The organism is Amycolatopsis eburnea (genome assembly GCF_003937945.1).
In the GTDB taxonomy this organism is placed as follows: Bacteria; Actinomycetota; Actinomycetes; order Mycobacteriales; family Pseudonocardiaceae; genus Amycolatopsis; species Amycolatopsis eburnea.
In genome coordinates this window covers 1-56278 of sequence record NZ_RSEC01000039.1, presented here as the reverse complement: position 1 = coordinate 56278, position 56278 = coordinate 1, and the positions used below count along the sequence as shown (strand labels likewise).

Below are 56278 nucleotides of genomic sequence, written 5' to 3'. Positions count from 1 at the left end.
CGCCGCGACGGCTTCAGCGAGCGCGCGATTTCGACGACGTCGTTCTCGTAGAAGTACAGCCCGGTGATCGCCTTGTTCGAACGCGGCTTCGCGGGCTTTTCTTCGATCGTGCGCAGCTTGCCGTCGGGGCCGACCTCGCCGACGCCGTAGCGCTCGGGGTCCTTCACCGGGTAGCCGAACAGGACGCAGCCGTCGAGCTCGCGCACGGCCTGCTGCAGGCGGCTGGAGAAGCCCTGGCCGTAGAAGATGTTGTCGCCGAGCACGAGCGCCACGTCGTCGTCGCCGATGAAGTCCGCGCCGATCACGAACGCCTCGGCCAGGCCGTTGGGGCTGGGCTGCTCGGCGTAGGAGAACGAGACGCCGAACTGGTCGCCGCTGCCCAGCAGCCGGCGGAACATCGGCAGGTCGGTGGGGGTGGAGATGATGAGGATCTCGCGGATCCCGGCCAGCATCAGCACCGAGATCGGGTAGTAGACCATCGGCTTGTCGTAGACCGGCAGCAGCTGCTTCGACACCGCCTGGGTGATCGGGTGCAGGCGGGTCCCGCTGCCTCCGGCCAGCACGATGCCCTTCATGAACTGCCTCCCTCTCGTCGGCCACGACTGCGTCCCCACCCTACGGGCTGGGCCGGCGCGGCCGATCGAGAAGCGCTAGAAGGCCGGTCCTTTGCCGAAGTAGGCCTTGCAGCCCAGGTTGTACTCGGTGGCGATCTCCAGCACGTTCTTGCCGTCGTCGACCGGCAGCAGCGTCGAGGAGTAGTTGGGGCAGAAGTTGTTGTAGATGCCGGTGATGTGCACGGGAGCGGGCAGTTCGTACCAGTGCCCGGCCCCGAAGTTGTCGTTCGCCAGCAGGACCTGGCCGTTGTTCGGCTGCGGCTTGCCCTTGGCGTTGGTGTAGATCTGCCCGACCATGACGATCCGCACGCCGTTCGGGCCGCCGGGGAACAGCGTGATCGTCTGCGCGTGCTGGAAGTAGTTGCCGTTGGCGGTGTTCACGCGGGTGCCGGGGTCGGCGGGGTCGCCCCAGTTGGCGCCGTCGGCCGAGATCTTGAAGTACGGGTCGCAGTAGCGGTCGCGGTAGTTGCAGATCTCGTAGGCGAAGTAGTACCGGCCGTCGGGCAGCCGCCGGATGATCGGCATGCCGGGCCGGACGCGGTCGGGCGGGATCGCCATGGTGAGCTGCTTGGTGCCCCAGGTCACGCCGTCGGTCGAGGCGACCCGGTTGAGCACCTGCGCGTACTTCGGCGCCTGCGTCTCGTCGGCGTAGTGGAGCCAGAGCGTGCCGCCGGCGTCGACGGTGAACTCGGGCTCCCAGATGCCGTCGATGTTGTGCGACCGCGCGGCCTCGGACAGGAAGCTCCACGCGCGGCCGCCGTCCTTGCTGGCCCAGATCCGGATCCCGACGCGGCGCTGCGGCCCGGCGTCCTGCCGGTAGGACGCGGCCCACAGCAGCGTGCCGGCGCGGAGCTTGCCGACCCGCTGCGGCAGCTCGTAGACGGTGCCGCAGCACATGCCGTACCGGCCGTCGGGGTCGTGGATCTCGCCGATCTTGTGGAACGACTCGCCTTCGTCGGTGCTCTCCAGCACCGGCGTGAACTTGCCGCCGGCGTCTTCGCTGGTCAGCGTGGCGATGATGCGCCCGCGGCCGATGATCGAGTGGTCGAGCCGGATGAGCCGCGCGTACGAACCGTAGCCGGGCACGAGCTGCTTGCGCTCGGCCGCGCTCGCGGGCGTGACCAACGTCGCGATGAGCGTCAGCGGCAGCACGAAGACAAGAAAACGGCGCATCCTGACCCTCTCCACGGCGTGACCGCGCGATTACAACACGCTGATCGGGTCCGCCGTGGACAGTCACACGGCCCATTCGCGCGTTCGGGGGGTTTGCCGTGCGCCATCGGGTGACCGGTCGCGGCGCGTGACGGTAACGCGGAGGTGTGGTCGGTCGAAAGATCACCGGAGGGGGAATGATGAAACTACGGCTGTTCGGCGTCGTCGTGCTGGCACTGGCGGCGGGGTGCGCCCCCGGCGGCGGCTACGGGACGATCGAGACCGTGTCCGGCGCGTCCGTCCGGATGCCGACCGCGACCTCGACCGCGCCCCCGGCGCCACGCGAAGTCCCGACGGAGACGCACACGGGCAAGGGCAGCGGCGAGTTCGAGACCAGCTGGCCCGCCGACCAGCTGGGGTTCTTCACGTTCGACTGCCCGAAGTGCACGTCCAACGTGATCATCGACTCCGACGGCGGCGAGCACGGCCTGGTCAACGCGATCGGCGCGTACAAGGGCACGACGTGGCTGAACACGTACGAGGACCGCCCGACGAAGCGGGTGACGGTCCACGCGAACGCGGCGTGGACGGCGACGATTTCGGACTTCCGGAGCCTGCCCGCGGTGGTGCTGGGCCAGGAGTCGAAGGGCAAGGGCGAGGCGGTGCTGCGGCTGCCGGAGGGCGTGTCGCGGGTGCGGTTCACGGCGAAGACGCGGGGGAACATCGCGCTGTGGATCCATGCCGGGGACTTCCGGGACCTGCTGCTGAACCAGATCGGGGACGTGCAGGTGGAGCGGGATGTGCGGGGGCCGGGGTACCTGAAGGTGGATGGGTACGAGGCGAGCTGGACGTTGACGCCGTCTTGAGCGGGCACCCGGTGGCCGGGTGCCCGCGGCGACGTCAGCGGTAGTTCGTGAACTGCAGCGCGATCTCGAAGTCCTTGCCCTTCAGCAACGCGATCACGTCCTGCCTGCGGCGATGTCGTGGTGCGGGGCTCTGAGCTGCGGGTTTGTGTCCGTTGGTGGTCGTCGTCGGTCGTCGCTGGTTGGTGCCATCTGTACCGGATTTGTACCGGAGGGGCTGAATGTTGCTGCCGGAGTACTTGCATGATGGATAATGGGGCATGGCCGAGTGGGATGACTACCAGGAAGAAGTCGCCTCATTTTTTCGAGGATTAGGTCTTGATGCTGCGACGAACGTTCCTATTAGCGGAGCTCGAACGTCGCACGACATTGACGTGGTAGTCAGGTCTGAGCACGTTGGCTTTGATATGTTGTGGATTGTCGAATGTAAGCGTTGGAGTAAGCCGGTTTCCAAGCTTCACGTGCTTGCACTTCGAGAGATTGTTTCGGATGTCGGTGCTGATCGCGGCTTGTTGATGGCGGAAAGCGGTTTTCAGAGTGGCGCGCATGAGGCTGCCGAGCTAACTAACGTAAAACTTACTTCACTGGTTGAGCTAAAGGACTCGGCGTCCTATTCCTTGGGAATGGCTAGTCTGCGCGCGTTGCAGGATCGCGTGGACGAGTGTCGCTCTAGGTACTGGGAGTTGGAGAAAGAATCCCGGATTGACTGCGGTCTCAGGCCTCCGGTTGGCCTGCCCGGCTACTCGGGGAACCTTGTTATCGAAGCCAGTGAGGCGGCCCTGAATGATGCCTTTAAGGGGAAGTTTCCGCCTTTATTGGATGGACTTGCGCCGTTGCTGTACCGACATTTCCGGTTTTCGGCAGGGTCGCCAAGTGGGCTGTATGAGGAAATTGAGCCACTCGTCGCCGAGTTAGAAGAACTGCTTGATCGGGCTTACGCATCGCCGGGCAGAAAGCTAAAACGGGATCGAACCAATTAACGAGATGCCGTCTGGCCAACCATGGACGCAAAGCCCAAGACCAGCCGCCGCGCGAACGACCTGCCGACGCTGGTCGCGAACTCCCTGCGCGGCCACCTGGAGACCTTCCGGACGCTGCCGGAGGAGATCGCCGACGAGGCCGACCCCCGCGGGCCGATCCGGCGGCCCGCCGACCTGGTGTTCACCCGAGGCGACGGCCCGCCCGATCCACCGGGCCGACTGGTCGTATATCTGGCGTCCGGCCGCGAAGGCCGCTGGCCTGCCGGAGGGCTTCGGCCTGCGGCACTACTTCGCCACGGTGCTGATCTTCGGTGGAGCGAACGTCAAGACCGTCCAGCTCGCCATGGGCCACACCACGCCCACGGTGACGCTCAACACCTACGTCGGCTACTGGCCGGACGCGGTGGACCAGACGCGGACGCTCGTGGACTCCGCGCTCGGTTGTACCGGGGTTGTACCCACGGGCACCTGAAACCAGATACCCGCAGGTCAGAGCCCATCGATCACCGGTAGTTCGTGAACTGCAGCGCGATCTCGAAGTCCTTGCCCTTCAGCAACGCGATCACGTCCTGCAGCTGGTCCTTCTTCTTGCCCGACACCCGCAGCTGGTCGCCCTGGATCTGGGCCTGGACGCCCTTCGGGCCTTCGTCGCGGATGAACTTCGCGATCTGCTTCGCCTTGTCCGAGGCGATGCCCTGGAGGATCTTGCCGCCGATCTTGTAGATCTTGCCCGAGAGGGCCGGCTCGCCCGCTTCGAACGCCTTCAGGGAGATGTTGCGCTTGATCAGCTTCTCCTTGAAGACCTCGACCGCGGCCAGGGCGCGCTCCTCGGTCTCGGACTCGATCGCGATCGCCTCCTCGCCGGACCAGTTGATCGTCGTGCCCGTGCCGCGGAAGTCGAAGCGCGTTCCGAGCTCCTTGCTCGCCTGGTTGAGCGCGTTGTCCACCTCCTGGCGGTCGACCTTGCTCACGACGTCGAAAGAGGGATCCGCCACGTGTCCTCACACCTCGTACTCGCTTGTCAGGGGCCACCCAGCCTAGCCCCCACCGGGGGACGGGTATCCCGGTTGACCCCCGCCCGAACCCGTTCGGTAAGCTTCTCCCCGGCCGGTTCGCCCGGCCTTGGCGGGTTACCCGAGTGGCCAAAGGGGACTGGCTGTAAACCAGTTGGCTTACGCCTACGGGGGTTCGAATCCCTCACCCGCCACCCAGCGAAAGCCCCGCACCACGGTGCGGGGCTTTTTCGTGGGCTAGCTCCGCGTCCGCTGTTCGGCGACCTCGGCGGTGATCGGCAGCAGGTGGCCGCGCTTGTGCTGGTCCCGCACGTCCTGGTAGGTCCACGTCGTGCGCCAGCCATCGGGGGTGTGGGACTCCTCCTTCTCCAGGCCGCGGGGGTCCTGCCACGTACGGATGATCTCCCGTGCGGCGTCCACGGAGTGCTCGCCCTCGGAGAGCCAAGCCCAGTACCGGTATTCGCGATCCATCGGAACCCCTAGCCGTCGAGCGGAACTCCATCATGCCAGGCCGCCGATGTTCGTCGGCTGCGCCGCGATCGCGCGAATTGCCGAGGAATGACCCTCGTCGTCGATTTGCCCGCGAGGAAAAATACTTCCGTGAACCGGTAACGACCGCCGTGATCCCGCCGACCGGCCGTCCGGAAAGGACGGTCGGCCGCGGTGCGCTGGGACCGCACGCGAACGGCCGGTTTCCCCAGGGGGAAGGGGGAAACCGGCCGTTCGTCGGGTGGCGGCGCTCGGGGTTACGCCGCCTGGTGCACCGGCGTGGACGCCGGGGTCAGGGCGAGGTCGAGGACCTCGCGGACGTTCGCCACCGCGTGGACGTCCAGCTGGGCCAGCACCTCGGCCGGGACGTCGTCGAGGTCCGGCTCGTTGCGCTGCGGGATGATCACCGTCTTCATCCCCGCCCGGTGCGCGGCCAGCAGCTTCTGCTTGACGCCGCCGATCGGGAGCACCCGGCCGGTCAGCGACACCTCGCCGGTCATCGCGACGTCCGCGCGGACCACGCGGCCCGAGAGCAGCGACGCCAGCGCCGTCGTCATCGTGACGCCCGCCGACGGGCCGTCCTTCGGGACCGCGCCCGCCGGGACGTGGACGTGGATGCCGCGCTTGCGCAGGTCGCCCACCGGCAGCTCCAGCTCCGCGCCGTGCGAGCGCAGGTAGGACAGCGCGATCTGCGCCGACTCCTTCATCACGTCGCCGAGCTGGCCGGTCAGCTGCAGCCCGGACGCGCCGGACTCCTCGTCGGCGAGCGACGCCTCGATGTAGAGGACGTCACCGCCGGCGCCGGTCACCGCCAGGCCGGTCGCCACGCCCGGGGTCGCCGTGCGCTGCGTCGACGCCGGGAGCGACGACTCCGGGATGTGCCGCGGGCGGCCCAGGTAGGCGTCCAGATCGGCCGCGTCGATGGAAAGCGGCAGCGCAACCTCGTCCAGCGCCACCTTCGTCGCGACCTTCCGCAGCACCTTCGCGATCGTGCGGTTCGCGTCGCGCACGCCCGCCTCGCGGGTGTACTCGGCGGCGATCCGGCTGAACGCGGCGTCCGTCAAGACGACGTCCGTGGCGCCCAGGCCGGCGCGCTCCAGCTCGCGGGGGAGCAGGTGGTCGCGGGCGATGGTGACCTTCTCGTGCTCGGTGTAGCCGTCCAGCGTGACGAGCTCCATGCGGTCCAGCAGCGGGCCGGGGATGGTCTCGAGCGCGTTGGCCGTCGCCAGGAACACGACGTCGGACAGGTCCAGCTCGACCTCGAGGTAGTGGTCGCGGAACGTGTGGTTCTGCTCCGGGTCCAGCACTTCGAGCAGCGCCGCGGTCGGGTCGCCGCGGTAGTCGGCGCCGACCTTGTCGATCTCGTCGAGCAGCACGACCGGGTTCATCGAGCCGGCTTCCTTGATGGCGCGGACGATCCGGCCGGGCAGCGCGCCGACGTACGTGCGGCGGTGGCCGCGGATCTCCGCCTCGTCGCGGATGCCGCCCAGCGCCACCCGGACGAACTTGCGTCCCATGGCCTTCGCGACGGACTCACCCAGCGACGTCTTGCCGACCCCGGGAGGACCGGCGAGGGCGAGCACGGCACCCGAACGACGTCCGCCGACCGGGCCGAGGCCCGATTCCGCACGGCGCTTCCGGACGGCCAGGTACTCGATGATGCGTTCCTTGACGTCGTCGAGACCGGCGTGGTCGGCGTCCAGGACGGCCCGCGCGGCCGCGATGTCGTAGACGTCCTCGGTGCGCTCGTTCCAGGGCAGCTCCAGGACGGTGTCCAGCCAGGTGCGGATCCAGCCGCCTTCGGGGGACTGCTCGGACGTGCGGTCCAGCTTGTCCACTTCGGCCAGCGCGGCCTTCTTGACGGCGTCGGGCAGCTCGGCGCCCTCGACGCGGGCGCGGTAGTCGTCGTCCTGAGCGGTGCCGTCGAGCTCGCCGAGCTCCTTGCGGATCGCTTCGAGCTGGCGGCGCAGCAGGAACTCCTTCTGCTGCTTCTCCATGCCCTCGGCGACGTCCTTGCGGATGGTGTCGGTGACCTCGAGCTCGGCCAGGTGCTCCTTGCTCCACTCGAGCGCCTTCTCCAGGCGTGCGGTGACGTCCAGGGCGCCGAGCAGCTCGAGCTTCTGGTCGGTGGACAGGTACGGCGCGTTGCCGGACAGGTCGGCGATCGCGGACGCGTCTTCGACCTGCTGGACGGCGTCGATCAGCTGCCAGCCGCCGCGCTGCTGGAGGATCGAGATGACGACGGCCTTGTACTCGGCCGCGAGCTTCGCGGTCTGGTCGTCCGTGGTCTCGGGGGCGTCCTCGGCGTGCACCCAGCGGGCGGCGCCGGGGCCGTCGGCGATCCGGCCGACGAGCGCGCGGGACGTGCCGCGCAGCAGCACGGCGGCCTTGCCGCCGGGCACGCGGCCGATGCGCTCGACCGTGGCGACGGTGCCGAACTCGGCGTACTCGCCGTGGACGCGCGGGACGATGAGGACCTCGGCCTTGGCGGTCCCGGTCGACCGGATGCCGGGGAAGGACGCCTGGGAGGGGGTGTTGGCCTGGGCGGACTCCACCGCGGCCCGCGTCTCGGTGTCGCTCAGGTCGAGCGGGACGACCATGCCCGGCAGCACGACGTCGTCATCGAGCGGGAGCACGGGCAGGAGGCGGGTGTCGGACATGTGCACTCCTCGGTTAGTTGAGTCTCCCTAGCTCAACTCTCCGATGGGTGTGTTTGTTTCCGATGGTGCGTTCGCCCACAGCGATCGGGGAAACCGCAGGTCAGCCGCCTGGCCGGGCCGCGATGCCGCACCACGCGTACGGCCGGGCCTCCGCCTCCAGCGCGTTCAGCTTCCGGTCGGGCCGCCAGTCCGGCAGGTGCACGATGCCCGGTTCGAGCAGCGGCCAGTCGCCGAACAGCGGCTCGATCTCTTCGCGGTCGCGCAGCCAGACCGGGTTGCTGGTCTTGCGGTACTGCTCGACGAACCAGCGCAGGCCTTCGAGCGTCTCGCCGCTGCCGTCGCCCTCGCTCATCTGCGAGATGGCCAGCCAGCTGCCGGGCGCGAGCTTTTCGCGGTACGCCGCGAGGATGCCCTCGGGGTCGTCGTCCGGGCCGACGAAGTGCAGCACCGCCATCATCATCAGGCAGACCGGCTGCGAAAAGTCGATGAGCCGCTTCGTCTCCTCCGCGCGCAGGACGGCCTTCGGGTCCCGCATGTCCGCCTGGACGATGCCGGCCCAGTCGGTCGCCGCGCCCTCTTCGAGGATCAGCGTCGCGTGCGCCACGGCGACCGGCTCGTAGTCGACGTAGACGACCTTGGCGTCGTGGTCCTCGGGCAGCTCGGCCTCGACGACCTCGTGCACGTTCCCGGCCGTCGGGACGCCGGAGCCGAGGTCGATGAACTGCCGGATCCCGGCGCGCAGGGCGGCCCGCACCGCGCGGTTCATGAACTCGCGGTTCTGCTTCGAGCCGGGCCGCACCAGCGGCCACTGCTGCTCCATGCGCCTGCCGAACTCGCGGTCCACGGCCCAGTTCTGGGTACCGCCCAGGTACCAGTCGTAGATCCGGGCCGCGGACGGCTTCTCGGTGTCGACGCCCTCGGGCGCTCTCGGCGCGGAATCCCGCTGGTCGCTCACTCCCGGCTCCCCTCACTCTCCGGACGCCAGCCTATAAGGACCGCGCGGCGCGGGTAATCCTCCGTTCGTTCAGCGCACGGCCGGGCGGCGCTGCCAGTACGTCCACAACGGCCGGTACCCCTGCGCGTACCAGAACGGCGTCGACAGCGGGTTCGCCGCGGCGTGGTGCAGCAGGACGACGTCGGCGCCCTCCTCGTCCAGGACGTGGTGGGCGTGGGTGGCCAGCGCGGTGCCGACTCCGGACGAGCGCGCCGCCTCCGCGACGGCCAGCCACGACAGGTAGCCGACGCGGGCCGCGGCCACGCGGTCGCTGATCCAGCCGGTCTCGCCCGGGTGCTGGACGCTCACCATGCCGAGCGGGCGGCCGTACAGCTCGGCGATCCACAGTGGCGGTTCCGGCCGGTTCAGCTGCTCGGCCAGGTCCTTGGCCAGGATGTCCTCGACGCCGGTGCGCCAGTTCACCGTGCCGTACTGGGCGTCGTAGGAGTGCAGCTCCATGCCGAGCGCCACGGCGGTCTCGAGGTCGCCGGGCTCGGCGCGGCGGATCTTGACGCCGGGGGTGCCGAGCGGCGTCGCCGGGATCATCCGCTGGGCCGGCCGGACCGCGACCACCCGCAGCGGCGCGAAGCCGTGGTGCAGCATTTCGCGCGCGCCGGCGGCGTCCCGGCTCGCGCGGGGGACGATCGCGGCGGTCTCGGTGTCGCCGTGCTCGGCGACCGCGCGCAGATGTTCATCCCATCGAGTGAGGAGGGCGTCGAGCGCACCGGCCGGCCGGGGTCCCGCGAGCTGGAGGTCGAGGCGGTGCTCGGTCAGCGCGCGCCAGGGCGCGTTGGGGGCGTCGCGGTCGACCTGGACGCGGGAAGCCAGCCCGGACGCGGCGGAGTCGCCCGTCGCCACCTCCAGGACCACGGCGTTTTCGGCCGCTTCGAACGGGGTCGAGCCGGGGAGCAGGGAGTCCACCGCCGCGAGCCTGGCCGCGTGTTCGGTGGCGATCGCATCGCTGTGCATGGGGCACATTCAAGCGCTATCGCGGCTCGCGTGGGCGGAGGACCGCTCGAAGGGCGGCACCCCGTGTTTCACTCCTTGGTCCACGCAGGTCAGCGCGTTCGAGGCATTGTTAACCCTGGGGTGATCTCCTACTGTCTCGAAAGGGACACGGGTACGCCCTACGGGGTACGGTATGGCCCTTGTCCACACCCGAAGTCACGGATCAGCACCGGTGGACAAGCCGGGAGGGAAGGTCGGATGCCGGACACCAACGCCCACGGCGACGCCGTCGCGCAGGCGCAGCCCGGGCCGGGAGCCGCTTCCGGGACACCACCGCAACCCGCCGCCTCCGCCGAAGCCCGCACGGACGAACGCCGGTTCCGCGCCTACACCTTCGCCGTGCTGAGCCTGGGGCTCGTCGCCGCGTTCGCCGTCGGCTCGTGGCAACCGTTCCACTGGGACAGCAAGCTGCTGTGGATCGGGCCGGTGCTCGCGGTCGCGTTCCTGCTCGCCGAGCAGCTCGGCATCAACGTCGACGTCCGCAGCGGCATCTCGTGGACCATCTCGTTCACCGAGATCCCGCTCGTCATCGGCTTCTTCATCGCGCCGTTCGAGGTCGTGCTGGCCGCGCACCTGGTCGCCGGCATCGGCACGCTGCTCGCGCGGAAGGTCGCCGGCCGCGTCCTCTACAACGCGGGCGCGTTCCTGCTGGAGATCACCGGCGCGTTCGCCGTCGCCGGGCTCGTCAAGTACGCCGTCGGCGCCGGTGGCGGCGACAAGTTCCCGTGGGTCGCCGCGCTGGCGGGCACCCTGACCGCGCCGCTGGTGAGCACGTTGCTCGCGCTGGCCGCGGTCCGCGTGCTGCGGCGCCGGATGCGCGTCAGCACCGCGGTCCGGCTCACCGCGCGGATCCTGGTCGTCGGGTTCGTCAACGCCTCCGTCGGCCTCTCGGGCTACCTCGTCATTTCGAACACGCCCAAGGCGTGGCCGCTCGTGCTCGCCGTCTTCCTCGGCCTGACCGCGCTCTACTGGGCCTATTCGGACCTGCTGCGCGAGCAGCGGGACATGGAAGCGCTCTCCGACGTGAGCCTGATGGTCGCCCGCTCCGGCCAGCTCGCCGCGGCCCGCCCGGCCGGTCGCGCGGACGAGCTCGTCGGCGGCGTCGACGTCCGCGAGTGGGCGACGATCGCCGAGCGCATCAAGGACCAGCTCGCCGCCGGCCGCGTGGTGCTCCGGCTGCGGCTCGAGGCGAAGGACCCGCTGCGCGTCGTCGTCGCGGGCGACGAGCTGCCGCCCGCCGACCCCACCGCCGACGACCCGCTGCTGCGGCTGCCCGGCGCGCACGTCCGGCACTTCCGGATCACCGAGGCCAACCCCGACGTCCGCGCGGCGCTGCTCGACCGCGGCGCCCAGGAGGCGCTCGTCGTGCCGCTGCGCAGCGCGAACCAGCTGCTCGGCGTCGTCGAGGCGCACGACCGGCTGTCCCGCTGGCGCGGCTTCGGCAAGTACGACGTCCAGCTGCTCGGCACCATGGCCAGCCACCTCGCGACGTCGCTGGACAACCGGCGGCTGCTGGCGACGCTGCGCCACGACGCCTACCACGACCCGCTCACCGGGCACCTCAACCGGCTGGGCTTCCGGCAGGTGGCGAAGGAACCGCTGCGGGAGTTCGCCACCGACGCCGTGGTGCTCCGCATCGACCTCGACGTCTTCTCCACGGTCAGCGACGCGCTGGGCTACGCCTGGGCCGACCGGATGGTCATCGCCGCCGCCCGCCGCATCCGCGACGCGCTCGGCCCCGACGTCCCGCTCGCCCGGCTGGAAGGCGCGTCCTTCGCGGCCCTGCTCGTCGGCTGCCCGCCGGAGGACGCCCACGACGCGGCGGAACGGCTGCGCGAAGGGCTTTCCGCGCCGTACCCGGTCGACCGGCTCTCGGTCGAGGCGAACGCGATGATCGGCTACGCGACGACGACTCCGGAGGAGTCGGGCGACGTCGTCGACGTCGAAGGCCTGCTGCAGCGCGCCGACGTCGCCGTCCGCGCCACGAAGGGCGGCGAAGAGGTCCGCGGCTACGTGCCGAGCATGGGCCAGATCTTCCTGCGCCGCTTCCAGATGGTCACGCAGTTCCGGCAGTCCCTCGAGGACGGCCAGGTCAGCGTCCACTACCAGCCGAAGATCACCCTGCCCAACCGGCAGGTGGCCGGCGTCGAGGCGCTCGTCCGCTGGGTGCACCCGGAGTTCGGGCGGCTCGGCCCGGACGAGTTCGTCCCGGCCATCGAAGCGGCCGGCCTGATCGGCGTGCTGACGTCGTTCGTGCTCGGCGAGGCGCTCAAGCGCTGCCGCAAGTGGCTCGACGAAGGCCTGCGGATCTCGGTCGCGGTCAACCTGTCGGTGCGCAACCTGGCCGACGAGGACTTCCCGAACAAGGTCGCCCGCGAGCTGGAGCACCACGGCATCCCGCCGGAGCTGCTGACGTTCGAGCTGACCGAGTCCGGCGTGATGTCCGACCCGCAGAAGGCGCTGCCGATCCTGCGCGAGCTGCACTCGCTGGGCATCGTGCTGGCGGTGGACGACTTCGGCACCGGCTACTCGTCGCTGGCGTACCTGCGGCAGCTGCCGGTCGACCAGGTCAAGATCGACAAGAGCTTCGTCCTCGGGATGGGCACCGACCTCGGCGACCTCGCGGTGGTCCGCTCGATCGTCGAGCTCGGGCATTCGCTCGGGCTGACGGTGGTGGCGGAGGGCGTCGAGGAGGACGTCGCGCGCGACCAGCTGGAGGCGATGGGCTGCGACGTCGCCCAGGGCTACCTGATCTCGCGGCCGCTGCCGGAAGACCGCCTGGAGGCGTGGCTGCAGGCCCGCACCGCGCGCTCGCCGGGGCGGCACTCGGAGACCGTGCTGACCCTGCTGACCTGAGGTTTTGCGGTTAAGCGACCCCGGTTGCACGGCCGGGTGACCGCCCTTGCTAATCTTTCCAAGTCCTCGCGAGAGGCAGGCCCCTTTAGCTCAGTCGGCAGAGCGTCTCCATGGTAAGGAGAAGGTCTACGGTTCGATTCCGTAAAGGGGCTCTCGACCTCAGCCGCGTCACGCCTGCGTGTCGCGGCTTGGGTCATGTAAGGGCGGTGTAGCTCAGTTGGCAGAGCAAGCGGCTCATAATCGCTGTGTCGCCGGTTCAAGTCCGGCCACCGCTACGCGGTAACGACGGGGCTGGCCCCCGGACCTGAGAGAGAAGGAAACGCTGTGGCTGCCACCGACGTGCGACCCAAGATCACGCTGGCGTGCGAAGAGTGCAAGCACCGCAACTACATCACCAAGAAGAACCGGCGCAACAACCCGGATCGCCTGGAGATGAAGAAGTTCTGCCCGAACTGCGGTACGCACCGGACGCACAAGGAAACCCGCTGACGCGTACGCGTTCACCAGCTTCGAAGAGCCGCCCTGGACCACCGGGGCGGCTCTTTGCTGTTGGTAGCCTCCTCGGGTGCCTTTGGACGAGTCGTTCACCGGGCGGGTCTACCCGCCGCAGACCAGCTACGAAGTGAGCCGGGAGAAGATCCGGGAGTTCGCCGACGCGATCGGTGACGCGAACCCGCTCTACCGGGACCCCGAAGCCGCGAAGGCGGCCGGCTACCCGGACGTGATCGCGCCGCCGACGTTCCTCACGATCGTCAACCTCGCGTCGATCAACCAGATCGTCTCCGACCCCGAGCTCGGCCTCGACTACTCGCGGATGGTCCACGGCGACCAGCAGTTCAGCTACAGCCGCCCGGCCCACGCCGGCGACACGCTGCTGCTGACCACCCACATCGACCGGATCATGGCCAGGGCCGGCAACGACTTCATCAACCTGCGCGCCGAAATCACCGACGGCGACGGCGCCCACATCGCCACCACGCGCGCCCAGCTCGTGGTCCGGGGGGAGGCCGCGTGAACACCGGCGACGAACTGCCCGCCCTCGAGGTCCGGATCACCCGCGAACAGCTGGTGCGCTACGCCGGCGCGGCGCTGGACTTCAACCCGATCCACTGGAACGAGGCGTTCGCGAAGGACGTCGGCCTCCCGGACGTCATCGCCCACGGCATGCTGACGATGGCCGTGTCCGGCCGCGTCGTGACCGACTGGCTCGGCGACCCGGGCCGCCTGGTCGACTTCAGCGCCCGCTTCACCCGTCCGGTCGTCGTCCCGAACACGCCGGAAGGCGCGCTCGTGGAGATCACCGGGAAGGTCGGCGAGGTCACCGGCGACGGGACCGCGCGGATCGACCTCGTGGTGAAGTTCGACGGCAAGACGGTGCTGGGCAAGCCGCAGGCCGTCGTCCGGGTCTAAGGCAGCTTCAGCACCGCCAGCACGGCGTCGGCCATGCCCTGCTCGCCCCGCGCGTTCGGGTGCAGCGGGGCGGCCGGCGACGCGGGCAGCAGGCCCTCCACCCAGCGCGTGTCCGACGCCGAGCAGACGTCGTGGCCCTTGCCGGGGGTCGCGGTGTCCGCGTAGCCCGCGCGGTGGCTGTCCGCCTGGTCCTCGAGCATCTTGTTCAGCTTGCCGAGCGCTTCGCGGAAGTACGCGATGTCGCCGCTGCCGAAGGGCAGGACCGGCCAGCAGCCGTCGCCGTCCGGGAGGACCGTCGGGTAGCCGACGACCACGACCTTCGCCTTCGGGGCCTTGTCGTGGATGCGGTCGAGGACCGCGCCGACCTTCGGGGCGGCCGCGTCGATCCGCTCGGCGAGCTGGTCGTGGCCGCCCGCGGTGAGCTTGTCCCTGCACGGGGACGCGGTCGAGTGCGCCGTCGCGCAGCCCGCCGCGTACGCGAAGAAGCCGACGTCGTTGCCGCCGATGCCGAGGGTCACCAGCGTCGTGTCCTTGGTGACGGCGTCCAGCTGCGCCGGGTTCGTGCCGTTGTCCGTCTTCTGCGGGGCGGTCAGGTGCGCGGTGGTCGCGCCGCCGCAGCTGACGTCGGCGAACTGGGCCGGCTTCAGCCTCGCCGAGACCAGGTGCGGGTAGTTGTCGTCCGAGCGCTGGCAGCCCGCCGGGGTGCCCGCCTGCCGCCCGGTGCGCGGCGAAGACGTGTACGAGTCGCCCAGCGCCACGTAGCGGCCGCTGCCGCCGCCGGTGTCCGCGCCGTCCGGTGGCGCCGACGACGAGCCGTGCTGCCACTTGTAGTACCCGAAGCCGAGTAGCGCGAGCACGAGCACCACGACGAGACAGCCGCCCCCACCGCTTTTCTTCGCCACCCGGTCGTTTCTACCGAAGCGGGGGCGGTTTCGGCTGCGGCGATCCGGGTGACGGACGGGTGGGTGAACCTGATCGAGGGATCGGCTGTTGCGTGCGACGAGAATCACAACGAGGGTGGTGCGCGTTCCGAACCGTTGCGAGAAAGGCAGGAAGCCGCAGTGAGCCTGAACCTGAACAAGCTCGTCGACAAGGCCTACGAGGACAAGACGATCAACGAGCTGCTGGACGCCCCGCCGTCGGCGCTCGAGGGGCTCACGCCGAAGCACGACGAACTGCTCGCCGAGCTGAAGATCAAGACGATCCGCGACCTCGCGAACTGGAAGTACGCCGTCAAGGCGCAGGCGCTCGCGGCCCTCGCCGACAGCGAGAGCTGACCGCTCAGGCGGCCAGCTCGGCCGCCAGCTCCAGGGCGTGGTCGACGTCCTTCGCGACGTAGTGCAGGTCCACCAGGGCCTCCGAGACGCCCAGCTCGCCGGCCACGTCCAGGCACCGCAGGACGTCCCCGGCCGACTCGACCCCGGTACCCGCGCGCGGGTTGATCCGCACCACCCGCCGCAGGGTGCCGGGGTCGCGCCCGGCCTTTTCGGCGGCTTCGAGCGCGACCGACCAGAGGCCGTCGAGGTGCTGCTTCGGCATCCACCCGGCCAGCCAGCCGTCCGCGCGGCGCCCGATCCGGGCCAGCGCCGGCGGGGAGAACCCGCCGAGCAGCACCGGCGGCCGCGGGTCCTGCGCCGGGCGCAGGCCGACCGTCGACGGCGCGATCCGCCACTGCGGGCCTTCGTGCGCCACCGGATCGCCGGTCCAGAGCGCCTCCAGCGCGTCGAGCACCGCGTCGAGCCGCTTGCCCCGGCCTTCCCACGGGACGCCGGTCGCGAAGTACTCCTCGCGCAGCCAGCCGAGCCCGAAGCCGACGTCGAGCCGTCCCGAACTGGCCAGGTCGAGCGAGGTCAGGGCCCTGGCGAGCAGGACCGGGGAATAGACCGGGCCGGTCAGCGCGCTCATCCCGAGGCGGGCCGTGCGGGTCACGGCGGCCGCGGTGGCCAGCGTCGTGAACGGGTCGGCGAAGGTCTCGAACTCCTTCGGGTACGGCTGCTCCGGCGTCCCGCCGCCGGGGTACAGGTCCGACGGCTCCCGGGGCGTCAGGATCCGGTCGCCGACCCAGAGCGAGCCGAAGCCGAGGTCCTCCGCGGCGGTCGCGAAGCGCGCGACGGCGGCGGGGTCGGCGAGGGCGCCGTACTGGGGCAGCGCGAGCCCCAGGCGGGTCCCGGCCACCACCCTCCGACCGGGGGTGTCCGTCATGGCGGACATCCTGGCATGATCACGGGGCCGGCGGGGAGTTTTCCGCAGGCCGGCCGGGGTACGGCGGTCGATCGGGGGGCGCGGTTGCGGGCTCTCGTGAGGCTTGCCGTAGACTTCGGGACTTGGAACGCACTACGGTCATCCCCGCCTGGATGGTGGGGATGATGGAATGCGTCCTCCGGGGCTCCGAGCGATCGGGGCTCCACAGGGGTGTAGCTCAATTGGCAGAGCAGCGGTCTCCAAAACCGCAGGTTGCAGGTTCAAGTCCTGTCACCCCTGCGTAACGGAACTGGTGGAGCGGAGGAGTGGTCGTGAGCGACAGCGACGCCAGCGGCGGCGAGCAGGAGCAGGACGGCAACGGGCAGAAGCCCGAGAGCCCGTCCCGTCCCGTCACAGCCGCTGCCCGGCGTGAGCGCCGTGCGACCGCTCGTCCGGCGGGCAAGTCCGCGGCACGTGCGGACGACAAGACCCGCCCGGCCGGGAAGTCGGGGGAGAAGACCGCCCCCGACGCCAAGGGCGCTCCGACTCCGAAGCGGGATCAGAAGGCGAAGAAGGCCTCCGTGTTCGCACGGCTGATGCGCTTCATCCGCGAGGTGTGGGCGGAGCTGCGCAAGGTCATCTGGCCCAACCGCAAGCAGATGGTCACCTACACCGCGGTCGTGCTGGTCTTCGTGGTGTTCATGGTGGCACTGGTGAGCGTCTTGGACTTCGCGTTCAAGAAGGGCATCGGCGCGATCTTCGGCTGACCCGCCGCCGTGCCGTGCGGGCCGGCCTGACCGACCCGGCAATGATCAACTGAGAGGACGGAACGTGACCTCCGACAACGGCACATCAGCCGGTCACGACCTGACCGAGCTTTCCGACGAGCAGGTGCACGCGGCACTCGGTGACGAGGAGTCCGAGCACCTGGAGCCCGTCGAGGTGTCCGACGAGGTCGACGAAGCCGCTTCCGTTGACGCAGACGGCGACGACGTGGCCGAAGAGGCCACCGAGCCCGAGGCGGACGACGAGGACCCGGTCGCCAAGCTGCGCGCCGAGCTCCTCGCCGCGCCCGGCGAGTGGTACGTCGTGCACTCGTACGCCGGTTACGAGAACAAGGTGAAGACCAACCTCGAAACCCGGACGCAGACCCTGGACGTCGAGGACTACATCTTCCAGATCGAGGTCCCGACCGAAGAGGTCACCGAGATCAAGAACGGCCAGCGCAAGCAGGTGCAGCGCAAGGTGCTGCCCGGCTACATCCTGGTCCGGATGGACCTGAACGACGCCTCGTGGAGCGCGGTGCGCAACACGCCGGGCGTCACCGGGTTCGTCGGCGCCACCTCGCGGCCGTCGCCGCTGACCGTGGACGAGGTGCTGAAGTTCCTCGCCCCGCAGGTCGAGAAGGAAGCCCCGGCCAAGGCCAGCAAGGGCGAGGCCGCCGCGTCCGCGCCGCTGGGCGCCCCGGCCGTCGAGGTCGACTTCGAGGTCGGCGAGTCGGTCACGGTCATGGACGGCCCGTTCGCGACGCTGCCGGCGACGATCTCCGAGGTCAACGTCGACGGGCAGAAGCTGAAGGTCCTGGTGTCGATCTTCGGCCGGGAGACCCCGGTCGAGCTGTCGTTCAACCAGGTCTCCAAGATCTGACGGCCGGCCTCCCCGGCCGCAGTCCCCACGTCCACGGCAGGTACGCGGGGAACGTAGTACAGGACAGGAAAAGAAATGCCACCCAAGAAGAAGAAGCTTGCGGCGATCATCAAGCTGCAGATCAAGGCGGGTGCGGCCAACCCCGCGCCGCCGGTCGGCCCGGCGCTGGGTCAGCACGGCGTCAACATCATGGAGTTCTGCAAGGCCTACAACGCCGCGACCGAGTCGCAGCGCGGGGACGTCGTCCCGGTCGAGATCTCCGTGTACGAAGACCGGTCGTTCGACTTCAAGCTGAAGACGCCGCCGGCCGCCAAGCTGCTGCTGAAGGCCGCGGGCGTGGAGAAGGGCTCCGGCGAGCCGCACAAGACCAAGGTCGCCAAGGTCACCTGGGACCAGGTCCGCGAGATCGCCAAGACCAAGGAGACCGACCTCAACGCGCACGACATCGACCAGGCCGCGAAGATCATCGCCGGCACTGCTCGTTCGATGGGCATCACGGTCGTCGACGCCTGACGTTCGCAGCACCACGTGGGAGAGCCGGGTGCTGGCTCTGACACCACACTGATCCGTTTTTGAAGTAAGGACAGAAGCATGACCAAGCACAGCAAGGCTTACCGCCAGGCTGCGGAACTCGTCGACAAGGCGCGCCTGTACGCGCCGCTCGAGGCCGCGAAGCTGGCGAAGGAGACCTCCAAGACCAAGATGGACGCGACCGTCGAGGTCGCGATGCGTCTCGGTGTGGACCCCCGCAAGGCCGACCAGATGGTCCGCGGCACCGTGAACCTGCCGCACGGCACCGGTAAGACCGCCCGCGTCATCGTCTTCGCCGTCGGCGACAAGGCCGCCGAGGCCGAAGCCGCCGGCGCGGACGCGGTCGGCACCGACGAACTGATCGAGCGCATCCAGGGTGGCTGGCTCGACTTCGACGCCGCGATCGCGACGCCGGACCAGATGGCCAAGGTGGGCCGCATCGCCCGCATCCTCGGCCCGCGTGGCCTGATGCCGAACCCGAAGACCGGCACGGTGACCCCCGCGGTCGAGAAGGCCGTGAAGGACATCAAGGGCGGTAAGATCAACTTCCGCGTCGACAAGCAGGCCAACCTGCACCTGGTGATCGGCAAGGCTTCCTTCGACACGGAGAAGCTGGTCGAGAACTACGCCGCCGCGCTGGACGAGATCCTCCGCGCCAAGCCGTCCTCGGCGAAGGGCCGCTACCTGAAGAAGGTCACCTTCACCACGACGATGGGCCCGGGCATCCCGGTCGACCCGCTGCGGACCCGCAACCTCCTCACCGAGGAAGCTGCCGTCTGAGTCTGAGATCACCAGAAAGGGCGCCCCTGCTTGCTGCGGGGGCGCCCTTTTTTCGTGTCTGATGGACGCCATGCCGACTTTCGCGTCGTTCGACGGGCTCCGGTTGAACTACACCGTGTGGGAGGGCGACGGCGCCCACCGCCCGGTGCTGCTCCAACACGGCTTCGCGGCCGACACGAACGCGAACTGGATCTCCACCGGCGTCGTGGCGGCGCTGCGCTCCGCCGGCCTGACCGTGATCTCCCTGGACGCGCGCGGCCACGGCCGTTCGGAGAAGCCCCACGACGAGGCCCGCTACACCGAAGACACGATGGCCCGCGACGTCTCGGCGCTGCTGGACGAGCTGGCCCTCGACGAGGTCTCGATGGTCGGCTACTCGATGGGCGCGATCATCGCCCTCTCCGCGACGGCGGCGGACAAGCGCATCCGCTGCCTGGCCACCGGCGGCGTCGGCTCGGGCATCGTCGACTTCGGCGGCGTCGACCTCAGGGTGGTGAAGCCGGCGGACATCGCTTCGGCGCTGCTGGCCGAGGACCCTTCGACGGTCCCGCCCTCGGGCGTCCCGTTCCGCCTCCTGGCCGATGCAACGGGCGGCGACCGGCGCGCGCTGGCGGCGGTGGCGCTGGCGTCGAAGGAAGGGCACTTGGACCTGTCGTCGATCGGCGTGCCGACGTTGGTGCTGGCCGGTGATCAGGACCAGCTGGCGGCGGAACCGGAAAGACTGGCGGCGGCGATCGCGGGGGCCCGCCTGGTCCGCATCCCTGGCGACCACATGACGGCGGTGATGTCCCCGGCGTTTTCGGAGGCACTGGTGGCGTTCCTGTCGGCACCCCACCCGCGCTGACGGCCTAGCGGGTCGTGGGTGTCGGCGCCGGGCACGGGTTCGGCTCGTTCGTGTGGGCCGTGATGAGCCACTGGCCCTTTTCGACCTTCTGCACGGTGAACGCGCCGAGTGCGGGGCCGCCCTCGATGCCGAACTGGCACGAGCTGATCGTGAAGCGGTCACCCGGAACGGGCTCCGAGACGTAGGACGGCATCGACTCGGCGTACTTGTTCTTGCTGGTGACCTTGCGGTTCAGCTCGTGCACCGCGACCTGGCAGTCCGCGTAGCCCAGGTCCTGGGCGAACTTCTGCTGGATCGGCTCGTCCATCCGCCCGCACGCCTGCGGCACGAGGTTCTGCGCGACGGCGTCGTAGACCTCTCGGACGGCTTCGTACGGGCTGGTCGAAAGGATGTGGTTGGTCTGGTACTTCCCGCCGCCCTCCTGGGCGAGCTGGGCCGACGTCTTCCCCGAGTCGTTCGGGAAGAAGTGGTTGTACAGCCACGTCCCCGCCACCCCCAGGATCACCAGCGCCAACACCCACGCGATGACCTTCTTCCCGAGCCAGCTCACCCACTTCGGCGCACGGCGGCGCTCGGCCGGGACGAGCTGGTAACCCGGCGGGATCACCGGCGGCTGGGACGGCGGTGCCTGCACCACCCCGGCGTCCGGGGCCGGCGCAGGGGCGTTGCCCTGCTGGGACTGGGTGAAGCGCAAGTAGTCCTGGAACTGCTGGAACTGCCGGAACTCCTCGAGCTGCGCCGGGTCCATCGGCGGGGGAGGTGCGGGCGGGTTCGAGCCCGCCGCTTCGACTTCCGAGCCCGGCTTTCCGTCATCGCGCTGCTCCGCCACGTCACCATGATGCCCTCCGGGGCGCCGCGGGGAACCCCCAGCCGCCCTAAACGCAGGTCAGGGCGGCCCCCGGGAGAAGCGTCGGCGAACCACCCGGTATAGTTGTCGACGGTTCTACCGAAGACCGCTGGTTTTCCCCGCTTCCGTGGGGAACGAAGGTCCCGCATTCGCCGGGCGGCCCGCGCAGGAGGAACGAGGCTGGCACCACCGTGTGCCGTACGACGCCCCGCGCCTGCTTGCGCGTGGGCGTTTCGTCGTTTGGGGGCTCCTCGACGCCAGTGGAAACACTAGCCAAGAGAGGAGGCGACCATGGCGAAGCCCGACAAGGTGGCGGCCGTCGCCGAGATCGCGGAGAGCTTCCGCAACAGCTCGGCCACCGTCGTTACCCAGTACACCGGCCTCTCCGTGTCCCAGCTGTCCCAGCTGCGCCGCGCTCTCGGCACCAGTGCCAAGTACCGGGTCGCGAAGAACACCCTCGTCAAGCGCGCCGCCGAAGACGCGGGCGTCACGGGGCTCGAGGACCTGTTCGTCGGTGCCACCGCCATCGCCTTCGTCGAGGGTGAAGCGGTCGACGCCGCCAAGGCGCTTCGCGACTTCGCGAAGGACAACAACGCGCTTGTGATCAAGGGCGGCTACATGGACGGCAAAGCGCTGTCCGTGGACGAGATCAACCGGATCGCCGATCTCGACAGCCGTGAGGTCCTGCTCGCCAAGGCGGCGGGCGCGTTCAAGGCGAAGCTGTCCCAGGCCGCCGCGCTGTTCCAGGCGCCGGCGTCCCAGGTCGCCCGCCTGGCTGCCGCGCTGGAGGAGAAGCAGCGCAACGCCGCCGGTACCGAAGCAGCCGAAGCACCCGCCGAGAGCTGAACCACCCCCACCCCGAACGTCTAGTTCGTTTTTCTGAGAGGAAGCCATCATGGCGAAGCTGAGCACCGCCGAGCTGATCGACGCCTTCAAGGAGCTCACCCTCCTCGAGCTGTCCGAGTTCGTGAAGGAGTTCGAAGAGGTCTTCGACGTGACCGCCGCCGCGCCGGTCGCCGTCGCCGCCGCCGCCGGCCCCGCGGGTGCCGCCCCGGCCGCCGCCGAGGAGCAGGACGAGTTCGACGTCGTCCTCGAGTCCGCCGGTGACAAGAAGATCCAGGTCATCAAGGTCGTCCGCGAGGTCGTCTCGGGCCTGGGCCTGAAGGAGGCCAAGGAGCTGGTCGAGGCCGCTCCCAAGGCCCTCCTGGAGAAGGTCGACAAGGAGGCCGCCGACGCCGCCAAGGAGAAGCTCGAGGCCGCCGGCGCCAAGATCACCATCAAGTGATCTCGGGCGCGCGAGCGCCCAAGCACCACCTCGAGAAGGGGCGGGCATCCACTCGGATGCCCGCCCCTTCCGTTTTGCCTGGTCAGCGAGGCCCCCTAGGAGCGGTGTCCGATTGGCCCCGGGTCCCTAAATCGAGGGTTCGGGGCCCCGGAGATCTGCGTCATTGCCCCGATTGGACTACCGTGCCTCCCGTTGCCGATCACGGCGGGGTGACGATGGGTCCGGGGCTGGCCAGAAAAGAAAACTGGTGAGTAACCTGTTCGCACTCAGCTCGTTGCACCTGGTTGACGCGGGTTCGTGGGCGCCAAGGCCCGCACCCGCCGCCGGCGTGGGTGGCAGGGTGTGGCAGCGGGCGCAATGACGCGGAACAGCTCCTGGAGGTGCGATGGGTGCCGAGGTGGTCATCGAAGGTCTGACCAAGTCCTTCGGTAAGCAGGCCATCTGGCGGGACGTCACGTTGACCCTGCCCCCGGGCGAGGTGTCGGCGATGCTCGGACCGTCCGGAACCGGCAAGTCGGTGTTCCTGAAGTCGATGATCGGGCTGCTCAAGCCCGACCGCGGCCGCTGCGTGATCAACGGCGTGGACATCGTCACCTGCTCCGAACACAAGCTCTACGAGATCCGGAAGCTCTTCGGCGTCCTCTTCCAGGACGGCGCGCTGTTCGGCTCGATGAACCTCTACGACAACGTCGCCTTCCCGCTGCGCGAGCACACGAAGAAGTCCGAGACGGAAATCCGCCGGATCGTCCTCGAAAAGCTCGACATGACCGGTTTGAACGGCGCCGACAAGAAGCTCCCCGGCGAGATCTCCGGCGGTATGCGCAAGCGCGCCGGCCTCGCCCGCGCCCTGGTGCTCGACCCCGAGATCATCCTGGTCGACGAGCCGGACTCGGGTCTCGACCCGGTCCGCACCACCTACATCTCGCAGCTGTTCCTCGACGTCAACGCGCAGATCGACGCGACGTTCCTGATCGTCACGCACAACATCAACCTGGCCCGCACGGTGCCGGACAACCTGGGCATGCTCTTCCGCAAGGAACTGGTCATGTTCGGCCCGCGCGAGGTGCTGCTGACCAGCGAAGAGCCGGTCGTGAAGCAGTTCCTGAACGGCCGGATGCAGGGCCCGATCGGCATGTCCGAGGAGAAGGACTCCGCCCAGATGGCCGCCGAGCAGGCGATGTTCGACGCCGGCCACCACGCGGGCGGGGTCGAGGACATCTCCGGGGTGCCGCCGCAGATGCAGACGACGCCGGGCGTGCCGCAGCGGATGGGCGCGGTCCGCCGCAAGGACCGGGTCATGGAGGTCCTGCACCGGCTGCCGCAGGCCGCGCAGGAGGGCATCATCGCCTCCCTGAGCCCCGAGGAGCAGCGCCACTACGGCGTCAGCCCCCGCCGCGTCGCCCAGGCCCAGCAGCAGCAACAGCAGCAGGTGCCGGCCGGCGCCCGGCCGCAGGCTGACGGCGTCCCGAACCAGCACCACGGGCAGCTGCCCGCCGACCAGGTGGCGCGCATCCCGGGCGGCCAGCCGCCGAGACCGGGCTCGCACCGGATGCCGCCGCCGCGCGACAACGGGCCAGGTGGCCGGTGAGCTCTCCCGCAACACAGGCGAAGATCCCCGGGATCGGGATGCTCCGAGAGACCGGGAACCTGTTCGCTCTCGGCCTGGACATCGTCCGCGGCCTGTTCCAGCGCCCGTTCCAGCTGCGGGAGTTCATCCAGCAGTCGTGGTTCATCGCGAGCGTGACCATCCTGCCGACGGCCCTCGTGGCGATCCCGTTCGGCGCGGTCATCTCGCTGCAGTTCGGTTCGCTCGCCCGCCAGCTGGGCGCGCAGTCCTACACCGGCGCGGGCTCCGTGCTCGCCACCGTGCAGCAGGCCAGTCCGCTGGTCACCGCGCTGCTGGTGGCGGGCGCGGGCGGCTCCGCCGTCTGCGCCGACATCGGCGCCCGGACCATCCGCGAAGAGATCGCCGCGATGGAGGTGCTCGGCGTCTCCGCGGTGCAGCGGCTGATCGTGCCGCGCACCCTCGCGATGATGCTGGTCGCGCTGCTGCTCAACGGCATGGTCAGCGTCATCGGCGTGCTGGGCGGCTACTTCTTCAACGTCGTGCTGCAGGGCGGGACGCCGGGCGCGTACCTGGCGAGCTTCTCCGCCCTCGCGCAGCTGCCCGACCTCTGGGTCGGCGAGATCAAGGCGCTGATCTTCGGGTTCATCGCCGCCGTCGTCGCGTCCTACCGGGGCCTCAACCCCTCCGGTGGCCCGAAGGGCGTCGGGGACGCGGTGAACCAGTCGGTGGTCATCACGTTCCTGCTGCTGTTCGTCGTGAACTTCGTGATCACCCTGATCTACCTGCAGATCGTGCCCGGAAAGCTGGACTAGCGCCATGACGTTCCTCCAGGGCGCGAAACGCGTCGCCAACCGTCCGTTGCAGACGCTGGACACCCTCGGTGACCAGATGTCGTTCTACGGCCGCGCGCTGCTGTGGACGCCGCGGACGCTGCGCCGGTACACCAAAGAGGTCCTCCGGCTGCTGGCCGAGGTGAGCTTCGGCTCCGGCTCGCTGGCGGTCATCGGCGGCACGGTCGGCGTGATGGTCGGCCTGACGCTGTTCACCGGTGTCCTCGTCGGCCTCCAGGGCTACTCGGCGCTGAACTCGATCGGGACGTCGGCCTTCACCGGCTTCCTGACCGCGTTCTTCAACACCCGCGAGATCGCGCCGCTGGTCGCCGGCCTCGCGCTGAGCGCCACCGTCGGCGCCGGGTTCACCGCCCAGCTGGGCGCGATGCGGATCTCCGAGGAGATCGACGCGCTGGAAGTCATGGGCGTGCCGAGCCTGCCGTACCTGGTGACGACGCGGATCATCGCCGGGTTCGTCGCGGTCATCCCGCTCTACATCATCGGCCTGCTCAGTTCGTACCTCGCGTCCCGGCTGGTCGTTATTTACATCTACAACCAGTCAGCAGGGACCTACGACCACTACTTCGACCTCTTCCTACCGCCGCAGGACGTGCTCTATTCGTTCATCAAGGTGCTGCTGTTCAGCGTCTTGATCATCCTGTCGCACTGCTACTTCGGCTACCGCGCGACCGGCGGCCCGGCGGGTGTCGGCGTCGCGGTCGGCAAGGCCGTGCGGCTCTCCATCGTCACGGTGTCGATCATGAACTTCTTCATCGGGTTCGCCATCTGGGGAACCGACGTCACGGTAAGGATCGCGGGATGAGGACGCTCCGACGCAGGCTGCTCGGCCTGCTGCTCATCGCCGTGATGGTCGGCGGGGTGGCGCTGTCCATCGCGCTCTACGACAAGGCGTTCACGCCGGTCGTCACGGTCAAGCTCCAGGCGGGCAAGATCGGCAACCAGCTGATCAAGCAGTCCGACGTCAAGGTGCGCGGGCTGATCGTCGGCTCGGTCGAGGACATCACCGCCACCGCCGAAGGTGCCGAGCTCACGCTGGCGCTCAAGCCGGAGTCGGCGAAGCTGATCCCGGAGAACGTCTCGGCGCGGTTCCTGCCGAAGACGCTCTTCGGCGAGCGGTTCGTCTCGCTGGAGATCCCGAAGGACCCGTCCGCGAAGACGATCGCAAGCGGCGACGTCATCCCGCAGGACCGCACCGCCAGCGCGGTCGAGCTGGACCAGGCCTTCGAGCACTTGATGCCGGTGCTGCAGGCGGTGCAGCCGCAGAAGCTGTCGGCGACGCTCACCGCGATCTCGACCGCCCTGCAGGGCCGCGGCGACCAGCTCGGCGACACGCTGACGCAGCTGGGCACCTACATCGGCGAGCTGAACCCGCACGAGCCGGAGCTGCAGCACAACCTCAAGGCGCTCGCGGAGTTCTCCGACCACCTGAAGGACGCCGCGCCGGACCTGGTGCAGAGCCTCGACAACCTGAGCACGACCACCCGGACCGTGGTCGACCAGCAGCAGAACCTGTCGAACCTCTACGGCAGCCTCACGAGCGCGTCGGTCGACCTGCAGACGTTCCTGCAGAACAACAAGGAAAACATCATCTCCCTCGCCGACACCGCCCGGCCGACGGCCGAGCTGCTGGCGAAGTACGCGCCGGAGTACCCCTGCGTGATCTCCCAGATGGCCCGGAACGTGCCGCTGATCGACCAGGCGCTCGGCAAGGGCACCGACAAGCCCGGCCTGCACGCGACGATCGAGATCATCGTGCCGCGCGCGCCGTACGAGGCGGGCAAGGAAGAGCCGCGGTTCGAGGACAAGCGCGGGCCGCGCTGCTACGACATCAAGGACATCCCGAAGCCGTTCCCGTCGGAGCCACCGGACGGCGCCTTCAAGGACGGCACGAAGCACCAGGCCGCCCCGAAGACCGTCGGCGATGGCCTCAACCCGGCCAAGTTCAAGGCGGACGCGGCCGGCAACGGCGCGGGTGCCGGTGACCTGGCGTACTCGAGCGCGGAACAGGGCTTCCTGGCCGACCTGCTCGGCCCGCAGCTGGGCATGAACGCTTCGGACGTCCCGGGCTGGAGCGCCCTGCTCGTCGGCCCGCTGTACCGGGGCGCGGAGGTGACGGTCAAGTGAGGGGCCTGCTCGCGCCGCTGATCAAGCTCGGCATCTTCGTGGTCGTCACCGTGCTGTTCACGACGATCCTCGGGATCAGCATCGCCAACATCAACACCACCAGCACCAACGCCTACAAGGCGCGCTTCACCGACGCGACGCTCCTGCTGCCCAACGACGACGTCCGCATCGCCGGCGTCCGGGTCGGGCAGGTCAAGGACGTCAAGATCGTCGACAAGCGCCAGGCCGAGGTCGAGTTCGAGGTCGACGCCGGCCGGCAGCTGCCCGCCGGGGTGACCGCGCAGATCAAGTTCCGCAACCTGGTCGGCCAGCGCTACGTCTCCCTCGGCGAAGGCGAGAACTCCGGCGGCAAGACGCTGGACCCCGGCGGCACCATCCCGCTGGACCGCACCACGCCGGCGCTGGACCTGACCGAGCTGTTCAACGGCTTCAAGCCGCTGTTCACCGCGCTCAACCCGGACGACGTCAACAAGCTGTCCTACGAGGTCATCCAGGTCCTGCAGGGCGAGGGCGGCACCGTCGAAAGCCTGCTTTCGCACACCGCCTCGCTGGCCACCACGATCGCCAACAAGGACCAGGTCATCGGCGAGGTCATCGACAACCTCAACTCGGTGCTGGACACGGTCAACGCGCACACGCCGCAGCTCAACGACCTCATCGTCAAGCTGCAGCAGCTGACCTCCGGGCTGGCCGCGGACCGCAAGCCGATCGGGGACGCCATCGAGAGCCTCGGCAACCTGGCGCAGACGACGTCCGGGCTGCTCGGCGAGGTCCGCGAGCCGCTGAAGAACGACATCAGCGCGCTCGGCAACCTCACGAACCAGCTGAACAAGAACGAGCCGGAGCTGGAGCACTTCATCCAGTTCCTGCCCACCAAGGTGAGCACGCTGACCCGCACCGCGGACTACGGCTCCTGGTTCAACTTCTACGCCTGCGAGTTCACCGGGAGCGTCAGCTTGCCGCCGCTGATCAACGACGTGCCCCTGCCCCTGCTGCCCGCGAACCGGGAGAGGTGCAAGGGATGAAGTCCTTCCAGAAGCGCAACCCCGTCCCGATCGCCCTGGTCGGCATCGTCGTGCTGGCGCTCGGCTTCCTCGCCGCGCTCAACTCCGACGACCTGCCGGTGATCGGCGGCGGCACCACCTACACCGCCGAGTTCAGCGAGGCCTCCGGGCTGCAGAAGGACAACGACGTCCGGGTCGCCGGCGTCAAGGTCGGCAAGGTCAGCGACATCGAGCTCGACGGCGCGTCGGTCAAGGTGTCGTTCAAGGTCAAGGACGCCTGGCTGGGCGACCGGACCAGCGCCGCGATCAAGATCAAGACGCTGCTCGGCCAGAAGTACCTGTCGCTGGACCCGCAGGGCCAGGGCGCGCTCAACCCGGGCACGGCGATCCCGCGGGACCGCACGATGGCCCCCTACGACGTGCTCGACGCCTTCCGCGGGCTGTCCCAGACCGTCGACAACATCGACACCAAGCAGCTGGCGCAGAGCTTCGACACCATCTCGCAGACCTTCGCCAACACGCCGGAAGACGTGAAGGGCGCGCTGTCGGGCCTGTCGAAGCTGTCGGACACCATCGCTTCGCGCGACGAGCAGCTGTCCAACCTGCTGGCCAACACCCGCGAGGTGTCGCAGACGCTGGTCGACCGCGACGCCGAGGTGCAGAAGCTGCTCACCGACGGCAACAAGCTGCTGGACGAGCTGTCGAAGCGCGAAGACGCGATCAGCTCGCTGCTCAACGGCTCGCGTGAGCTGGCGACGCAGCTGCAGGGCCTGATCGACGACAACGACAAGCAGCTCGACCCGGTGCTCACCTCGCTGGACCAGCTGACGTCGATGCTGCAGCGCAACCAGGACTCCCTGGCCGACGGCATCAAGAAGTTCGCGCCGTTCATCCGGGTCTTCACCAACACCATCGGCAACGGGCGCTGGTTCGACAACTACATCTGCGGCCTGCTGCTGCCCTCGATGGGCCCGATCAACGAAGAGGGGTGCTACACGAAATGAGTGACACCCGCTTCGGCCAGACCCTCACCAGGGGCTTCACCATCGCGATCGTCCTCGCGCTCGTCGTCGCCGGCGGGATCTGGTGGACGCTCAAGGACGCCGGCCGCAACCACCTGACCGCGTACTTCGCCGGCGCCGTCGGCCTCTACGAGGGCAACAGCGTGCGGATGCTCGGCGTCGACATGGGCACGGTCACCAAGATCCAGCCCATGGGCAACCAGGTGAAGGTCGAGCTCGAGTACGACCGCTCGGTCGCCGTCCCGGCCGACGCGAAGGCGCTCATCGTGGCGCCGTCGCTGGTGTCGGACCGCTACGTCCAGCTCGCCCCGGCCTACACCGGCGGCCCGCGGATCACCGACGGCGCGGTCATCGGCCTCGACCGCACCGAGGTGCCCCTCGAGGTCGACCAGCTCGCGTCCAGCCTGGCCCGGGTCAGCGAGACCCTCGGCCCGAACGGCGCCAACAAGGAAGGGTCGCTGTCGAACCTGCTGAACACCGCGGCGGCCAACGTCGACGGCAACGGCCAGGCCCTGCACGACACGATCACCAAGCTCGGCCAGGCGGCCGGGACGCTGGCCGGCAACAAGGACGACCTGTTCTCCACCGTGGAGAACCTCGGCAAGTTCTCGCAGACGCTGGCCGACTCCGACAAGCAGGTCCGCACCTTCGAGAGCCAGCTCGCCGACGTCAGCGGCTACCTGGCGTCCGAAAAGGACAACCTGGCCGCGACCGTGCAGCAGCTGGGCACCACGCTCACCGCGGTGCAGTCGTTCATCGACGCCAACCACGACCGGCTCAAGTCCAACGTGGACAAGCTGGCCGGCGTCACCAAGGTGCTCGTCGACCAGCGCAGCTCGCTCGCCGAGATCCTCGACGTCGCCCCGGTCGGCCTGAGCAACCTGGTCAACACCTACAACGGCTCGGCGGGCACGCTCGACGCCCGGCCGAACCTCAACGAGCTGACCCAGCCCCCGCTGGTGATGATCTGCCGGCTGCTCAAGCAGGTCGGCACCAACAGCATTCCGGACGTGCTCGGCAACGCCTGCGAGAGCATCGCCGGCGTCGTCGACAAGGCGATCCCGCTGCCGTCCGTGGCGCAGACCGTGCAGGCCCTGCAGTCCGGTCAGCTGCCGCCGCTCCCGCTGCCCATCGCGGGACAGCTCTACGGAGGTGGCCAGTGAGGAAGCTGCTGACCGTCGGAGCGCTCGCCACGGCGTCCGCGCTGGTGCTCTCCGGCTGCGCGTTCAAGGGCATCTACGACCTGCCGCTGCCCGGCGGCGCCGACCTCGGCGACCACCCGTACACGGTGAACGTCGAGTTCCGGGACGTGCTCGACCTGACCCCGCAGGCCGGGGTGAAGGTCAACGAGGTGCCGATCGGCCGCGTCGAGAACGTCGGCCTCACCAAGGACGGCTGGCACGCGCTGGTCACGCTGCGGGTCAACGGCGACGTCAAGCTGCCTGCCAACGCGCTGGCCAACATCAAGCAGTCGAGCCTGCTCGGCGAGAAGTACGTCGAGCTGGCCTCGCCCGGCGACGACCAGGCCCAGGGCAAGCTCGCCGACAACGCGACCATCCCGCTGGCCCGCACGAACCGCAGCGTCGAGGTCGAAGAGCTGCTCGGCGCGCTGTCGCTGCTGCTCAACGGTGGTGGGGTCGACCAGCTCAACACCATCACCAAGGAGCTCAACAACGCCACCTCCGGCCGCGAGCCGGACATCAAGGCGCTGCTGGACAACGCGAACCAGCTGGTCACGAACCTCGACCAGCAGTCGCGCAACATCACCCGCGCGCTCGACGGGCTGAACCGGCTGTCCTCGACCCTGAACGGGCAGAAGGACAAGCTGGTCGGCGCGGTCGACAACCTCGCGCCCGGCCTCGGCGTGCTGGAGTCGCAGCGCGGCCAGCTGGTCACGATGCTGCAGGCGCTGGACAACCTCTCCGGCGTCGCCACCGACACCGTGAACCGGTCGCAGAAGGACCTCGTCGCCGACCTGAAGGCGCTGACCCCGACGTTGCAGAAGCTCGGCGAGGCGGGCAACGACCTGCCGAAGGCGCTGGAGATCCTGCTGACGTTCCCGTTCAGCGACCAGGCCGTCAACGACGTCAAGGGCGACTACTTCAACCTGTTCGCGAAGGTGGACCTGAACCTGAAGACCGTCGTCGAAAACCTCGGCAACAGCAGGCAGAACGCGCTCGCCGGGCAGATCCCGCTGCCGGGGCTCACCGGCGGCGTCGAGGGCACCCCCGCCAACCAGCCGCCGCCGCTGCCGATCCCGGGCGAGAGCGGGCAGGCCGGGCAGTCCCAGCCCGGCCTCGGCAACCTCTTCGGGCTCCTGTCGGGAGGTGCGGGCTGATGCTGGTGCGCCGGACGAAGATCCAGCTGATCGCCTTCGCGGTCATTTCCGTCGTCGCGATCGTGTACGCGCTGATCCGGTTCGCCGGGCTCGGCACCGTGTTCGGCAACGACGGCTACACGGTGAAGCTGCAGCTCAACGAGTCGGGCGGCATCTTCACCAACGCCGAAGTCACCTACCGCGGCTACAACATCGGCCGGGTCGGCGAAATGCGGCTGACCCCGACCGGGCTCGAAGCCGACCTCAACATCGACCCGTCGGCGCCCCAGGTGCCGGCGGACCTCGACGCGGTCGTCGCCAACCGGTCCGCGGTCGGCGAGCAGTACGTCGACCTGAAGCCGAAGGCCGACAAGGGCCCGTACCTGGCGGCCGGCTCGGTGATCCCGGCGGCCAAGACGACCACCCCGGTCAGCACCGACCGGCTGATCGGCGACCTCGACTCGCTCGCCGCGTCGGTCCCGGTCGACTCGCTGCGGACCGTCGTCGACGAGTCCTACGACGCGTTCCGCGGCACCGGTGGCGACCTGCAGAAGCTGCTGGACACCGCGCGCAGCTTCACCACGACCGCGCAGGAGTACCTCCCGCAGACCATCCAGCTGCTGGACCAGGGCGGGAAGGTGCTCGACACGCAGAACGACGAGGCGGCGAACTTCGCGTCGTTCAGCAAGAGCCTCAACGAGCTCACCGGCACGCTGAAGAACTCCGACGGCGACCTGCGCAAGCTCATCGGCATCACGCCGCAGGTGGCCGCGCAGGTCAGCCAGGTGCTGAAGGAGTCCGGGCCGGGCCTGGGCGCGCTGACGGCGAACCTGCTGACCACGGCCAACCTGACCGTGACCCGCCTCGACGGCATCGAGCAGGGCCTGGTCACCTACCCGGCACTGGCCGGCGCGGCCAGCAGCGTCGCCCCCGGCGACGGGACCGCCCACCTCGGCCTGGTGCTCAACCTGTTCAACCCGCCGTCCTGCACCAAGGGGTACATGCCGTACTCGCAGTACCGGACCGGGAACAACCTGTCGCCGCGGCCCGCGGACGACAAGGCGTACTGTGCCGAGCCGAAGGGCAGCCCGATCAACGTCCGCGGCGCGCAGAACGCGCCGTACGGCGGGGTCCCGGTCGCGCCGTCCGACGCCGACGTCGCGGCCAACCAGAACCGGCCGGCCGAGGAGCTGGCGGACGAGCGCAACACCCGCGGCGTGCCGGGCATCGTCGGCAGCCCGGGAGTCAGCCTGAACAGCCTGGGCGCGCTGCTCGGACTGGCCTGACGTGGATTTGATGACCGCCCCCTACCCTGGAGTGCCATGAGTACGGACGAGCCGGCCGTCGTCGAGGACGACGCCGACGTCACCCCGACGCCCGCCCAGGAGCGGTCCGCCTCGCGGACGCTGGTGCTCGGCGCCGGCGCGCTGGCGCTGGCCGCGCTGATCGCCGCCGCGTTCTTCGGGATCCAGTGGTGGGCGGCCGCGGCCGACGACAACGCCGAGCTGGCGGCCTCGCGCGAGGCCGTCGTCAAGGCGGGCAGCAACGCGCTGAAGGCCTACACCGAGGTCGACTACCAGGACCTCGACGGCTTCTTCGCCCGGCAGAAGTCCGTGTCGGACGACAAGATGGCCCAGCAGATCGACCAGTCGGCGCCGACGTTCCGCAAGGCGCTCGCCGACGCCAAGACCAAGGTCACCACGGACGTCCAGGACATCGCCGTCGAGGAGCTGGACGACCACGAAGGCAAGGCCAGCTTCCTCGCCGCCATCGCCACGACCGTCACCCAGGGTGACAAGAGCAGCGCGAAGCCGTTGCGCCTCGAGGTGTCGATGACCCGCGTGGGCGACGCGTGGAAGCTGTCCGGCATCGACAGCGTCCCGCTCGTCGCGGCCGGCCAGTAGCGTCACCCGTTAAGGAGCCCGTAGTGCCCCCCTCCCGCCGCCAGCCGCCTCGCAGCAGCAGCACCACGCCGTCGCGCCGGCCGCGCGTGGCCGGTCTGCGCAAGCCGTCGACGGACGAGTCCGCCGCCGAGCGGACCGGCCAGCTCCCCGCCGAGCCGCGCAAGCCGCGCCCCCGGCCGGCCCCGCGCCCGGCACCGCGTCCGGCCACGAAGCCGGAGGCGTTCGAAGCCGCGAGCGGGCAGCTCGACACGGCGCCGTCCGCCGAGGACACGGCGGTGTTCGCGGCCGTCGGCACCGAGGAGGAGCCTTCGGTCGACGCGCTGACCGGCGAGCCCGAACCCGAGGCCGAGACCGACGAGGCCCCCGCCCGCCCCGCGCCGCGGCGCAAGAAACGGGACACGGGCATCGCGAAGCCGACGGAGGAGTCCGAGGTCGCGGTCGCCGAAGCCGCTTCGGAAGCGACGCCGGCCGCGGGCTCGCGCGTGCAGAAGCCGTACGTCGTGGCGGGCGCGCTGGTGCTCGTGGCGCTGGTGCTGGGCGGCCTGGCGTTCTGGTTCAAGTACGAAGAGGTCCAGGTCTCCTCGGCGACCAGCAACACGGCCCTGCTGGACGTCGCGAAGACGGCGCAGGTGAAGGACTCGGTGTCGAAGGCGGCCGAGGCGCTGTTCTCGTACGACTTCAACAACATCAAGAAGACCGAGGACGCGGCCAACGACCTGCTGGCCAACGACGACGTCCGCGCCAAGTACAACTCCCTGATGGGCGAGGTCAAGCGGCTCGCGCCGGAGCAGAAGATGGTCGTGACCTGCAAGGTGACCCGCTCGGCGGTCATCATGCTGAACGGCGACCTGGCGAAGGTGATGGTCTTCGTCGACCAGACCTCGACCCGCACGGACACGAAGAAGACGACCGCGGGTACCGCCCAGCTCCACTTGAACGCCCAGCTCCAGGGCGACAAGTGGAAGATCACGGACATGGACACCTACAACGCCCCGAAGATCCCGGCGGCCAGCCAGGCGCCGGCGTCGTCGGCACCGGCGTCGCCCTCGCCGAGCAAGTAGCCGCGCCTCCGAACGTCATGAAAGGGTCGTTCACCTCGCCGGACGACATGAACGACCCTTTCATGGCGTCTCCGCGCGACGCCGGGTAGACCGCGCGGCCGGGTGTCCGGTCCCCAGGCGCTCTTGTACGGCGTTCAGCGGCCCGCCGGGACCACCGGACCACCGGCGCCCCGAGAGGCCCCTCACGGCCCCTCGGAGCCCCCTCACGGGCCCCGTGGCGCCTGGGGCACGAGTGACCGCTGTGACGCACTCCGAGCCCCTCCTGCACGGCCCGTGAGAACGCTCCGACGCGCCCGTCCGGAGAACTTCTCCGCCCGTGCCGGGTGGCGTACGGCACAGCGACGACGACGGAATCCGTGGAAAAACCCCAGGTCGAGCCGCTTTACTGGCGCTACCAGCCAGTAACCTGCATGATATTCGGCCGCTTACGCTCCGCTGACCCTCTTCAACGCTGCGCCAACCGGGCCCACCCCCGTGTGGCATCTTGACTCTCGGCGCCGCTGGGTTCACGCTTACTCCCGACGGCGAAACCGGCGGCCCTTGCGGGAGGGACAACCGGCTCGCCTGGAGGCATACCTGAAGACGTCGCGAGGCAGGCTGGGCCCCATCGGGAGCGCCCCCTGGACAGACCGCGCCGTTCGGGCTAGACTGCCTCTTTGCGCTGCCCTCTTTCAGGCTGCCCGGAGCCGGTAGTTAGGATAGTGGGCACACGGCACCCTTGACAGTCGCTGATAGCTGTTGCTATGGCGGCCGTCACCGCTCATTGTCCCCGGAAGGACGCATCTTGGCAGTCTCTCCCGCGAACCAGGCCACTGCTGCGACCACCTCGGCTGAATCTCGCTCGGAGTCCACGGGAATCCCCGGCGCGCCCAAGCGGGTTTCCTTCGCAAAGATTCGCGAACCCCTCAGCACCCCCAACCTGCTCGACGTCCAGATCCAGTCGTTCCAGTGGTTCACCGGGGACGAAGCGTGGTTCGAACGCCGTGTCGAAGAAGGTGAAGAAAACCCGATCGGCGGCCTCGAAGAGGTCCTGAACGAGATCTCCCCGATCGAGGACTTCTCCGGTTCGATGTCCCTGTCCTTCTCCGCTCCGCGCTTCGACGAGGTCAAGGCCTCGATCGAGGAGTGCAAGGACAAGGACATGACGTACGCCGCGCCGCTGTTCGTCACGGCCGAGTTCGTCAACAACAACACGGGCGAGATCAAGAGCCAGACGGTCTTCCTCGGCGACTTCCCGGTGATGACCGACAAGGGCACGTTCATCATCAACGGCACCGAGCGTGTCGTCGTGTCCCAGCTGGTCCGCTCGCCGGGCGTCTACTACTCGAAGGACGTCGACAAGACGACCGACAAGGACGTCTTCAGCGTCCGCGTGATCCCGAGCCGCGGCGCGTGGCTCGAGTTCGACGTCGACAAGCGCGACACCGTCGGCGTGCGCATCGACCGCAAGCGCCGCCAGCCGGTCACCGTGCTGCTGAAGGCGCTGGGCTGGACCACCGAGGCGATCCGCGAGCGCTTCTCCTTCTCGGAGACGCTGCTGGCCACCCTCGAGAAGGACCACACCGCCGGCACCGACGAGGCGCTGCTCGACATCTACCGCAAGCTGCGCCCGGGCGAGCCGCCCACGAAGGAGAGCGCGCAGACCCTGCTGGAGAACCTGTTCTTCAAGGCGAAGCGCTACGACCTGGCCAAGGTCGGCCGGTACAAGGTCAACAAGAAGCTGGGCCTCGAGACGCCGTACGACACCGGGACGCTGACCGAAGAGGACATCGTCACGACCATCGAGTACCTGGTCCGGCTGCACGCCGGCGAGGACAAGATGGAGGCCGCGAACGGCACCGAGATCCCGGTCGAGACCGACGACATCGACCACTTCGGCAACCGGCGCCTGCGCACGGTCGGCGAGCTGATCCAGAACCAGATCCGGGTCGGCCTCTCCCGCACCGAGCGCGTCGTGCGCGAGCGCATGACCACGCAGGACGTCGAGGCGATCACGCCGCAGACCCTGATCAACATCCGCCCGATCGGCGCGGCGATCAAGGAGTTCTTCGGTACCTCGCAGCTGTCGCAGTTCATGGACCAGAACAACCCGCTGTCGGGCCTGACGCACAAGCGTCGCCTCTCGGCCCTCGGCCCGGGTGGTCTGTCGCGTGAGCGCGCCGGCATGGAGGTCCGGGACGTCCACCCGTCGCACTACGGCCGGATGTGCCCGATCGAGACGCCGGAAGGCCCGAACATCGGCCTGATCGGCTCGCTCTGCTCGTACGCGCGGGTCAACCCGTTCGGCTTCATCGAGACGCCGTACCGCAAGGTCGTCGAGGGCCGGGTCACCGACCAGGTCGACTACCTGACCGCGGACGAAGAGGACCGGTACGTCAAGGCCCAGGCCAACGCGCCGATCTCGGACGACGGCACCTTCGTGGAAGACCGGGTCATGGCCCGCCGCAAGGGTGGCGAGGTCGAGCTGATCGACCCGCTCGACATCGACTACATGGACGTCTCGCCGCGGCAGATGGTCTCGGTCGCGACGGCGATGATCCCGTTCCTCGAGCACGACGACGCGAACCGCGCCCTGATGGGTGCGAACATGCAGCGCCAGGCCGTGCCGCTGCTGCGCAACCAGGCCCCGTACGTGGGCACGGGTGTGGAGCTGCGCGCCGCGGTCGACGCCGGTGACGTGCTCGTCGCCGAGCAGGCCGGCATCGTCGAGGAGCTCTCGGCGGACCTGATCACGATCATGCACGACGACGGCACGCGGAAGAGCTACGGGCTGTACAAGTTCCGCCGCTCGAACCACGGCACCTGCTTCAACCACCGCCCGATCGTCAACGAGGGCGACCGGGTCGAGCAGGGTCAGGTCATCGCCGACGGCCCGTCCACCGAGAACGGTGAGATGGCGCTCGGCAAGAACCTGCTCGTCGCGGTCATGCCGTGGGAGGGCCACAACTACGAGGACGCGATCATCCTCTCCGAGCGCCTGGTGCAGGACGACGTGCTGACGTCGATCCACATCGAGGAGCACGAGATCGACGCCCGCGACACGAAGCTGGGCGCCGAGGAGATCACCCGGGACATCCCGAACGTCTCCGAGGAGGTCCTGGCCGACCTCGACGAGCGCGGCATCATCCGGATCGGTGCCGAGGTCCGCGACGGCGACATCCTGGTCGGCAAGGTCACGCCGAAGGGCGAGACCGAGCTGACCCCGGAGGAGCGCCTGCTCCGCGCGATCTTCGGCGAGAAGGCCCGCGAAGTCCGCGACACCTCGCTGAAGGTGCCGCACGGCGAGACCGGCAAGGTCATCGGCATCCGCGTGTTCTCGCGCGAGGACGACGACGAGCTGCCCCCGGGCGTCAACGAGCTGGTCCGCGTCTACGTGGCCCAGAAGCGCAAGATCCAGCCGGGCGACAAGCTCGCCGGCCGGCACGGCAACAAGGGTGTCATCGGCAAGATCCTGCCGGTCGAGGACATGCCGTTCATGGAGGACGGCACCCCGGTCGACATCATCCTGAACACCCACGGTGTTCCGCGACGGATGAACATCGGCCAGATCCTCGAGCTGCACCTGGGCTGGCTGGCCTCGCAGGGCTGGACGATCGAAGGCAACCCGGACTGGGCGAAGAACCTGTCCGAGGAGCTCTACGACGTCGCGCCGGGCACGAACACCGCGACCCCGGTGTTCGACGGCGCGAAGGAAGAGGAGCTCACCGGGCTGCTCGGGGCGACCAAGCCGAACCGCGACGGCGAGCGCATGGTCAAGGAGAACGGCAAGGCCACGCTGTTCGACGGCCGCTCCGGCGAGCCGTACCCGTACCCGGTGTCGGTCGGCTACATGTACATCCTGAAGCTGCACCACCTGGTCGACGACAAGATCCACGCCCGCTCCACCGGCCCGTACTCGATGATCACGCAGCAGCCGCTGGGTGGTAAGGCGCAGTTCGGTGGCCAGCGCTTCGGTGAGATGGAGTGCTGGGCGATGCAGGCGTACGGCGCCGCCTACACGCTGCAGGAGCTGCTGACGATCAAGTCGGACGACGTGGTCGGCCGCGTCAAGGTGTACGAGGCCATCGTCAAGGGGGAGAACATCCCCGAGCCGGGCATCCCGGAGTCGTTCAAGGTGCTCCTCAAGGAGCTCCAGTCGCTGTGCCTCAACGTCGAGGTGCTCTCCAGCGACGGCGCGGCGATCGAGATGCGCGACTCCGACGACGAGGACCTCGAGCGCGCCGCGGCCAACCTCGGCATCAACCTGTCCCGCAACGAGTCGCCCTCGGTGGACGACGTCGTGCACTGATCGCGAGCTGAGCGAGGGGGACCGGCCTCCCGCAGGGCCCCCTCGCTCGCCCGCCCCCTCTCTAGCCGAAACAACCCCAAGGGGATCTAGACGTGCTGGACGTCAACTTCTTCGATGAGCTCCGCATTGGTCTCGCCACGGCCGACGACATCCGTCAGTGGTCGTACGGCGAGGTCAAGAAGCCGGAGACCATCAACTACCGGACGCTCAAGCCCGAGAAGGACGGCCTCTTCTGCGAGAAGATCTTCGGCCCGACCCGGGACTGGGAGTGCTACTGCGGCAAGTACAAGCGCGTCCGCTTCAAGGGCATCATCTGTGAGCGCTGCGGCGTCGAGGTGACCCGCGCCAAGGTGCGCCGCGAGCGGATGGGCCACATCGAGCTGGCCGCGCCCGTCACCCACATCTGGTACTTCAAGGGTGTTCCGTCCCGCCTGGGCTACCTGCTGGACCTGGCGCCGAAGGACCTCGAGAAGATCATCTACTTCGCGGCTTACGTCATCACCGGCGTGAACACGGAGCTGCGCCACAACGACCTGCCGACCCTCGAGAACGAGATCGGCGTCGAGCGCAAGAACCTCGAGACCAAGCGTGACGCGGACATCGAGGCCCGCGCGCAGAAGCTGGAAGCCGACCTGGCCGAGCTGGAGGCGGAGGGCGCCAAGTCCGACGTCCGCCGCAAGGTCAAGGAGGGCGGCGAGCGGGAGATGCGCCAGATCCGCGACCGCGCCGGCCGCGAGCTGGACCGCCTCGAGGAGGTCTGGACGACCTTCACGAAGCTCGACACCCGCCAGCTGATCGCCGACGAGCTGCTCTACCGCGAGCTCGTCGACCGCTACGGCGAGTACTTCACCGGCGGCATGGGCGCGGAGGCCATCCAGAAGCTGGCCACCGAGTTCGACGTCGCCGCGGAGGCCGAGAGCCTGCGCGACACGATCCGCAACGGCAAGGGGCAGAAGAAGCTCCGCGCGCTGAAGCGGCTCAAGGTCGTCGCGGCGTTCCAGGCCACCGGCAACGACCCGCGCGGCATGGTGCTCGACGCCGTCCCGGTCATCCCGCCGGACCTGCGTCCGATGGTGCAGCTGGACGGTGGCCGCTTCGCGACCTCCGACCTGAACGACCTGTACCGCCGGGTGATCAACCGGAACAACCGCCTCAAGCGGCTGATCGACCTCGGCGCGCCCGAGATCATCGTCAACAACGAGAAGCGGATGCTGCAGGAGGCCGTCGACGCGCTGTTCGACAACGGCCGCCGCGGGCGTCCGGTCACCGGCCCGGGCAACCGGCCGCTGAAGTCGCTGTCCGACCTCCTCAAGGGCAAGCAGGGCCGGTTCCGCCAGAACCTGCTCGGCAAGCGCGTCGACTACTCGGGCCGTTCGGTCATCATCGTCGGCCCGCAGCTGAAGCTGCACCAGTGCGGCCTGCCGAAGGACATGGCGCTCGAGCTGTTCAAGCCGTTCGTCATGAAGCGGCTGGTCGACCTGAACCACGCGCAGAACATCAAGTCCGCCAAGCGGATGGTGGAGCGCTCGCGGCCGCAGGTGTGGGACGTGCTGGAAGAGGTCATCACCGGCCACCCGGTGATGCTGAACCGCGCGCCGACGCTGCACCGCCTCGGCATCCAGGCCTTCGAGCCGCAGCTGGTCGAGGGCAAGGCCATCCAGCTGCACCCGCTGGTCTGCGAGGCGTTCAACGCGGACTTCGACGGTGACCAGATGGCGGTGCACCTGCCGCTGTCGGCCGAGGCGCAGGCCGAGGCCCGGATCCTGATGCTGTCGGCGAACAACATCCTCTCGCCGGCGTCGGGCCGTCCGCTCGCCATGCCGCGACTGGACATGGTGACGGGTCTGTTCCACCTGACCCGCCTCAACGAGAACGCCGAGGGCGCGGGCAACGCGTACTCGTCGCCGGCCGAGGCCATCATGGCCTTCGACCGCAAGGCGCTGGGCCTGCACGCCCCGATCAAGATCCGCGTCACCGACCGCCAGCCGGCCAAGGCCGACGAAGCGGCGCTCGCGGAGAAGGGCTGGGAGCCGGGCAAGCCGTGGCTGGCCGAGACGACCCTGGGCCGCGTGCTGTTCAACGAGCTGCTGCCGGCGGACTACCCGTTCATCAACGAGCCGATGCCGAAGAAGCGTCAGGCCGCGATCGTGAACGACCTCGCCGAGCGGTACTCGATGACCCAGGTCGCGCAGACCCTGGACCGCCTGAAGGACGCCGGTTTCTACTGGGCGACCCGCTCGGGCGTCACCGTCGCCATCTCGGACGTGCTCACCCCGGTGGGCAAGAAGGCCATCCTCGACGAGTACGAGGGCAAGGCCTCCCAGGTGGAGAAGCGCTACCAGCGCGGTCAGCTGTCGCACACCGAGCGCAACAACGAGCTCGTCAAGGTGTGGACGCAGGCCACCGAAGAGGTCCACAAGATCATGGAGACGGCGCTGCCGGACGACAACCCGATCGCCATGATCGTGAAGTCGGGCGCCGCCGGTAACATGACGCAGGTCCGGTCGCTGGCCGGCATGCGTGGCCTGGTGTCGAACCCGAAGGGTGAGTACATCCCGCGTCCGATCAAGGCCAACTTCCGTGAAGGCCTGTCGGTGGCGGAGTACTTCATCGCGACGCACGGTGCCCGGAAGGGTCTGGCGGACACGGCGCTCCGCACCGCCGACTCGGGTTACCTGACCCGGCGTCTGGTGGACGTCTCGCAGGACGTCATCGTCCGCGAGATCGACTGCGGCACCACCCGCGGCATCATGATGCCGATCGGCGAGGACATCGGCGACGGCAAGGTCCTGCGCGACCAGCACGTCGAGACCTCGGTGTACGCGCGGAACCTCGCGACGGACGCGGTCGACGCCAAGGGCAACGTCGTGCTGAACGCGGGCGACGACATCGGCGACCCGGCCATCGAGAAGCTGCTCTCCAGCGGCATCTCGAAGGTCAAGGTCCGCTCAGTGCTGACCTGCGAGTCGGCCGTCGGCATCTGCGCGACCTGCTACGGCCGCTCGATGGCGACCGGCCAGCTCGTCGACGTCGGCGAGGCCGTGGGTATCGTCGCGGCCCAGTCGATCGGTGAGCCCGGTACGCAGCTGACGATGCGTACGTTCCACCAGGGTGGTGTCGCCGGTGACGACATCACGACCGGTCTGCCCCGTGTGCAGGAGCTCTTCGAAGCTCGTGTCCCGAAGGGCAAGGCGCCGATCGCCGACGTCGATGGCCGCGTGCGCATCGAGGAGAGCGAGCGGTTCTGGAAGATCACGCTGATCCCGGACGACGGCGGCGAAGAGATCGTCTTCGACAAGCTGTCCAAGCGTCAGCGGCTCGCGAACACCCCGAACGGCCCGCTGGGCGACGGCGACCACGTCAACGTCGGCCAGCAGCTGCTCGAGGGCACGCCGGACCCGCACGAGGTCCTGCGGGTCATGGGGCCGCGCGAGGCGCAGATGCACCTGACGGACGAGGTCCAGAAGGTGTACCGGGCGCAGGGTGTGTCGATCCACGACAAGCACATCGAGGTCATCGTGCGGCAGATGCTGCGCCGCGTGACGATCATCGACTCCGGTGCCACGGACTTCCTCCCGGGCGAGCTGCCCGAGCGGACCAAGTTCGAGGCGACGAACCGGGCCGCGGTCGCCGAGGGCGGCGAGCCGGCTTCGGGCCGTCCGGTGCTGATGGGCATCACGAAGGCGTCGCTGACCACGGACTCGTGGCTGTCGGCGGCGTCGTTCCAGGAGACCACGCGAGTCCTGACCGACGCGGCCATCAACGGCCGCTCGGACAAGCTCGTGGGCCTCAAGGAGAACGTGATCATCGGTAAGCTGATCCCGGCCGGTACGGGCATCAACAAGTACCGCAACATCCAGGTGCAGCCGACCGAGGAGGCGCGGGTCGCCGCTTACGCGATCCCGTCCTACGACGACGGCTACTACACCCCGGACGTGTTCGGTACGGGCACCGGTGCCGCGGTCCCGCTGGACGACTACGACTTCGGCCGCGACTTCCGCTGAAGCTGAGTCACCCGAAAGGCCCTCGCCGGTTTCCGGCGGGGGCCTTTCGGCGTTTCCGAAGTGATATCCGAAATGGCCGGTCACGGGACTAGGTTGGTCAGGTTCACGCGGTTCGGGGGCTTTGCGCGTATCCAACGGGTAATCAGGGGTGTCACTTCGTGAACAGATCCATCGTGCGAAGAGCGGCGGTCTACGCCGCCACGCTCGCCACCGCGTCGGCGCTGACCGGCGTGTTCGCGGTACCGGCCGGGGCGCAGGAGGAGCCGGCCTCGACCGCGCCGTCCACTTCGGAAGCAGCGCCGAGCAGTTCGGCGCAGCCGACGTCCAGCGCGCCGGAAAGCGAGCCGGCCGCTCGGCCGCAGGAAGAGCCCGCGCAGACAGCGCAGGTCGAGGTGGCTGTCGACTTCGACAAGGACTCCTACGCGACCGACGAAGAGGTGCACTTCACCTTCCGGCTGACGAACACCGGCGAGGTACGCGCGGTCGGTCTCCGGGTGTTCAACGCCTTCGGCGCGCCGACCGACCTGCAGGTCCCGTACGACAGCTGGGGTCCGCTCAAGGGCCAGCCCGGTATCGCCCTCGACCCGGGAAAGACCTTCGAGCTGGCGCTCACCGGGAAGATCCACGACGTCGAACAGACCTCGGCGACCGTGGCGGGAGCCGTGTTCGACGAGACCGGCGCCAATGTCGCTCCGTCGTTCGGCTTCAGCGTTCCGGTGACCAAAGCAGTTGTTCACCCGCAGGGCCTGGTGTTCGGCGACAAGAACGGCAACGGCGTGTTCGACGCGGGCGAGCAGCTGGCCGGCGCGGAGTTCAACCTGAGTTACGCCTACGGCAGCGGCGCGAACACGTACAAGGTGGTCAGCGACGCCGACGGCAAGTTCTCGGTCGCGCTCCCGGCCGCGGACTACAACCTCGGCGGCCTGCCGGTCCAGGGCTGGCTGATCCCGTACCAGACCGTCCACATCGGACCCGCCACGAAGGATCTGCTCGTCCGCGGGGCACCGCCGCTGAACGGCGCGCTCAAGGCGTCGATGGCCTTCACACACGACACCTACGAGGTGGGCGACGTCGCGCACCTCACCGTGACGCTCGCCAACTCCGGCTCGCTCCCGCTCACCGGCATCGTCGCCGCCTGCGCCCGGTTCGGGGCGAACTACGAGCTGACCGGCCGCGGCAGCGGCTGGGGCGATCTCCACTGGTCTCGCGGGGTGACGATCGCCCCCGGGCAGACCCGGACGTTCGACGTGTCCGAGACGGTGCCGGCGGGCGCGTTCGACCGCGGTCTCGTGACGGCGTCCTGCGACTTCGGCTACCGCGAGGTCGACATCGAAAACCACGCGAAGGCCGACGACCGGGCCGCGGTTCCTGGTGCGAAGGCCGCCGTCGTCGGTGACGTCGGGGTGTACGGCGACCGCGGCGAGCTGAAGCAGGTGATCGCCGGGGTCAAGGTCGTGCTCGTGTCCGGCGAGCACTGCCCGGTCGCCGGCGAGCAGACGACCGACGCGAAGGGGCACTTCGAGTTCCACGGTGTGGTCCCCGGACCCGACTACCGGCTGTACTTCCTGCCGCCGGCCGGTTGGAAGGTCAAGTACGAAAACCCGGCACCGATCCAGGTCTTCGGGCCGGAGGACCACCCGAGCCGGGTGGGCATCGACCTGGAGCAGGGCGACGCCCCGGCGCCGGCCGTGCCGGTCAACCCCGCGGACTGCACCGCCACCACCCCGACCTCGACCACCCCCGCCGCCGGTGGGACCGGGGGTGGCGAAAGCGGCAGTGGCCTCGCCAGCACCGGCGTCGACGCGCTCGGGATCGGCGCGCTCGCACTGATCGCTCTCGCGCTCGGCGGTGGCCTGGTGCTCGGCGCCCGTCGGCGTCGTTCGGCCTGACCGAACGAAACCGGCGGCCCCGGTCCACAGTGGACCGGGGCCGCCGTCGTCAGCGCAAGCCGCGGTGGGACACCGGGAAGTCGAAGTACGTGTCCGGGAACGGCTCGCCGTTCAGCGTGTAGTGCCACCACTCCTCGGGCAGGTTCCGGAATCCCGCCGCCGTCATGGCGTTCCGCAGCACGTCGCGGTTCGTGCGCGCGATGCCCGTGATCGCCGGGTTGTCGGTGTGGGCCAGCGGGTCGAAGCAGTCGTACCCGGTGCCCATGTCGACCATGTTGTCCGGGAACCGGTCCTCCGCGAAGCACGGCTTCAGCGGTTCGCCGGGACGGTACGGCCGCTGGTGGCGGGCCGGGAGCTTCACCAGCGTGAGGTCCATGGTGCTGCCGCGGCTGTGCCCGGACTTCTCGGCGATGTACCCCTCTTCGAACAGCCGGTCCTTCTCGACGTTCGGGTAGAACTCGGCCTTCATCTTCTCGTCGGCGAGGTCCTTCGCCCACCGGACGAAGTGGTCGACCGCGCGCTGCGGGCGGTAGCAGTCGTACACCTTCAGCGTGTAGCCCTGCCGGAGCACCTGGGCCTGCGCCTGCCGCAGCCCCGCGGCGGCTTGGCGGGTCAGGATGCAGGTCGGCTCGAGGTAACCGTCGATCCGCTGCCCGACGAAGTTGTGCCGGGTGGCGTAGCGGATGTCCTGCAGGATCGACGGCGCGACGTCGGACAGCGCGACGAAGCCGGAAGGCGGGGCGGCGGCCTGGGCGGGGACGGCGAAAGCGGCCGAGGCGGTCAGGGCCACGACCAGTGCGCGGAAGATCGGCATCCCACTCGTCTACCAGCTCGGCACCCGGCGATCAGCCGCCAACCGGTCAGGACCAGCCTTCCGACGTCGTCGCGCGAAGAAAATCATCGGACGGCGGCTGCACCGGCCGTCCCTCGAACTGCGTCGACAGCACCACCGACGACCGCAGCTCGCCGTGCTTGCCCAGCCGCTCCAGCAGGCCCTCGAAGTGCTCGAGCGACGCCGCCCGGATCTTCAGCATCGTGCAGTAGTCGCCGGAGAGGCGGTGGATCTCCACGACCTCCGGGTAGTCCTCGGACTTCGACGTCTTCAGCAGGCAGCTGCTCAGCGCGCAGCGCATCTCCACGAACGCCTGCAGCGGCTGGCCCGCGCGCCGCGCGTCGACCCGCGCGCGGTAGCCGGTGATCACCCCGGTCTCCTCCAGCCGCCGCACCCGCTCGGCGACCGCCGGCGCCGACAGGTTGATCCGGCGGCCCAGTTCCTTGAACGACAGCCGCCCGTCGGCCTGCAGCAGGTCCAGCAGCCGCCAGTCGACGTCGTCCAGCGGCTTTTCCGAACGGAAGGTCATGGGCCCCATTTTCCTTCCGAACCGCGGCCGGGGCCACGCATTTGCCGTTCACGGCTCCTTCGAACGGCCCACCGAAGTTCCTAAAGTGGCTGGTCATGGGGACTTTGACGACGACCGGCCGGGCTCGGTCCGTGGGAGCGCTGTTCGCCGGTGTCGCGTTGCTCAACACCGCGACGGTCGGCCTGAGCACGGCGGCGACGCTGATCGTCGCCGCGGGCAGCGGGCCAGGCTGGAGCGGCTTGCCGAGCGTGGCGAACGTGCTCGGCACGGCCGCCGGAGCGCTGGGCGCGGGCCTGCTGCTGCCGGGCCACGGCCGGCGCCGCGTGCTGACCGCCGGGTACGCGGTCGCCGCGGCGGGGGCGCTCGTCGCGTTCGCCGGCGCGCTGATGACGTCGCTCGTGCCGCTGCTGCTCGGCATCCTGCTGGTCGGGCTCGGCAACGGCGGCGCGCAGCTGTCGCGCTACCTGGCCGCGGACCTCTACCCCGAGGACCGCCGCGGCCGCGCGCTTTCGAACGTCGTTTGGGCCGGGACGATCGGCGCGCTCGCCGGGCCGGCGCTGATGGCCCCCGCGGCGGAGGCGGCGGGGAGCTTCGGCTGGCCGGCGTTGTCCGGACCGGTCGCCGTCGCGGTCCTCGCCACGGCCGGCGCGGCGCTGGCGGCGGCGTTCCTGCCGCGGCACGTCCCGGTCCGGCGGGAAGCGCCGGTGAGCGCTCCCGGGCGGGCGACCGGCGTCGCGCGGCCGCTGGTCGCGATGGTCGCCGCGCAGCTCACCATGGTCGCGGTCATGACCATGACGCCGTTGCAGCTGCAGGACCACGGGCACGGCCTCGGCGTCGTCGGCTGGGTGCTGAGCGCGCACCTGTTCGGCATGTTCGCGCTGGCGCCGCTGTCCGGCCGGATCGCCGACCGCTGGGGCCCGCGCGTCACGATCAACGCGGGCCTCGGCGTGCTCGCGCTCGCGTCGGCGACCGCGCTCGCCGCCCCGACCGCGCACGCGTCCGGCTTGCCGGTGGCGTTGTTCCTGCTCGGGTACGGCTGGAACCTGGTGTTCGTCGGCGGCAGCGCGCAGCTGAGCCGCGACCTCGCGCCCGCGACGCGCAGCCGGGTGCAGGGGACCGTCGACGCGGTGGTCTGGTCCGCGTCCGCTTTGGCCGGTTTGGGGTCGGGACAGCTGTTCGCCGGCGGCGGGTACGCGCTCGTCGCGGTCGTCGGCGGCGTGCTGGCGCTGCTTCCGTTGGCCCTGCCGGCATCCCGTGACGGGCGGTAGCCGCGTCGTTGTCGGCAAATCTCTCGTCCCCGGCGCCGCGGCCGGGTGGCGAAGATGGGCCGTGGCTGACTCTGTGCCCTTCACGGACAACTTCGCGGACCTCTCCAACACGCAGGGGTACCAGTTCGAGTTCCGCTGCGAGCGCTGCGGGAACGGCTTCCGCTCCGCGTTCCAGCGCGACAACGTCGAGACCGGGCGAAGCGTGCTTCGCGCCGTCGGCTCGTTCTTCGGCGGGACCCTCCGGGACCTCAGCAACTCCGCCGACCAGTGGCGCTACGACCGCGCGACGAACTCGCCGGCCAAGGACCGGGCGCTGGCCGCCGCCGTCCAGGAGATCACCCCGAGCTTCCGCCAGTGCCGCGGCTGCGGTGACTGGATGTGCCACGACCAGTGCTGGAACGAGGAGATCGGCCAGTGCCTGCGCTGCTCGCCGAGCGTCGCGGAGGAGATCTCGCGCGCCCAGGCGTCGGCCCAGCGCGACCAGATCTGGGACAAGGCCCGCGAGAAGGACTGGACCGCCGACCTCGACCTCGACACCCGGGCGAAGGTCACCTGCCCCGGCTGCGGGCTCAAGGCCGACGGCGGCAAGTTCTGCTCGTCCTGCGGCACGTCCCTGGCACTGAAGGTCCGCTGCGGCGGCTGCGGGAGCGAGGGCAACAAGCCGGGCGCGCTGTTCTGCTCGGATTGCGGCACCAAACTCTGACCGGAGTTCCCGGCACTTCATAACGAATCCATAACTCGCAGCCCCGGCGTTCAGGCGCCGGGGCTGCGCCATTGTGACCAACCGTGACACGACCGGTTGGTCTAGACGTCCCGCTCACCCATTCGGCCTAGAGGTGCTCGTCAACTCGGTCCACCTCGTGGGAGATTCACCCGATTGGGTCGAGTCTCATTCTTTGATCACGGCTGGACGCTTCGTCCGCTTGGCGCGAATATCCCGTCCAGGTCGGCTGACGTCAGCTTTCCGTTGTGTCCCAACGGTTTCCGTCCGTGAACAAAGAACTGGGAGAACCATGCGATCAACCCCGTTGCGCCCGGGCCGGTGGCGAAAGGTGGTGACCGGCGCCGCGGCTCTCGCCCTCGCGGCAGGCGCCGTCACGTACACCGGTTCGTCGACCGGCGCCTACGCCGACGTCCAGACCGTCACCGACGCGAAGACGGCGGCCGACGGCAAGCAGTACTGGGTGCAGAACCACCTGGTGACGAAGGACCTCGCGCGGTCGGAGAGCGGCACGCCCAAGAAGTGGCTGCTCGTCTGGGCCGGTGACGAGAACATCGCCGACACGCTCGTCAAGGACGTCAAGAACCTGCCGGGCACGCTCGGCGGCGGGCTCAACAAGATCAAGAACGCCTTGCCGGGTCCGGACTTCCTCGCCGTGATCGACGCAACGCAGGGTTCGCCGACCTACGGCAAGGTCGTCAACACCGCGACCGTCGGGCCGCTGGTCGAGAACGAGCCGCACCACATGCAGTACGTCTGGCACAAGGGCGACACCATCTACGCCGGGGCGCTGTTCGCCGCCGCGACGTACGCCTTCGACGTCAGCGCGCTGCCGCAGCTGAAGCTCAAGGGCGTCAGCCTGCCGACCAACACGCTCGGCGGGAGCGTCCCCGACGCCTACTGGGTGCTCAAGGACGGCACCGCGTACGGGACGTACATGGGCGGCCCGGTCGTCCCGGGCCCGCACGCCTACGCCGACGGCTCCACGCAGATCGGCAACGGCTTCGCGGGCAGCCCCGGCGAGGTCGTCCACTTCGGACAGAACGCCGAGGTGCTTTCCGAGTCACCGGCGGCGACCCCGCAGGGCGACAACCAGAAACTCTGCGACAACCTGCCGCAGCTGGGCAAGCCGACCTGCGCCAACCCGCACGGGATCCAGGCCCGCGAGGACCTGAACACGCTGGTCACGTCCGACTACGCCGAGCCGCGCAACATCATCCTCGACCCGGTGAAGCAGCCGTCGCCGTACCTGCGCCGGCCGACCGTGCGGACCTGGGACATCTCCGACCGCAACCACCCGAAGCTGAAGTCGGTGTCGTACCTGCAGGACGGCCCGCGCGCCGATCCGGCCGACCCGCTGCACGCCGAGAGCCGCGCGGTCATGGAGACCACGGTGACCAACCTGCCGGGCCACAAGGGCGCGTTCGCCCAGACCATGCAGGGCGGCGCGGTGTTCTACACGCCGGACATCACCGCGGCCGAGCCGCACTGGATCGAGGTGTTCGACGACGGCGCCGCGAACAAGTCGATCTACGCCAACAACGACTCGAACGGCGCCAGCTCCAACGGTGGCTGGATCCAGACGAGCCCGGACGACAAGTACCTCTACCGCGCGATCGTCGGGCGGCAGAAGGGCACCCTCTCGGCCGACGACCCCGGCACGACCGGCGGCGTCTACGTCCTCGACATCCAGAAGCTGGTCAACGCCGGCGACCGGATCGAGGACATCCAGGGCCGGGTCGACACCAAGGCGAAGGCGCAGCAGGGCGGGGGCGGCGACCTGCCGACCGTCGTCGGCGCGGCCCCGATCAACCCCGGCACGCCGGGCGCGGGCCCGCACTGGGGCGCCTACGACAACTGGGCGCTCGGCAGCGACGGCTTCTACCACGAAACCACGTCGCCGCAGCACCTCGCGGTGTCGAACTACTTCGTCGCCCGGTCCGGTTTGGACGGTGACCACAAGGTCAACCTGCTGAACCTGGGCCCGGACGGGAAGGTGTCGGTCGACTCGAACTTCCGGGACGAGTTCACCGGCCAGGTCGGCATCAACTTCAACCGCAAGTCGTGGCCGCACGGGGACTTCGGCAACGCCAAGCCGCACTCCGAGCTGTTCGTGGTCGCCGACGCGAACATCAAGTAGCCGACGCGGGCGGGGTCGTTCGCGGCCCCGCCCGCCTCTCCCCGGAAGGTCACGATGGAACACGACCACTCCGCGCCCACCGGTTCGTCCACTGTGGACGTCCTGGCGCTGGTGCTCCGGCTGGCCCTGCTGCTGTCCACGGCGTTCCTCGCCGGTGGCGGCCTCCTGCGCGCGCCGGGGCAGCGGCCGCGGCGCACGCTGTACGTCCTCGGCGGGGTCTCGGCGCTGCTCGCCGTGGTGTCGGCCTTCGCCGCCGACGTCAACGTGGTCGCGCTGGCGATCCACGTCGTGCTCGCGGTGGCGGTGCCGGTCCTCCCGCGGGCCACCCGCTGGACGTCGGCCGCGCTGCTGGTGCTCGTCGTGCTGGAGACGTCGCTCGGCGGCACCGGCGTCGAGTTCGCGATCGACACGGTGTTCGTCGCCGCCGCGGCCGTGTGGTTCGGCTTCGCGCTGCTCGGCCCGGCCACGACGGCGGCCGTCCGGCCCGGGCCCCTCGCGCTCACGCTCGGCGGCCTGCTGGTGCTGGCCGGCGCGGTGCGGTTCGGGTTGTCCGGCCTCGGCTTCGACCGGCGGCTCTACAGCACGCTCTTCGGGCTCGCCGTGGTCGCCGTGGTGGTGCTGCCGGTCGTGGTGAGCGTGCTCGCCGGGGTCTTCAAGGCCCGCGCGTACCGGTTCGGCGTGCTCGGCGTCGCGCTCGGGTTCGTCGCGTGGAGCGCGCTCGGCGCGATCCCGGTGCCGCCGCCGCTGCCGGTGCCCGGCGTGCCGCTGCTCGCCGACGAGGCCGGGTTCCCGGTGCTGGTCAGCCCGCAACGGCCGGGCCGCAACGTCGTCCACTTCCCGGCGAGCGCGGGCAACGACTTGTCCGTGGGAGCCGCCGGGCTGGTCACGAAGGCCGTCGCGCGGCCGGGCGCCGAGGGCACCTGGGCCGACGTCGAGCTGCCACCCGGCCGCAGCGACCTGGAAATCCACCGCGGTGACACGACGAGCGTCGTCGAGGTGGACGCGGGGACCGCGGCCGGTCCGGCGATCACCGACGCCGACGCGCCGGAGTGCGCTTCGGCCGCGCTCGGCGGCCTGGTCGCCGGCCGCGCCGACGTGCTGAGCGCGTGCCCGTCCGACGCGCTGACGCCGGAAGACGGGGGAGCGCTGGTCAAGCTCGTCGAGTTCCTCGCCGGGCGCAAGCCGTCCGCGCTGACGCTGGTCGAGGACGACTCCCCGCGCGGGCTCGCGGCCGCGAAGCTGGTGCGGGAAACCGCGGCGCGCACGGGCCTCGCCGTGCGGCCGGACGCCGGGCCCGACACCGCGCTCGTCGTCGTCTCCGGCTGGAGCGCCGGATACACCGCGATGACTCGCGCCGCCGAGCTGCAACGCCTCGAACCCATCCACCAGTACGGGCTGTACCTGGCGCCGTGGCTGCTGAACGGGCCGATCGTCAACGCCGTCGCGAGCGCGTCGCTGCCGTTGCGGTTCGACCCGCGCGAGGCGACGGCGGTCGGGTACGCCGTGGCGGTCGGCAACCGCTTCGGCGGCGAAAGCCCGACGCTGGGCGGCTTCCGGAACTGGCTCGGTGCGGCCGGGTCCGCGGGCGACGTCCAGATCTTCGCCGCCGCCCAGGTCAACGCCATGCCGATGTATCCCACCGAACCCCACGCCACCGGGATGGTGATGGACCGCGACTACGCGGGCCAGTGGGTCCCCGACGGAACCATCGTGCCGATCACGTCGGTTCTCCGCTGAAAAACCGTTACCACGAAAGGAAAAGCATGAAGCGTCTCGCTGCCCGCGTGCTGCTGCCGCTCGTCGCGGCGACGGCGTTCACCGGCCTCGCCGCCGGTGTCGCCTCGGCCGACCCGACCGACGGTTCCGTCTGGCTCGTGCCCGGCGTCGACCTCGGCAGTGTGCTCGGGCCGGTCGGTCAGCCGGTCGACCTGCTCGCCCCCGTCTTCGACCTGATCACCGCTGTTTCCTGAAAGGCAGGCACCCCATGAAGAAGACCCTCGCTGTCGCGCTCCTCACCGGTGCGGCCCTGTTCGGCGCGGCGGCGCCGGCACTGGCCGCCGACGCCCCCGGGGTCGTCGTGGTCGACGAGCCGGACACCAGCGGCCTGAACAACATCTGGACGTTCGCGCCGCTGGGCGTCCCGGTGCTCGGCCTGATCCAGTCGATCAACGGCGTGCCGGGCAAGATCCTGCCCTCCTTCTGACCCGACGGCGGCCCCTCGCGCCCGAGGGGCCGCCGCTTTCCCTGGGGAGTCCTCATGAACCGGCAGCTGGTGGGCAGGCTCGGCATCGCCGTGATCGCGATCGCGGCCGTGACCGCGGGCATCTTCATCCTCGGCGACGACGGTTCGCCGCCCTCGCCGCCGGCGGTCGCCGTGGTGGGGGAGCCGTCCCTGTCGTCGGTGCCGCCGCGCACGATCATGGCGACGGTGACGTCCACCTCGACCCCGCCCGCGCCGTCCGGCTACCAGGTGGTCTACGAGCTGGCCGGCACCGGCACGGCGACCGTCGTCTACGACGCGAACGGCCTCGGCCTGGTCCACCAGGAGCTCGAGGTCCCGCTGCCGTGGCGCAAGGAGCTCTCGTGGGCGGCACCGGGGTCGATCCAGCTGCTCGGGCAGGGGAGCGGCGCGGTCGAATGCCGCGGTCGGCGGCCGGGTGGTCAAGACGCAGAAGTCGGCACCCGGCGAGGTCGCCGCCTGCGTCAGCTGAGTGCCTTCGCGAACCAGTGCTCGGCGAACTGCTCGTCGTTGAACGGCTCGACCTCGGCGTAGCCGACCTTCGCGTAGAGCGCGCGGGCCTCGACGAGGTCGTGGCGGGTGTCGAGCCGCATGAGCCGCGAACCGAGCTGCCGGGCGGCGTCCTCGGCGGCCGCCACCAGCGCGGGCGCGCCGCCGGTGCCCCGGTGGGCCGGCTTGACGAAGACCTTGGTCAGCTCGCTGATCCCCGGCGCGACGACCCGGGTGCCGGCGCAGCCGCCGACCTCCCCGCCGAGGTACCCGACGAGGAACGCCCCGGTGGGCGGCACCAGGTCGGTGCCCGGCTCTTCGGCCACGTAGTGCGCGAGCTCCGCCTCGGTGATCGGGCGGCCGAAGTAGCGCGAAGCGACTTCGGCCATGTAGTCGCGCATGATCGCGACGGCGTCCGGGTGGGCGACGTCGATCCGGGTGATCTTCCAGTCCACGTCCTCATCCTGCGGTCGCTGTCCAGCGAATTCCCCGTGGCCCGGGCACGATGGGGGGATGACGCCTCTCACGAAGCGCCTGGCGGTGGTGGCCGTCCTGCTCATCACGGCGGGCGCGATCCTGCTGTCGGTGGGCGCGATCGGCTTCCGGGCGACGTCCGATCAGCCCGACGCCAACATCGGCGCCGGCTTCGCCCTGCTGGCGGGCCCGTACGTCGTGGGCCTGGGCCTGGTGTTCGCGTTGTCGGCGGGGCTGACCCACCTCACTACGCGCCGCCGCTGACGCTCCACAGCGCCGCGGGCAGGCTGTCCGCCAGGTCGTCCAGGTAACCGGCCTCGGCCACGATGTTCTCCCGGGTCGCGCAGCCCGGCCCCCACGTCCGCGCCGAGCCGTGTTCGACGACGACGTCCCGCTGGGCGAACCGCGGGTGGGCGGCCAGCCACCGGGCCAGCTCGGCCTCGAGCCGCGCGTCCGTCGGCATCGACACCTTGCCCGCGGTGATCCGCAGCTCCGGGCACGGCGGCACCCGCACCTGCGTGACGTGGACGTCGCGGAAGTACGTGTGGTCGTCGAAGTGCCGGTACGGCTCCTGCGCGTCGATCGCGATGGCCGGCCGGTCGCCCTGGCGGAACTCGACCCAGGTCGTGGCGCTGCCGGCCAGCGGGCGGCCGCTCGGGTGGCGCACCCCGAACGTCGGCACCGCCCGCGCGTCGGTGGGCACCCCGCTGTCGAAGACCCCGCCGCGCTCGGCCGCGAACGCCTTGAACCAGTGCTCCTTGCGGCTTTCGACGAACTTCGTGTGCGAGCGCCACCAGATCGCTCCCGCGGCCACGAAGATCGCGGCGACGAGCACGAGCACCACAGCCAAGAGCATCAGAAGTCCAGGTCCTCGCGGGTCTCTTCGTCGGATTGGTTCCGGCCGGTCTCGCCGTAGTCGCTCGCCTTCTTGGCGTTCTTGACGTGGCTGTTGAGCTTGCCGAGGTGATCGTTGAGCGTCTTCGCCGGGTTGTCGCCGGGCTTGGCCGGGTTGAACCCGAAGACGCCCTTCGCGGCCGCCTCGCCGCCCTTCTTCGCGATCTCCGACAGGGCGTTCTTCCCGGCCCGCTTGCCGATCATGCCTTCGGCGCCCTTGAGCTTGTCGACCAGGCCCATGCCCGCGTCGCGCTCCGCGATCTCGCCCAGCTTCTTCGCGGTCTTGCCCTCGGCGAACACCTTGCCCAGCTTCGTCGCGGCCAGCTTGGCCTTCATCTTCTGCAGCCAGTCGAGGATCTTCTGCAGCAGCTCGCGGACCTTCGAGACCTTCTTCGTCGTCTTCGCCGCGGTCGTGCCGAGCTTGACCTCCGACGCCGTCCCCGCGGTCGCGACCGACGCGCCGCAGCTCGGCACGGCGGCGGCCAGCGCCGGGATCCAGATCATGATCAGCCAGGTGACCAGCTCGGTGAGGATCGCCTTGATCAGGTCCTCGATGAAGCTCATCAGCATGCTGCTCAGCTGCAGCATCTGCGCCATGTCGCCGGACTTCGCGGAGACGCCGCCGATGCCGTGCGCGAACTCGCCCAGCGACCTGCGCGCCGCGTCGCCGGCGTCGCCCTTCCAGTCCGCCAGCGACGTGTCGGCGACCTCGGCGAAGTTCTTCGCCAGCTGGTCCAGCCCGGTCGCGATGGCGTTGAAGTTGTCGGCCGCGATCCCGAGCGCCGGCCCGTCGCCGCTGACGAAGTGGATCGCGTCCTGGATCGGCTGGACGGCGCTGATCAGGAAGTTCAGCCCCTGCCCGACGAGCCAGCCGAGCGGGTCGGTGGCGATGTCGGTGATCGTGCTCGCGCTCGACTGGATGAAGGACGTCGTGTCGGTCGCGATCGTGCCGAGCCCGAGCGCGATGTCGACACCGTCCGGGTGCGGCGCCGTGGCGGCCTTGGCCACCGAGAAGACGTCCTTGCCCACCGTGACGGCGCTGCCGGCGATGGGGATGGCCTTGACCGCGTTGCCGACGTTGACGCCCAGCACGGTGTCCGGGTCGTCGCTCTTGACGTTCACGCCGCTCGCGACGTCTTGGTACTCCGCCATCGTGGTGGCCCCCTCAGGGCTTCTTCGGGCCGTCGAGCAGGACCTCGACCTGCCCGAAGAAGGCCTTGTGGTCGTCTTCGGTGCCCTGGTAGACGTTCGCCGCGTCGGTGAACTTGCCCTGCGCCGACGTCAGGCCGTCGGCCATCGACGCCAGCAGGTCGCGCAGCTCGTGCAGCGTCTCGTCGTACCCGTGCTTGGTGAACAGGCCCACCACGCCCCACGACTTGTCGCCGACGTCGGCCTGCCCGACCTTCTCGGTGAACTTCGCGCCCTGGTCCTTGTACTTGCCGAGCACGCCGACGTACTTCCGCAGCGCTTCGACCTCGACCTGGTAGCCGCCGGTCCCGTCGGGCATCAGTCCTCCTCGTCGAACAGGTTCTTCAGGAAGGTGTCGCCCGCGGACCCACCGGTCGACGGTGGTGCCGGGGGCGGCGCCGCGTCGTCGGACGGCCGCAGCACCCGCTCCTCGGAGAAGTCGTCCGGAGCGGCCGGCCGCTCCCGGGCGGGCGTCTCTTCCGCCAGCTTCGACCGCATTTCTTCGACGGTGGTTCCGAACGCCTCGGCCTGGGTCTCCAGGACCTGGTCGACCAGGCCGTGGTCGTCGCCGAGGTGCTCCTGGACGAGCACGGCCTGCCGCCGGGCCGCTTCGCCGACCGCCTCCCGCAGCGTCGCCATCAGCGCCGCGGACAGCGCCTGCGGCCCCTTCGCCAGCGCGGCGTCGGTGAACTTGACGTCGAGCACCGCCCCGCCCGGCCCGGTGACCACGGTCACCCCGCCGTCCGGCGACGACGCCCCCGCCCGCAGCTCGGAGAGCTGCTGCCGCATCGCCCCGAGACCGGCGAACCGCTCGTCGACGTTCCGGATGCCCGACTGGAACCGCTCGAACTCGGTCACCAGCTGCTCGAACTCGGCCGCCATGCCCTTCGTCCCCTCCCGATCGCGTGTGTGCCCATCGTGGCGGTGTGACGCACGGAACGGCCGATCCGATCCCACTGCGTCACCCGGTCGGGTAATGGGTAGGTTTCCGGCCGCAAGGGGAAGCAGGGATGAACGCTAGGAGTGTGTGATGACCAGCACCGAAGGGGCCGGCCGGCCCGACGAGGAGCCGAAGTCGACCGGGAGCCACGCGGCGCCCGAGGGGGCCGGCGTGCACCCGCTGATCGACCTGTCGCGCGACCCGAACCCGGGCAAGCCCGACCACGCGAAGCCCGAAGAGGACTGAGACCTCCGGACCGTCGCCGACCGGCGGTCCGCGATGTCGTGAAAGGGTCGTTCACCTCGCCAGACGACATGAACGACAGAGAGGATGGGGGTGAGCACCTCCCGCCAGGGTCTGACCCTATGAACGACTGACC

The 56278-nt window shown here is 69.6% G+C and carries 55 protein-coding genes, 4 tRNA genes and 1 pseudogene (1 of these 60 cut by a window edge); 42 read left to right on the top strand and 18 right to left on the bottom strand.

All coding sequences use genetic code 11. The features are described 5' to 3' along the window. Together rfbA and EIY87_RS19205 are read right to left on the bottom strand one after the other, a co-directional pair. Positions 1-575, bottom strand: partial view of a glucose-1-phosphate thymidylyltransferase RfbA gene (rfbA, locus tag EIY87_RS19210; protein ID WP_125310072.1) — the 5' portion only. The gene continues 307 nt to the left of window position 1, outside the view; only the first 575 of its 882 coding nucleotides appear in the window; the start codon lies at positions 573-575; its stop codon lies off the left edge, out of view. A gap of 75 nt (positions 576-650) precedes the next feature. After that, the gene (locus tag EIY87_RS19205; RefSeq protein ID WP_191984171.1) at positions 651-1787 is read right to left on the bottom strand and encodes a sialidase family protein; all 1137 of its coding nucleotides are present in this window, start codon (positions 1785-1787) and stop codon (positions 651-653) included. Positions 1788-1966: 179 nt separating this feature from the next. Between EIY87_RS19205 and EIY87_RS19200 the strand changes: the two genes are divergently transcribed. Next, positions 1967-2632, top strand: coding sequence for a hypothetical protein (locus EIY87_RS19200; RefSeq protein ID WP_125310068.1), 666 nt, complete (start codon positions 1967-1969; stop codon positions 2630-2632). A 34-nt stretch (positions 2633-2666) separates the two neighbouring features. Here the strand turns inward: EIY87_RS19200 and EIY87_RS48370 are convergent. Beyond that, positions 2667-2735 (bottom strand): annotated as a pseudogene (locus EIY87_RS48370) (DUF520 family protein); the annotation flags it as partial. A 154-nt stretch (positions 2736-2889) separates the two neighbouring features. Here EIY87_RS48370 and EIY87_RS19190 point away from each other — a divergent pair. After that, positions 2890-3609: a restriction endonuclease gene (locus EIY87_RS19190; protein WP_125310066.1), complete on the top strand. Its 720-nt coding sequence runs from the start codon at positions 2890-2892 to the stop codon at positions 3607-3609. Positions 3610-3613: 4 nt separating this feature from the next. Beyond that, positions 3614-4081, top strand: a complete 468-nt coding sequence (locus tag EIY87_RS19185; RefSeq protein WP_225439940.1) for a tyrosine-type recombinase/integrase — start codon at positions 3614-3616, stop codon at positions 4079-4081. Positions 4082-4112: 31 nt separating this feature from the next. Here EIY87_RS19185 and EIY87_RS19180 read toward each other — a convergent pair whose 3' ends face one another. After that, on the bottom strand, positions 4113-4604 hold the full coding sequence (locus EIY87_RS19180) for a YajQ family cyclic di-GMP-binding protein (RefSeq protein ID WP_086860720.1): 492 nt from the start codon (positions 4602-4604) through the stop codon (positions 4113-4115). A gap of 129 nt (positions 4605-4733) precedes the next feature. Here EIY87_RS19180 and EIY87_RS19175 point away from each other — a divergent pair. After that, positions 4734-4816, top strand: a tRNA-Tyr gene (locus EIY87_RS19175). Positions 4817-4859: 43 nt separating this feature from the next. Here EIY87_RS19175 and EIY87_RS19170 read toward each other — a convergent pair. From EIY87_RS19170 to EIY87_RS19155, 4 genes are all read right to left on the bottom strand, one after another. Next, positions 4860-5093 (bottom strand): hypothetical protein, encoded by a 234-nt coding sequence (locus tag EIY87_RS19170; RefSeq protein ID WP_125310064.1) that lies wholly within the window; start codon positions 5091-5093, stop codon positions 4860-4862. Positions 5094-5368: 275 nt separating this feature from the next. After that, complete coding sequence (lon, locus tag EIY87_RS19165; protein ID WP_125310062.1) at positions 5369-7771, bottom strand: endopeptidase La; 2403 nt, start codon at positions 7769-7771, stop codon at positions 5369-5371. Between the two features lie 100 nt (positions 7772-7871). Next, positions 7872-8726, bottom strand: a complete 855-nt coding sequence (locus tag EIY87_RS19160) for an SAM-dependent methyltransferase (protein WP_125310060.1) — start codon at positions 8724-8726, stop codon at positions 7872-7874. A gap of 69 nt (positions 8727-8795) precedes the next feature. Continuing rightward, complete coding sequence (locus EIY87_RS19155; protein ID WP_404800063.1) at positions 8796-9734, bottom strand: GNAT family N-acetyltransferase; 939 nt, start codon at positions 9732-9734, stop codon at positions 8796-8798. Between the two features lie 237 nt (positions 9735-9971). Between EIY87_RS19155 and EIY87_RS19150 the strand changes: the two genes are divergently transcribed. The 6 genes from EIY87_RS19150 to EIY87_RS19125 all read left to right on the top strand — a co-directional run bounded on the left by EIY87_RS19150 (position 9972) and on the right by EIY87_RS19125 (position 14039). Next, positions 9972-12629 (top strand): putative bifunctional diguanylate cyclase/phosphodiesterase, encoded by a 2658-nt coding sequence (locus EIY87_RS19150; RefSeq protein WP_125310056.1) that lies wholly within the window; start codon positions 9972-9974, stop codon positions 12627-12629. Positions 12630-12708: 79 nt separating this feature from the next. Beyond that, positions 12709-12781, top strand: a tRNA-Thr gene (locus EIY87_RS19145). Positions 12782-12831: 50 nt separating this feature from the next. Next, positions 12832-12904, top strand: a tRNA-Met gene (locus EIY87_RS19140). A gap of 49 nt (positions 12905-12953) precedes the next feature. Continuing rightward, a complete protein-coding gene (gene rpmG, locus EIY87_RS19135) occupies positions 12954-13118 on the top strand; it encodes a 50S ribosomal protein L33 (RefSeq protein ID WP_005152047.1) in 165 nt (54 codons plus the stop codon). A 76-nt stretch (positions 13119-13194) separates the two neighbouring features. Then, a complete protein-coding gene (locus tag EIY87_RS19130) occupies positions 13195-13644 on the top strand; it encodes a MaoC family dehydratase N-terminal domain-containing protein (RefSeq protein WP_158641311.1) in 450 nt (149 codons plus the stop codon). Continuing rightward, positions 13641-14039 carry a MaoC family dehydratase gene (locus EIY87_RS19125; protein WP_125310054.1) on the top strand — a complete coding sequence of 133 codons (399 nt, stop codon included), beginning with the start codon at positions 13641-13643 and terminating at the stop codon, positions 14037-14039. The genes EIY87_RS19130 and EIY87_RS19125 overlap by 4 nt, the downstream gene beginning before the upstream one ends. Here the strand turns inward: EIY87_RS19125 and EIY87_RS19120 are convergent. Then, positions 14036-14941 carry an SGNH/GDSL hydrolase family protein gene (locus EIY87_RS19120; RefSeq protein WP_125310052.1) on the bottom strand — a complete coding sequence of 302 codons (906 nt, stop codon included), beginning with the start codon at positions 14939-14941 and terminating at the stop codon, positions 14036-14038. The two genes, EIY87_RS19125 and EIY87_RS19120, sit on opposite strands and share 4 nt — an antisense overlap. Before the next feature lie 159 nt (positions 14942-15100). Here EIY87_RS19120 and EIY87_RS19115 point away from each other — a divergent pair, with 159 nt between their 5' ends. Further along, complete coding sequence (locus EIY87_RS19115) at positions 15101-15316, top strand: hypothetical protein (RefSeq protein WP_125310049.1); 216 nt, start codon at positions 15101-15103, stop codon at positions 15314-15316. A gap of 4 nt (positions 15317-15320) precedes the next feature. Here the strand turns inward: EIY87_RS19115 and EIY87_RS19110 are convergent, their stop codons facing one another. After that, positions 15321-16241: a TIGR03619 family F420-dependent LLM class oxidoreductase gene (locus EIY87_RS19110; protein ID WP_125310046.1), complete on the bottom strand. Its 921-nt coding sequence runs from the start codon at positions 16239-16241 to the stop codon at positions 15321-15323. A 206-nt stretch (positions 16242-16447) separates the two neighbouring features. Here EIY87_RS19110 and EIY87_RS19105 point away from each other — a divergent pair. The 6 genes from EIY87_RS19105 to EIY87_RS19080 all read left to right on the top strand — a co-directional run bounded on the left by EIY87_RS19105 (position 16448) and on the right by EIY87_RS19080 (position 20022). Beyond that, positions 16448-16520: transfer RNA gene (locus EIY87_RS19105), tRNA-Trp, on the top strand. 26 nt (positions 16521-16546) lie between these two features. Then, on the top strand, positions 16547-16987 hold the full coding sequence (secE, locus tag EIY87_RS19100) for a preprotein translocase subunit SecE (RefSeq protein WP_086860701.1): 441 nt from the start codon (positions 16547-16549) through the stop codon (positions 16985-16987). A 64-nt stretch (positions 16988-17051) separates the two neighbouring features. Next, positions 17052-17867, top strand: a complete 816-nt coding sequence (gene nusG, locus EIY87_RS19095; protein ID WP_125310044.1) for a transcription termination/antitermination protein NusG — start codon at positions 17052-17054, stop codon at positions 17865-17867. A 75-nt stretch (positions 17868-17942) separates the two neighbouring features. Further along, on the top strand, positions 17943-18380 hold the full coding sequence (gene rplK / locus EIY87_RS19090) for a 50S ribosomal protein L11 (RefSeq protein WP_043781763.1): 438 nt from the start codon (positions 17943-17945) through the stop codon (positions 18378-18380). Between the two features lie 78 nt (positions 18381-18458). Beyond that, on the top strand, positions 18459-19178 hold the full coding sequence (gene rplA / locus EIY87_RS19085) for a 50S ribosomal protein L1 (RefSeq protein ID WP_125310042.1): 720 nt from the start codon (positions 18459-18461) through the stop codon (positions 19176-19178). A gap of 70 nt (positions 19179-19248) precedes the next feature. Further along, entirely contained in the window at positions 19249-20022 is a 774-nt protein-coding gene (locus EIY87_RS19080; RefSeq protein WP_125310040.1) for an alpha/beta fold hydrolase, read from the top strand. A 4-nt stretch (positions 20023-20026) separates the two neighbouring features. Here the strand turns inward: EIY87_RS19080 and EIY87_RS19075 are convergent, their stop codons facing one another. Further along, positions 20027-20851, bottom strand: coding sequence for a hypothetical protein (locus EIY87_RS19075; RefSeq protein ID WP_125310037.1), 825 nt, complete (start codon positions 20849-20851; stop codon positions 20027-20029). 309 nt (positions 20852-21160) lie between these two features. On the opposite strand from EIY87_RS19075, the gene rplJ reads away from it, so the two are divergent. The 16 genes from rplJ to EIY87_RS18995 all read left to right on the top strand — a co-directional run bounded on the left by rplJ (position 21161) and on the right by EIY87_RS18995 (position 44185). After that, a complete protein-coding gene (rplJ, locus tag EIY87_RS19070) occupies positions 21161-21715 on the top strand; it encodes a 50S ribosomal protein L10 (RefSeq protein ID WP_125310035.1) in 555 nt (184 codons plus the stop codon). A 49-nt stretch (positions 21716-21764) separates the two neighbouring features. Beyond that, positions 21765-22154, top strand: a complete 390-nt coding sequence (rplL, locus tag EIY87_RS19065) for a 50S ribosomal protein L7/L12 (protein ID WP_125310033.1) — start codon at positions 21765-21767, stop codon at positions 22152-22154. Positions 22155-22539: 385 nt separating this feature from the next. Then, a complete protein-coding gene (locus EIY87_RS19060; protein WP_125310031.1) occupies positions 22540-23742 on the top strand; it encodes an ABC transporter ATP-binding protein in 1203 nt (400 codons plus the stop codon). A gap of 38 nt (positions 23743-23780) precedes the next feature. Beyond that, positions 23781-24533, top strand: a complete 753-nt coding sequence (locus EIY87_RS19055; protein ID WP_003060268.1) for an MlaE family ABC transporter permease — start codon at positions 23781-23783, stop codon at positions 24531-24533. A 4-nt stretch (positions 24534-24537) separates the two neighbouring features. Further along, positions 24538-25374: an MlaE family ABC transporter permease gene (locus tag EIY87_RS19050; RefSeq protein ID WP_003060266.1), complete on the top strand. Its 837-nt coding sequence runs from the start codon at positions 24538-24540 to the stop codon at positions 25372-25374. Continuing rightward, positions 25371-26696 carry an MCE family protein gene (locus EIY87_RS19045; RefSeq protein WP_125310029.1) on the top strand — a complete coding sequence of 442 codons (1326 nt, stop codon included), beginning with the start codon at positions 25371-25373 and terminating at the stop codon, positions 26694-26696. The genes EIY87_RS19050 and EIY87_RS19045 overlap by 4 nt, the downstream gene beginning before the upstream one ends. Then, the gene (locus EIY87_RS19040) at positions 26693-27721 is read left to right on the top strand and encodes an MCE family protein (protein WP_125310027.1); all 1029 of its coding nucleotides are present in this window, start codon (positions 26693-26695) and stop codon (positions 27719-27721) included. Before EIY87_RS19045 ends, EIY87_RS19040 begins: the two co-directional genes overlap by 4 nt. Beyond that, positions 27718-28704 (top strand): MCE family protein, encoded by a 987-nt coding sequence (locus tag EIY87_RS19035; protein ID WP_125310025.1) that lies wholly within the window; start codon positions 27718-27720, stop codon positions 28702-28704. Before EIY87_RS19040 ends, EIY87_RS19035 begins: the two co-directional genes overlap by 4 nt. Then, on the top strand, positions 28701-29885 hold the full coding sequence (locus EIY87_RS19030; protein ID WP_125310022.1) for an MCE family protein: 1185 nt from the start codon (positions 28701-28703) through the stop codon (positions 29883-29885). Before EIY87_RS19035 ends, EIY87_RS19030 begins: the two co-directional genes overlap by 4 nt. Then, a complete protein-coding gene (locus tag EIY87_RS19025; RefSeq protein ID WP_125310020.1) occupies positions 29882-31060 on the top strand; it encodes an MCE family protein in 1179 nt (392 codons plus the stop codon). The genes EIY87_RS19030 and EIY87_RS19025 overlap by 4 nt, the downstream gene beginning before the upstream one ends. After that, positions 31060-32325, top strand: a complete 1266-nt coding sequence (locus tag EIY87_RS19020) for an MCE family protein (RefSeq protein WP_125310018.1) — start codon at positions 31060-31062, stop codon at positions 32323-32325. Before EIY87_RS19025 ends, EIY87_RS19020 begins: the two co-directional genes overlap by 1 nt. A gap of 36 nt (positions 32326-32361) precedes the next feature. Beyond that, positions 32362-32943, top strand: coding sequence for a hypothetical protein (locus EIY87_RS19015; RefSeq protein WP_125310016.1), 582 nt, complete (start codon positions 32362-32364; stop codon positions 32941-32943). An 86-nt stretch (positions 32944-33029) separates the two neighbouring features. Then, the gene (locus EIY87_RS19010; protein ID WP_125310298.1) at positions 33030-34004 is read left to right on the top strand and encodes a hypothetical protein; all 975 of its coding nucleotides are present in this window, start codon (positions 33030-33032) and stop codon (positions 34002-34004) included. Between the two features lie 784 nt (positions 34005-34788). Beyond that, positions 34789-38292, top strand: coding sequence for a DNA-directed RNA polymerase subunit beta (gene rpoB, locus EIY87_RS19005; protein WP_125310014.1), 3504 nt, complete (start codon positions 34789-34791; stop codon positions 38290-38292). Positions 38293-38384: 92 nt separating this feature from the next. Continuing rightward, complete coding sequence (locus tag EIY87_RS19000) at positions 38385-42296, top strand: DNA-directed RNA polymerase subunit beta' (protein ID WP_125310012.1); 3912 nt, start codon at positions 38385-38387, stop codon at positions 42294-42296. A gap of 158 nt (positions 42297-42454) precedes the next feature. Then, positions 42455-44185, top strand: a complete 1731-nt coding sequence (locus EIY87_RS18995; protein ID WP_225439939.1) for a hypothetical protein — start codon at positions 42455-42457, stop codon at positions 44183-44185. A 49-nt stretch (positions 44186-44234) separates the two neighbouring features. Here the strand turns inward: EIY87_RS18995 and EIY87_RS18990 are convergent, their stop codons facing one another. Both EIY87_RS18990 and EIY87_RS18985 read right to left on the bottom strand, forming a co-directional pair. After that, a complete protein-coding gene (locus tag EIY87_RS18990) occupies positions 44235-44999 on the bottom strand; it encodes a M15 family metallopeptidase (protein ID WP_125310009.1) in 765 nt (254 codons plus the stop codon). Positions 45000-45045: 46 nt separating this feature from the next. Then, positions 45046-45546 (bottom strand): Lrp/AsnC family transcriptional regulator, encoded by a 501-nt coding sequence (locus tag EIY87_RS18985; protein WP_125310006.1) that lies wholly within the window; start codon positions 45544-45546, stop codon positions 45046-45048. 95 nt (positions 45547-45641) lie between these two features. Here EIY87_RS18985 and EIY87_RS18980 point away from each other — a divergent pair, with 95 nt between their 5' ends. The 7 genes from EIY87_RS18980 to EIY87_RS18955 all read left to right on the top strand — a co-directional run bounded on the left by EIY87_RS18980 (position 45642) and on the right by EIY87_RS18955 (position 52448). Beyond that, the gene (locus tag EIY87_RS18980; protein ID WP_125310003.1) at positions 45642-46814 is read left to right on the top strand and encodes an MFS transporter; all 1173 of its coding nucleotides are present in this window, start codon (positions 45642-45644) and stop codon (positions 46812-46814) included. 61 nt (positions 46815-46875) lie between these two features. Next, positions 46876-47517 carry a zinc ribbon domain-containing protein gene (locus EIY87_RS18975; RefSeq protein ID WP_225439938.1) on the top strand — a complete coding sequence of 214 codons (642 nt, stop codon included), beginning with the start codon at positions 46876-46878 and terminating at the stop codon, positions 47515-47517. A 310-nt stretch (positions 47518-47827) separates the two neighbouring features. After that, positions 47828-49675, top strand: a complete 1848-nt coding sequence (locus EIY87_RS18970; RefSeq protein ID WP_125310001.1) for a hypothetical protein — start codon at positions 47828-47830, stop codon at positions 49673-49675. 54 nt (positions 49676-49729) lie between these two features. Next, positions 49730-51412: a hypothetical protein gene (locus EIY87_RS47640; protein ID WP_158641310.1), complete on the top strand. Its 1683-nt coding sequence runs from the start codon at positions 49730-49732 to the stop codon at positions 51410-51412. Between the two features lie 26 nt (positions 51413-51438). Then, entirely contained in the window at positions 51439-51645 is a 207-nt protein-coding gene (locus tag EIY87_RS18965) for a hypothetical protein (protein WP_125309999.1), read from the top strand. 14 nt (positions 51646-51659) lie between these two features. After that, on the top strand, positions 51660-51878 hold the full coding sequence (locus tag EIY87_RS18960; protein WP_125309997.1) for a hypothetical protein: 219 nt from the start codon (positions 51660-51662) through the stop codon (positions 51876-51878). A gap of 54 nt (positions 51879-51932) precedes the next feature. After that, positions 51933-52448, top strand: a complete 516-nt coding sequence (locus tag EIY87_RS18955; RefSeq protein ID WP_225439937.1) for a hypothetical protein — start codon at positions 51933-51935, stop codon at positions 52446-52448. Here EIY87_RS18955 and EIY87_RS18950 read toward each other — a convergent pair. Continuing rightward, a complete protein-coding gene (locus tag EIY87_RS18950; RefSeq protein ID WP_225439936.1) occupies positions 52379-52858 on the bottom strand; it encodes a GNAT family N-acetyltransferase in 480 nt (159 codons plus the stop codon). The two genes, EIY87_RS18955 and EIY87_RS18950, sit on opposite strands and share 70 nt — an antisense overlap. A gap of 58 nt (positions 52859-52916) precedes the next feature. On the opposite strand from EIY87_RS18950, the gene EIY87_RS18945 reads away from it, so the two are divergent. Beyond that, the gene (locus tag EIY87_RS18945; RefSeq protein WP_125309993.1) at positions 52917-53141 is read left to right on the top strand and encodes a hypothetical protein; all 225 of its coding nucleotides are present in this window, start codon (positions 52917-52919) and stop codon (positions 53139-53141) included. Here the strand turns inward: EIY87_RS18945 and EIY87_RS48365 are convergent. From EIY87_RS48365 to EIY87_RS18925, 4 genes are read right to left on the bottom strand one after another with little or no spacing between them, the layout of a single operon-like run. Beyond that, positions 53125-53733, bottom strand: a complete 609-nt coding sequence (locus EIY87_RS48365) for a hypothetical protein (RefSeq protein ID WP_225439935.1) — start codon at positions 53731-53733, stop codon at positions 53125-53127. The two genes, EIY87_RS18945 and EIY87_RS48365, sit on opposite strands and share 17 nt — an antisense overlap. Further along, positions 53733-54923, bottom strand: coding sequence for a hypothetical protein (locus EIY87_RS18935; protein WP_125309991.1), 1191 nt, complete (start codon positions 54921-54923; stop codon positions 53733-53735). Before EIY87_RS18935 ends, EIY87_RS48365 begins: the two co-directional genes overlap by 1 nt. 13 nt (positions 54924-54936) lie before the next feature. Beyond that, on the bottom strand, positions 54937-55278 hold the full coding sequence (locus tag EIY87_RS18930) for a hypothetical protein (RefSeq protein WP_125309989.1): 342 nt from the start codon (positions 55276-55278) through the stop codon (positions 54937-54939). Further along, on the bottom strand, positions 55278-55841 hold the full coding sequence (locus EIY87_RS18925; RefSeq protein ID WP_125309986.1) for a YbaB/EbfC family nucleoid-associated protein: 564 nt from the start codon (positions 55839-55841) through the stop codon (positions 55278-55280). Before EIY87_RS18925 ends, EIY87_RS18930 begins: the two co-directional genes overlap by 1 nt. A gap of 148 nt (positions 55842-55989) precedes the next feature. Between EIY87_RS18925 and EIY87_RS18920 the strand changes: the two genes are divergently transcribed. After that, on the top strand, positions 55990-56145 hold the full coding sequence (locus EIY87_RS18920; RefSeq protein ID WP_125309983.1) for a hypothetical protein: 156 nt from the start codon (positions 55990-55992) through the stop codon (positions 56143-56145). Positions 56146-56278 lie beyond the last annotated feature (133 nt).

Coding starts and splice junctions, on each gene's coding strand:
- rplL (WP_125310033.1), top strand. CDS start 21,765: ATGGCGAAGCTGAGCACCGCCGAGCTGATCGACGCCTTCAAGGAGCTC.
- rplA (WP_125310042.1), top strand. CDS start 18,459: ATGACCAAGCACAGCAAGGCTTACCGCCAGGCTGCGGAACTCGTCGAC.
- EIY87_RS18985 (WP_125310006.1), bottom strand. CDS start 45,546: ATGACCTTCCGTTCGGAAAAGCCGCTGGACGACGTCGACTGGCGGCTG.
- EIY87_RS19110 (WP_125310046.1), bottom strand. CDS start 16,241: ATGACGGACACCCCCGGTCGGAGGGTGGTGGCCGGGACCCGCCTGGGG.
- rplJ (WP_125310035.1), top strand. CDS start 21,161: ATGGCGAAGCCCGACAAGGTGGCGGCCGTCGCCGAGATCGCGGAGAGC.
- EIY87_RS18930 (WP_125309989.1), bottom strand. CDS start 55,278: ATGCCCGACGGGACCGGCGGCTACCAGGTCGAGGTCGAAGCGCTGCGG.
- EIY87_RS19185 (WP_225439940.1), top strand. CDS start 3,614: ATGCCGTCTGGCCAACCATGGACGCAAAGCCCAAGACCAGCCGCCGCG.
- EIY87_RS19190 (WP_125310066.1), top strand. CDS start 2,890: ATGGCCGAGTGGGATGACTACCAGGAAGAAGTCGCCTCATTTTTTCGA.
- EIY87_RS18960 (WP_125309997.1), top strand. CDS start 51,660: ATGAAGAAGACCCTCGCTGTCGCGCTCCTCACCGGTGCGGCCCTGTTC.
- EIY87_RS19020 (WP_125310018.1), top strand. CDS start 31,060: ATGCTGGTGCGCCGGACGAAGATCCAGCTGATCGCCTTCGCGGTCATT.
- EIY87_RS47640 (WP_158641310.1), top strand. CDS start 49,730: ATGGAACACGACCACTCCGCGCCCACCGGTTCGTCCACTGTGGACGTC.
- EIY87_RS19035 (WP_125310025.1), top strand. CDS start 27,718: ATGAAGTCCTTCCAGAAGCGCAACCCCGTCCCGATCGCCCTGGTCGGC.
- EIY87_RS19055 (WP_003060268.1), top strand. CDS start 23,781: ATGCTCCGAGAGACCGGGAACCTGTTCGCTCTCGGCCTGGACATCGTC.
- EIY87_RS19050 (WP_003060266.1), top strand. CDS start 24,538: ATGACGTTCCTCCAGGGCGCGAAACGCGTCGCCAACCGTCCGTTGCAG.
- EIY87_RS19150 (WP_125310056.1), top strand. CDS start 9,972: ATGCCGGACACCAACGCCCACGGCGACGCCGTCGCGCAGGCGCAGCCC.
- EIY87_RS18970 (WP_125310001.1), top strand. CDS start 47,828: ATGCGATCAACCCCGTTGCGCCCGGGCCGGTGGCGAAAGGTGGTGACC.
- EIY87_RS19170 (WP_125310064.1), bottom strand. CDS start 5,093: ATGGATCGCGAATACCGGTACTGGGCTTGGCTCTCCGAGGGCGAGCAC.
- EIY87_RS19200 (WP_125310068.1), top strand. CDS start 1,967: ATGAAACTACGGCTGTTCGGCGTCGTCGTGCTGGCACTGGCGGCGGGG.
- EIY87_RS19015 (WP_125310016.1), top strand. CDS start 32,362: ATGAGTACGGACGAGCCGGCCGTCGTCGAGGACGACGCCGACGTCACC.
- rplK (WP_043781763.1), top strand. CDS start 17,943: ATGCCACCCAAGAAGAAGAAGCTTGCGGCGATCATCAAGCTGCAGATC.
- EIY87_RS19205 (WP_191984171.1), bottom strand. CDS start 1,787: ATGCGCCGTTTTCTTGTCTTCGTGCTGCCGCTGACGCTCATCGCGACG.
- EIY87_RS19155 (WP_404800063.1), bottom strand. CDS start 9,734: ATGCACAGCGATGCGATCGCCACCGAACACGCGGCCAGGCTCGCGGCG.
- EIY87_RS18925 (WP_125309986.1), bottom strand. CDS start 55,841: ATGGCGGCCGAGTTCGAGCAGCTGGTGACCGAGTTCGAGCGGTTCCAG.
- EIY87_RS48365 (WP_225439935.1), bottom strand. CDS start 53,733: ATGCTCTTGGCTGTGGTGCTCGTGCTCGTCGCCGCGATCTTCGTGGCC.
- EIY87_RS18945 (WP_125309993.1), top strand. CDS start 52,917: ATGACGCCTCTCACGAAGCGCCTGGCGGTGGTGGCCGTCCTGCTCATC.
- EIY87_RS19080 (WP_125310040.1), top strand. CDS start 19,249: ATGCCGACTTTCGCGTCGTTCGACGGGCTCCGGTTGAACTACACCGTG.
- EIY87_RS18935 (WP_125309991.1), bottom strand. CDS start 54,923: ATGGCGGAGTACCAAGACGTCGCGAGCGGCGTGAACGTCAAGAGCGAC.
- EIY87_RS18955 (WP_225439937.1), top strand. CDS start 51,933: ATGAACCGGCAGCTGGTGGGCAGGCTCGGCATCGCCGTGATCGCGATC.
- EIY87_RS18920 (WP_125309983.1), top strand. CDS start 55,990: ATGACCAGCACCGAAGGGGCCGGCCGGCCCGACGAGGAGCCGAAGTCG.
- EIY87_RS19045 (WP_125310029.1), top strand. CDS start 25,371: ATGAGGACGCTCCGACGCAGGCTGCTCGGCCTGCTGCTCATCGCCGTG.
- EIY87_RS19030 (WP_125310022.1), top strand. CDS start 28,701: ATGAGTGACACCCGCTTCGGCCAGACCCTCACCAGGGGCTTCACCATC.
- EIY87_RS18965 (WP_125309999.1), top strand. CDS start 51,439: ATGAAGCGTCTCGCTGCCCGCGTGCTGCTGCCGCTCGTCGCGGCGACG.
- EIY87_RS18980 (WP_125310003.1), top strand. CDS start 45,642: ATGGGGACTTTGACGACGACCGGCCGGGCTCGGTCCGTGGGAGCGCTG.
- EIY87_RS18990 (WP_125310009.1), bottom strand. CDS start 44,999: ATGCCGATCTTCCGCGCACTGGTCGTGGCCCTGACCGCCTCGGCCGCT.
- lon (WP_125310062.1), bottom strand. CDS start 7,771: ATGTCCGACACCCGCCTCCTGCCCGTGCTCCCGCTCGATGACGACGTC.
- EIY87_RS19060 (WP_125310031.1), top strand. CDS start 22,540: ATGGGTGCCGAGGTGGTCATCGAAGGTCTGACCAAGTCCTTCGGTAAG.